The sequence below is a fragment of the Microcoleus sp. B7-D4 genome, assembly GCF_036705125.1.
Classification (GTDB): Bacteria; Cyanobacteriota; Cyanobacteriia; order Cyanobacteriales; family Microcoleaceae; genus Microcoleus.
The window spans coordinates 1-57,671 of the sequence record NZ_JAUBTT010000023.1 but is presented as its reverse complement, the minus strand read 5'-3'; the positions used below and the strand labels follow the sequence as shown (position 1 = coordinate 57,671).

The 57,671-nt window shown below is 45.7% G+C and carries 54 protein-coding genes, 1 tRNA gene and 1 pseudogene (1 of these 56 running past the window's edge); 26 read left to right on the top strand and 30 right to left on the bottom strand.

From position 1 onward, the window contains the following. Window positions 1–22, bottom strand: partial view of a transposase gene (locus tag QUB12_RS11835; RefSeq protein ID WP_333306851.1) — the start only. The gene continues 1,121 nt to the left of window position 1, outside the view; 22 of the gene's 1,143 nt are visible here — the first part of the coding sequence; it begins with the start codon at window positions 20–22; the stop codon falls past the left edge of the window. A gap of 52 nt (window positions 23–74) precedes the next feature. Here QUB12_RS11835 and tnpA point away from each other — a divergent pair, with 52 nt between their 5' ends. The 4 genes from tnpA to QUB12_RS11815 all read left to right on the top strand — a co-directional run bounded on the left by tnpA (window position 75) and on the right by QUB12_RS11815 (window position 2,842). Next, on the top strand, window positions 75–473 hold the full coding sequence (gene tnpA, locus QUB12_RS11830; RefSeq protein ID WP_333306849.1) for an IS200/IS605 family transposase: 399 nt from the start codon (window positions 75–77) through the stop codon (window positions 471–473). Between the two features lie 13 nt (window positions 474–486). Continuing rightward, on the top strand, window positions 487–609 hold the full coding sequence (locus tag QUB12_RS11825) for a hypothetical protein (RefSeq protein WP_333306847.1): 123 nt from the start codon (window positions 487–489) through the stop codon (window positions 607–609). A gap of 278 nt (window positions 610–887) precedes the next feature. Further along, window positions 888–2,675: a pyruvate kinase gene (gene pyk / locus QUB12_RS11820; RefSeq protein ID WP_333306844.1), complete on the top strand. Its 1,788-nt coding sequence runs from the start codon at window positions 888–890 to the stop codon at window positions 2,673–2,675. Window positions 2,676–2,770: 95 nt separating this feature from the next. Then, window positions 2,771–2,842 (top strand) — tRNA-Thr (locus QUB12_RS11815). Between the two features lie 490 nt (window positions 2,843–3,332). Here the strand turns inward: QUB12_RS11815 and QUB12_RS11810 are convergent. From QUB12_RS11810 to QUB12_RS11775, 8 genes are all read right to left on the bottom strand, one after another. Next, a complete protein-coding gene (locus QUB12_RS11810) occupies window positions 3,333–4,391 on the bottom strand; it encodes a potassium channel protein (RefSeq protein WP_333306842.1) in 1,059 nt (352 codons plus the stop codon). A gap of 125 nt (window positions 4,392–4,516) precedes the next feature. Continuing rightward, window positions 4,517–7,621, bottom strand: a complete 3,105-nt coding sequence (locus QUB12_RS11805; protein ID WP_333141967.1) for an AAA-like domain-containing protein — start codon at window positions 7,619–7,621, stop codon at window positions 4,517–4,519. A 19-nt stretch (window positions 7,622–7,640) separates the two neighbouring features. Then, window positions 7,641–8,156 (bottom strand): type IV pilin-like G/H family protein, encoded by a 516-nt coding sequence (locus QUB12_RS11800; protein ID WP_333306840.1) that lies wholly within the window; start codon window positions 8,154–8,156, stop codon window positions 7,641–7,643. 106 nt (window positions 8,157–8,262) lie between these two features. Then, a complete protein-coding gene (locus tag QUB12_RS11795) occupies window positions 8,263–8,793 on the bottom strand; it encodes a type IV pilin-like G/H family protein (RefSeq protein WP_333141965.1) in 531 nt (176 codons plus the stop codon). Window positions 8,794–9,100: 307 nt separating this feature from the next. Then, entirely contained in the window at window positions 9,101–9,616 is a 516-nt protein-coding gene (locus QUB12_RS11790; RefSeq protein WP_333141964.1) for a type IV pilin-like G/H family protein, read from the bottom strand. Between the two features lie 107 nt (window positions 9,617–9,723). Beyond that, window positions 9,724–10,242: a type IV pilin-like G/H family protein gene (locus QUB12_RS11785; RefSeq protein WP_333141963.1), complete on the bottom strand. Its 519-nt coding sequence runs from the start codon at window positions 10,240–10,242 to the stop codon at window positions 9,724–9,726. Between the two features lie 116 nt (window positions 10,243–10,358). Next, window positions 10,359–10,919 carry an SPFH domain-containing protein gene (locus QUB12_RS11780; protein ID WP_333141962.1) on the bottom strand — a complete coding sequence of 187 codons (561 nt, stop codon included), beginning with the start codon at window positions 10,917–10,919 and terminating at the stop codon, window positions 10,359–10,361. Between the two features lie 133 nt (window positions 10,920–11,052). Beyond that, entirely contained in the window at window positions 11,053–11,598 is a 546-nt protein-coding gene (locus tag QUB12_RS11775) for an NfeD family protein (RefSeq protein ID WP_333141961.1), read from the bottom strand. A gap of 175 nt (window positions 11,599–11,773) precedes the next feature. On the opposite strand from QUB12_RS11775, the gene QUB12_RS11770 reads away from it, so the two are divergent. The 5 genes from QUB12_RS11770 (at window position 11,774) to QUB12_RS11750 (ending at window position 17,478) form a co-directional block, all read left to right on the top strand. Beyond that, window positions 11,774–13,546 carry an AAA-like domain-containing protein gene (locus tag QUB12_RS11770; protein WP_333141960.1) on the top strand — a complete coding sequence of 591 codons (1,773 nt, stop codon included), beginning with the start codon at window positions 11,774–11,776 and terminating at the stop codon, window positions 13,544–13,546. A gap of 625 nt (window positions 13,547–14,171) precedes the next feature. Further along, window positions 14,172–14,807, top strand: a complete 636-nt coding sequence (locus QUB12_RS11765; RefSeq protein ID WP_333141959.1) for a type IV pilin-like G/H family protein — start codon at window positions 14,172–14,174, stop codon at window positions 14,805–14,807. A 23-nt stretch (window positions 14,808–14,830) separates the two neighbouring features. Then, complete coding sequence (locus tag QUB12_RS11760; protein WP_333306838.1) at window positions 14,831–15,601, top strand: sterol desaturase family protein; 771 nt, start codon at window positions 14,831–14,833, stop codon at window positions 15,599–15,601. After that, window positions 15,591–16,205: a rhodanese-like domain-containing protein gene (locus QUB12_RS11755; protein WP_333306836.1), complete on the top strand. Its 615-nt coding sequence runs from the start codon at window positions 15,591–15,593 to the stop codon at window positions 16,203–16,205. Before QUB12_RS11760 ends, QUB12_RS11755 begins: the two co-directional genes overlap by 11 nt. Before the next feature lie 172 nt (window positions 16,206–16,377). Continuing rightward, window positions 16,378–17,478, top strand: a complete 1,101-nt coding sequence (locus tag QUB12_RS11750) for an iron-containing redox enzyme family protein (RefSeq protein ID WP_333306834.1) — start codon at window positions 16,378–16,380, stop codon at window positions 17,476–17,478. A 248-nt stretch (window positions 17,479–17,726) separates the two neighbouring features. Here QUB12_RS11750 and QUB12_RS11745 read toward each other — a convergent pair whose 3' ends face one another. Next, window positions 17,727–18,446, bottom strand: coding sequence for an SAM-dependent methyltransferase (locus QUB12_RS11745; RefSeq protein ID WP_333279881.1), 720 nt, complete (start codon window positions 18,444–18,446; stop codon window positions 17,727–17,729). Window positions 18,447–18,694: 248 nt separating this feature from the next. Between QUB12_RS11745 and QUB12_RS11740 the strand changes: the two genes are divergently transcribed. Next, complete coding sequence (locus QUB12_RS11740; RefSeq protein ID WP_333144660.1) at window positions 18,695–19,327, top strand: hypothetical protein; 633 nt, start codon at window positions 18,695–18,697, stop codon at window positions 19,325–19,327. A gap of 236 nt (window positions 19,328–19,563) precedes the next feature. Here QUB12_RS11740 and QUB12_RS11735 read toward each other — a convergent pair whose 3' ends face one another. Next, on the bottom strand, window positions 19,564–19,803 hold the full coding sequence (locus QUB12_RS11735) for a ChaB family protein (protein WP_333144661.1): 240 nt from the start codon (window positions 19,801–19,803) through the stop codon (window positions 19,564–19,566). 1,153 nt (window positions 19,804–20,956) lie between these two features. On the opposite strand from QUB12_RS11735, the gene QUB12_RS11730 reads away from it, so the two are divergent. Together QUB12_RS11730 and QUB12_RS11725 are read left to right on the top strand one after the other, a co-directional pair. Continuing rightward, window positions 20,957–21,967 (top strand): hypothetical protein, encoded by a 1,011-nt coding sequence (locus QUB12_RS11730; protein ID WP_333306832.1) that lies wholly within the window; start codon window positions 20,957–20,959, stop codon window positions 21,965–21,967. 72 nt (window positions 21,968–22,039) lie between these two features. Continuing rightward, a complete protein-coding gene (locus QUB12_RS11725) occupies window positions 22,040–22,885 on the top strand; it encodes a DUF4142 domain-containing protein (RefSeq protein WP_333306830.1) in 846 nt (281 codons plus the stop codon). Window positions 22,886–23,341: 456 nt separating this feature from the next. Here the strand turns inward: QUB12_RS11725 and QUB12_RS11720 are convergent, their stop codons facing one another. Next, on the bottom strand, window positions 23,342–23,710 hold the full coding sequence (locus QUB12_RS11720) for a Lin0512 family protein (RefSeq protein WP_333144664.1): 369 nt from the start codon (window positions 23,708–23,710) through the stop codon (window positions 23,342–23,344). 314 nt (window positions 23,711–24,024) lie between these two features. Between QUB12_RS11720 and QUB12_RS11715 the strand changes: the two genes are divergently transcribed. Both QUB12_RS11715 and QUB12_RS11710 read left to right on the top strand, forming a co-directional pair. Beyond that, entirely contained in the window at window positions 24,025–24,939 is a 915-nt protein-coding gene (locus QUB12_RS11715) for a branched-chain amino acid transaminase (RefSeq protein WP_333144665.1), read from the top strand. Between the two features lie 164 nt (window positions 24,940–25,103). Then, entirely contained in the window at window positions 25,104–25,388 is a 285-nt protein-coding gene (locus QUB12_RS11710) for a tetratricopeptide repeat protein (RefSeq protein WP_333052830.1), read from the top strand. Window positions 25,389–25,410: 22 nt separating this feature from the next. Here the strand turns inward: QUB12_RS11710 and fghA are convergent, their stop codons facing one another. Next, a complete protein-coding gene (fghA, locus tag QUB12_RS11705) occupies window positions 25,411–26,265 on the bottom strand; it encodes an S-formylglutathione hydrolase (RefSeq protein WP_333306828.1) in 855 nt (284 codons plus the stop codon). A gap of 91 nt (window positions 26,266–26,356) precedes the next feature. Beyond that, on the bottom strand, window positions 26,357–27,466 hold the full coding sequence (locus QUB12_RS11700) for an S-(hydroxymethyl)glutathione dehydrogenase/class III alcohol dehydrogenase (RefSeq protein ID WP_333144667.1): 1,110 nt from the start codon (window positions 27,464–27,466) through the stop codon (window positions 26,357–26,359). A gap of 79 nt (window positions 27,467–27,545) precedes the next feature. Between QUB12_RS11700 and QUB12_RS11695 the strand changes: the two genes are divergently transcribed. From QUB12_RS11695 to sppA, 4 genes are all read left to right on the top strand, one after another. After that, the gene (locus QUB12_RS11695) at window positions 27,546–28,229 is read left to right on the top strand and encodes an SDR family NAD(P)-dependent oxidoreductase (protein ID WP_333144668.1); all 684 of its coding nucleotides are present in this window, start codon (window positions 27,546–27,548) and stop codon (window positions 28,227–28,229) included. Window positions 28,230–28,469: 240 nt separating this feature from the next. After that, window positions 28,470–29,552: a type 2 isopentenyl-diphosphate Delta-isomerase gene (gene fni / locus QUB12_RS11690; RefSeq protein ID WP_333306825.1), complete on the top strand. Its 1,083-nt coding sequence runs from the start codon at window positions 28,470–28,472 to the stop codon at window positions 29,550–29,552. Window positions 29,553–29,855: 303 nt separating this feature from the next. After that, window positions 29,856–30,014: a hypothetical protein gene (locus QUB12_RS11685; protein ID WP_333107298.1), complete on the top strand. Its 159-nt coding sequence runs from the start codon at window positions 29,856–29,858 to the stop codon at window positions 30,012–30,014. Between the two features lie 46 nt (window positions 30,015–30,060). Then, a complete protein-coding gene (sppA, locus tag QUB12_RS11680; protein ID WP_333306822.1) occupies window positions 30,061–31,881 on the top strand; it encodes a signal peptide peptidase SppA in 1,821 nt (606 codons plus the stop codon). 367 nt (window positions 31,882–32,248) lie between these two features. Here sppA and QUB12_RS11675 read toward each other — a convergent pair whose 3' ends face one another. Beyond that, complete coding sequence (locus QUB12_RS11675) at window positions 32,249–32,518, bottom strand: GlsB/YeaQ/YmgE family stress response membrane protein (RefSeq protein WP_333144671.1); 270 nt, start codon at window positions 32,516–32,518, stop codon at window positions 32,249–32,251. Window positions 32,519–32,818: 300 nt separating this feature from the next. On the opposite strand from QUB12_RS11675, the gene QUB12_RS11670 reads away from it, so the two are divergent. Then, a complete protein-coding gene (locus tag QUB12_RS11670; RefSeq protein ID WP_333144672.1) occupies window positions 32,819–34,006 on the top strand; it encodes a tetratricopeptide repeat protein in 1,188 nt (395 codons plus the stop codon). A 157-nt stretch (window positions 34,007–34,163) separates the two neighbouring features. Here QUB12_RS11670 and QUB12_RS11665 read toward each other — a convergent pair whose 3' ends face one another. Then, window positions 34,164–34,865, bottom strand: a complete 702-nt coding sequence (locus QUB12_RS11665) for a carbonic anhydrase (protein WP_333300533.1) — start codon at window positions 34,863–34,865, stop codon at window positions 34,164–34,166. 604 nt (window positions 34,866–35,469) lie between these two features. On the opposite strand from QUB12_RS11665, the gene QUB12_RS11660 reads away from it, so the two are divergent. After that, window positions 35,470–36,285 (top strand): MOSC N-terminal beta barrel domain-containing protein, encoded by an 816-nt coding sequence (locus QUB12_RS11660; RefSeq protein ID WP_333144674.1) that lies wholly within the window; start codon window positions 35,470–35,472, stop codon window positions 36,283–36,285. Between the two features lie 19 nt (window positions 36,286–36,304). Here QUB12_RS11660 and ylqF read toward each other — a convergent pair whose 3' ends face one another. The 3 genes from ylqF to QUB12_RS11645 form a co-directional block, all read right to left on the bottom strand. Then, window positions 36,305–37,159 (bottom strand): ribosome biogenesis GTPase YlqF, encoded by an 855-nt coding sequence (gene ylqF, locus QUB12_RS11655; protein ID WP_333306820.1) that lies wholly within the window; start codon window positions 37,157–37,159, stop codon window positions 36,305–36,307. A gap of 179 nt (window positions 37,160–37,338) precedes the next feature. Continuing rightward, window positions 37,339–37,479, bottom strand: coding sequence for a hypothetical protein (locus QUB12_RS11650; RefSeq protein ID WP_333306818.1), 141 nt, complete (start codon window positions 37,477–37,479; stop codon window positions 37,339–37,341). Beyond that, the gene (locus QUB12_RS11645; protein WP_333128466.1) at window positions 37,469–37,882 is read right to left on the bottom strand and encodes a universal stress protein; all 414 of its coding nucleotides are present in this window, start codon (window positions 37,880–37,882) and stop codon (window positions 37,469–37,471) included. The genes QUB12_RS11650 and QUB12_RS11645 overlap by 11 nt, the downstream gene beginning before the upstream one ends. Before the next feature lie 183 nt (window positions 37,883–38,065). On the opposite strand from QUB12_RS11645, the gene QUB12_RS11640 reads away from it, so the two are divergent. Further along, window positions 38,066–39,265, top strand: a complete 1,200-nt coding sequence (locus QUB12_RS11640; protein ID WP_333306816.1) for a phosphoglycerate kinase — start codon at window positions 38,066–38,068, stop codon at window positions 39,263–39,265. A gap of 191 nt (window positions 39,266–39,456) precedes the next feature. Next, on the top strand, window positions 39,457–40,182 hold the full coding sequence (locus tag QUB12_RS11635; protein WP_333107284.1) for a pentapeptide repeat-containing protein: 726 nt from the start codon (window positions 39,457–39,459) through the stop codon (window positions 40,180–40,182). A 95-nt stretch (window positions 40,183–40,277) separates the two neighbouring features. Here QUB12_RS11635 and QUB12_RS11630 read toward each other — a convergent pair whose 3' ends face one another. From QUB12_RS11630 to QUB12_RS11610, 5 genes and pseudogenes are all read right to left on the bottom strand, one after another. Further along, complete coding sequence (locus tag QUB12_RS11630) at window positions 40,278–40,943, bottom strand: response regulator (protein ID WP_333144678.1); 666 nt, start codon at window positions 40,941–40,943, stop codon at window positions 40,278–40,280. A gap of 312 nt (window positions 40,944–41,255) precedes the next feature. Next, window positions 41,256–42,599, bottom strand: a complete 1,344-nt coding sequence (locus QUB12_RS11625; RefSeq protein WP_333144679.1) for an EAL domain-containing response regulator — start codon at window positions 42,597–42,599, stop codon at window positions 41,256–41,258. 575 nt (window positions 42,600–43,174) lie between these two features. After that, window positions 43,175–43,444: a hypothetical protein gene (locus QUB12_RS11620; RefSeq protein WP_333144680.1), complete on the bottom strand. Its 270-nt coding sequence runs from the start codon at window positions 43,442–43,444 to the stop codon at window positions 43,175–43,177. A 222-nt stretch (window positions 43,445–43,666) separates the two neighbouring features. After that, window positions 43,667–45,574, bottom strand: coding sequence for a serine/threonine-protein kinase (locus QUB12_RS11615; protein WP_333306814.1), 1,908 nt, complete (start codon window positions 45,572–45,574; stop codon window positions 43,667–43,669). 305 nt (window positions 45,575–45,879) lie between these two features. After that, a pseudogene (locus QUB12_RS11610) lies at window positions 45,880–47,149 on the bottom strand (RNA-guided endonuclease InsQ/TnpB family protein). Window positions 47,150–47,278: 129 nt separating this feature from the next. Between QUB12_RS11610 and QUB12_RS11605 the strand changes: the two are divergent. The 3 genes from QUB12_RS11605 (at window position 47,279) to QUB12_RS11595 (ending at window position 49,658) form a co-directional block, all read left to right on the top strand. Then, window positions 47,279–48,829, top strand: coding sequence for a phenylacetate--CoA ligase family protein (locus QUB12_RS11605; protein WP_333306813.1), 1,551 nt, complete (start codon window positions 47,279–47,281; stop codon window positions 48,827–48,829). A gap of 90 nt (window positions 48,830–48,919) precedes the next feature. Continuing rightward, a complete protein-coding gene (locus QUB12_RS11600; protein WP_333306811.1) occupies window positions 48,920–49,336 on the top strand; it encodes an element excision factor XisH family protein in 417 nt (138 codons plus the stop codon). A gap of 4 nt (window positions 49,337–49,340) precedes the next feature. Then, window positions 49,341–49,658, top strand: a complete 318-nt coding sequence (locus QUB12_RS11595; RefSeq protein ID WP_445300662.1) for a XisI protein — start codon at window positions 49,341–49,343, stop codon at window positions 49,656–49,658. A 41-nt stretch (window positions 49,659–49,699) separates the two neighbouring features. Here the strand turns inward: QUB12_RS11595 and QUB12_RS11590 are convergent, their stop codons facing one another. The 6 genes from QUB12_RS11590 to QUB12_RS11565 form a co-directional block, all read right to left on the bottom strand. Beyond that, a complete protein-coding gene (locus QUB12_RS11590) occupies window positions 49,700–50,437 on the bottom strand; it encodes a Uma2 family endonuclease (protein ID WP_333306871.1) in 738 nt (245 codons plus the stop codon). A gap of 153 nt (window positions 50,438–50,590) precedes the next feature. Further along, entirely contained in the window at window positions 50,591–51,685 is a 1,095-nt protein-coding gene (locus QUB12_RS11585) for a Rho termination factor (modular protein) (RefSeq protein WP_333306809.1), read from the bottom strand. A 584-nt stretch (window positions 51,686–52,269) separates the two neighbouring features. After that, a complete protein-coding gene (locus tag QUB12_RS11580) occupies window positions 52,270–52,983 on the bottom strand; it encodes a ParB N-terminal domain-containing protein (protein ID WP_333144686.1) in 714 nt (237 codons plus the stop codon). Continuing rightward, window positions 52,983–54,485, bottom strand: a complete 1,503-nt coding sequence (locus tag QUB12_RS11575; protein ID WP_333144687.1) for an AAA family ATPase — start codon at window positions 54,483–54,485, stop codon at window positions 52,983–52,985. Before QUB12_RS11575 ends, QUB12_RS11580 begins: the two co-directional genes overlap by 1 nt. Window positions 54,486–54,667: 182 nt before the next feature. Further along, a complete protein-coding gene (locus QUB12_RS11570; RefSeq protein WP_333144688.1) occupies window positions 54,668–55,720 on the bottom strand; it encodes a fatty acid desaturase in 1,053 nt (350 codons plus the stop codon). A gap of 257 nt (window positions 55,721–55,977) precedes the next feature. Next, on the bottom strand, window positions 55,978–56,259 hold the full coding sequence (locus QUB12_RS11565) for a hypothetical protein (protein WP_333144689.1): 282 nt from the start codon (window positions 56,257–56,259) through the stop codon (window positions 55,978–55,980). 120 nt (window positions 56,260–56,379) lie between these two features. On the opposite strand from QUB12_RS11565, the gene thrC reads away from it, so the two are divergent. Beyond that, complete coding sequence (gene thrC, locus QUB12_RS11560) at window positions 56,380–57,516, top strand: threonine synthase (protein WP_445252036.1); 1,137 nt, start codon at window positions 56,380–56,382, stop codon at window positions 57,514–57,516. Window positions 57,517–57,671 lie beyond the last annotated feature (155 nt).

Genomic DNA, 57,671 nt, shown 5'->3' with positions numbered 1-57,671 from the left:
TGTACTTGAATCTCGCCTTCATGGTTATACTGAATATTGGTCAGTAGGTTTTATTATAAATTGGTTTGCAAGCAATGACAACTATTTACCGCCTTGAACGCCATTCTGTTACAGAACTTAAACTACACTTGGTCTGCGTGACAAAATACCGTCGGTCTGTATTCACGGCCGAAAGTATTGATTTGATTGAAAAATCGTTTCGAGACGTAGCCCAAAAAATGAACTTTCAAGTGCTAGAGTTCAATGGCGAAGGCGATCACGTTCATGTGCTGATCGAGTATCCGCCTAAATTGTCTATTTCTCAAATAGTTAACGCATTGAAGGGTGTGTCCAGTCGTCGTTATGGACAAGCTGGACACGAAAAACCCCATAAAGAAGCTTTGTGGAGTCCTAGCTATTTTGCCATTTCTGTAGGGGGTGCGCCCTTAGAAGTTTTGAAGGAGTATATTAGAAATCAGGAAAAGCCGTCCTAAAAGGACGGGGCTTGTGTCCCAATTTTTTGGTCAGGGACTCAGGGCTAAAGGCATGAAAGAACAGAGTTCGATCGCCAGACACAAGCCTCTGCACAAACAGCAAAGTATTGCTGTTGTACAAGGATACCAGTCCTAGATTAGCCAAAACAGCTCAGCAGACCAAATAAAATGAATGGGTATGTCTGTATTTATGTCAAGCCTGAGAGCGGAAAAATTTGCAAAAAAGAGCGCTCCCCAAGAAAAAATTACCGATCGGTAAAAAGTCAGATATTCTATATATTGTTCAATACCTGCTTTTTTGACGACTATCAAAATTTTTAAGACTTGAGACTAGCGTCATTGCTTGTAGTGCAAAGATGAAACGTTAGCCGAAATTTAAACAAGAAATCCACCTGCCTCCCCAGAACACCGCTGATGCAATTGCCAAAAGCCCTACGCCGGACTAAAATCGTCGCCACCATTGGCCCAGCAACTTCGGACCCACAAGTGCTGCGCCAGCTTATAGAAGCCGGTGCCACAACTTTGCGACTCAACTTTTCCCACGGAACAGAAGAAGACCACCAGCGCAGCATTCGCTTAATCCGGCAAACATCCTTTGAACTCAACCAGCCGGTAGCCATCCTCCAAGACCTCCAAGGCCCGAAAATTCGTTTAGGGCGCTTTGAGACAGGCTCTATAGTTGTCAAAAACGGCGATCCTTTCATTCTCACCAGTCGCCAAGTTCCCGGCACCGAACTCATTTCTTCCGTCACCTACGACCCCCTAGCAGACGAAGTTCCAGAGGGAGCAGTGATTCTGCTTGACGACGGCAAAGTGGAAATGCTGGTCGAAAAAGTAGACCGCGCGGCGCGGGAATTGTACTGTCGCGTCGTAGTCGGCGGGCCACTTTCCAACAACAAAGGCGTCAATTTTCCGGGAGTTTACCTGTCAATTAAAGCGCTGACTGATAAAGACCGCAAAGATTTAATGTTCGGCCTCGACCAAGGTGTCGATTGGGTGGCCCTGAGCTTTGTGCGGAATCCCCAAGATGTGCTCGAAATTAAAGAGCTCATTGCCAGTGCGGGCAAGCAAGTACCGGTGATTGCCAAGATCGAAAAGCACGAGGCGATCGAACAAATGGAGGAAATCCTCACCCTTTGCAACGGCGTGATGGTCGCCCGCGGCGATTTGGGAGTGGAACTGCCCGCCGAAGACGTGCCGATTTTGCAAAAGCGGCTGATTGCTACCTCCAACCGCCTGGGTATTCCGGTAATTACCGCTACCCAGATGCTCGACAGCATGGTAAGTAATCCCCGTCCCACCCGCGCCGAGATTTCCGACGTGGCAAACGCGATTCTTGACGGAACAGATGCAGTGATGCTCTCGAATGAAACTGCTGTCGGCAAGTTCCCCGTCGAAGCGGTGGCGACGATGGCGAGAATTGCGGTGCGGATGGAGAGGGAAGGAATTAAGCGGAATATTAGGAATGTAGAAGATATTGGTCGATCGATCCCCAACGGCATCAGCCAAGCAGTCAGCCAAATCTCCGAACAATTGAACGCCGCTGCCATCATGACGCTGACCAAAACCGGCGCCACAGCCCGAAATGTCTCGAAGTTCCGACCGAAAACTCCGATTTTGGCAGTTACTCCTCACGTAGACGTAGCCCGACAACTGCAATTAGTATGGGGAGTAAAACCCTTGCTGGTGCTGGATTTGCCCTCCACCGGCCAGACATTTCACTCTGCCATGACAGTCGCCCAGGAAAAAGAGTTAGTGTGCGACGGAGATTTAGTGGTGATGACCGCCGGTACTCTGCAAGGGGTTGCCGGATCGACGGATTTGATCAAAGTTGAAGTAGTGACAGCAGTTTTAGGCAAAGGCACCGGTGTCGGTTTGGGATCGGTGAGTGGCCTGGCCAGGGTTGCTCGCACGGCTGCGGATGTAGGCAATTTCCACCCTGGAGAAATTTTGGTAGTGGAACACACAAGCGTCGCTTTTGTGGAGATGATTCGGAAAGCTGCAGGTGTGGTGACGGAGGAGGACAGTTTGACTTCTCACGCGGCGATTATCGGTTTGCGCTTGGGCGTGCCGGTGATGGTGGGCGTAAAGAATGCCACGCGGGTAATTCGGGACGGAACTATGCTGACGCTGGATATGCAGCGGGGTTTAGTTTATTCCGGGGCCAGAGGCGGCTCAACTGACACGGAAGTGACCGTGTGAACTGTTGGTGAGCTAGGAGTTGTGGAATTTTGAATTAAATTCTACAACTCGTTGCTTTTTTCGCTTAGGTTGTGCTATAATTCAAAATTGTCTGTGCCGATGTAGCTCAGGGGTAGAGTATTCGATTCGTAATCGAACGGTCGTGGGTTCAAATCCCACCATCGGCTTTAGGTTTCAGCGATTTTTGTCTATGACTTGTCTATGATTGTTGCAAATCTGTAGCAAAACGCAGTTTAACTGCTCAAAAATGCTCTGGGTCAAGTAGCCGAGAGCATTTTTATTGGCCCTAAATCCTGGTGTGGTGGAGATGGTGAATTTTTTAAATCATATCGTTTCCGGTTGCATCGGTATTGTTCAAATGTCCAAACAGTCAGTTGTCATATCAATTCCGGTTGTATCGGAATGGTGAAACCGCAGAGGACACAGAGGATACAGAGAAAGGGAAGAGAGAGATGAATACAGGACGATGCCAACGGATTTGATATCCTATCGTTTCCGGTTGCATTGGAATAATAAAGTCGAGTCAACATTTAACACTCAACAATTCAGTTTTTCGACCCCTCCTTCTACAGTCAACAGTCAACAGTCAACAATTAACAGTCAACAGTCAACAGTCAACAGAGGACTTACATTCCTGACTAGAAACCGGGCATCGTATTACTTTGGGGGCCGGGGGATGCGAAAACTCAGGGGACTGAGGATTTGATTGAGAGTTCGCAGTTGTTCAGCAGTACCCAAACAAATCAGCATATCTCCTCCTTCGATCGCAGTTTCTCCAGTAGGCCCGACAATCAAAGTCCCGCCAGCGCGCCGCACCGCTAAAACCAAGGCCCCCGATTGCGATCGCAACTTGGCATTTCTCAAAGTTTGCCCTACGTAGACACAACTATTGGGATCGACCAGAAATTCTTCCATGTAAAAAGAACTGTCGGTGCCCGTCAAAACACCGTCTAAAAAATCCATAACTTGAGGTCGCAAAGCCGCCGCAGCCATGCGTTTTCCCCCGGTAATGTAGGGGGATACTACGGCATCGGCGCCGCCCCGCTGCAACTTCTTTACCGCTTCTTCTGTGGTGGCGCGGGCGATCGCCCGTACCTTCGGATTCAGAGTTTTCGCTGACAGGACAGTGTATAAATTCTCGGCATCTGAAGGCAAAGCTGCTACTATGCAAATTGCGCGATCGATCCCCACACTCAGCAAAATTTCGTCCAAAGTCGCGTCTCCTTGGACAGCCGTGTACCCCAGTGCCAAAGCTGCCTCAACCGACTGCACCGCCGAATCTATCACCACAAAAGAGATATATTCGGCCTGAAATTCCAAGGCAATTTGGCGGCCAGTGCGCCCAAAACCGCAGAGAATGTAATGCCCGATCAAAGAATCTACCAATCGTCGCTGCTGCCTAATTCTTGCTCCTTCTTGAAAATATCCTTCAATCAGCGCTTCTGTAAAGCGGTTGACGATGAAACCAATCACAATCACGCCCATCAAAATCAGCCATATGGTAAACATTCGCCCGCGTTGACCGAGGGGCTGAAGTTCACCGTAGCCGACAGTTGCTAAGGTAATTACTGTCATGTAAGCGGCATCTAGCAAAGACCATCTTTCCACTTGCCAATACCAGAGAGTACCCGTGCAAAAAATGCCGCCAAGGGCGAGGACTCCGTTTCTTAAGTCTTTTTGCAGGCGCTGGTACTTTTGTTCTAAAGTTGAATACACCGATCGGGCTGACCTATTACCTATTAGCTGCTACCAATTTTAACGATATCAGCCCTAGACGCAGAGGATCTCAAAAAGCCTGTTTTTGCCTAGATACTTTGCTGCAAAACTTAAGATTTTGAATTTTAACCAGGTTTTTTTTGCGTGAGTCCCAACTCAGTTCCAATCCCGTCGCAGAGGTGGCGATTGTTTGGATTGGCGATCGGATTTGTCTGAAAATAATTGCGGGCTCCATCGCAACCCTGCATCAACAAATCGTCTAGATTAAAATTCCACAGCATCACCGTACCGTCAGCACTAGCACTAGCGATCGCCTTGCCGTCTGGACTAAAACTCGCACTCCAAACAGCATCCTTATTACCTTTTAAAGTTTTGAGCAATGTACCGTCAATGTTCCACAGCCTCACCATTTTGTCTGTGCTTGCAGATAGCAACATTTGACTGTCGGGACTAAAGCTGATATTTGTCACTCCACTTGTATGCTTGAAAATACTTAGCGGTGTGCCGTCTTTGCTCCAAATTCTCGCAGTTCCCCCAGCACTTGCAGTCGCCAGCATTGCTCCGTCTGGACTGAAAGCTACACTCATTATTTTATCACTTTCAATCTGTAAAGTTCTGAGCAATTTGATATCGGTGCTTGCTTCAATTGACTGCTGTTTTTGCAACTTTTCCACAATCTTTCTCAAACTCCAAAGTTTAACAGTGCCATCAGTAGCAGCCGCAGCAATTATCTGGCCGTCTGGGCTAAAACTCGTGCTGGTTATCCAACCTCGCTCCACTTTTAAACTTAACAATTTTTCACCGTTTATTTTCCAGAGTTTAACTGTTCCATCGGCACTTGCTGAAGCAATGATTTTACCATCTGGACTAAAAGAAACGCTTGTTATTTGACTGCGGTGTCCTTTTAAATCATGAATCAATTTGCCATCTCTTTGCCAAATTTTGAGAGTTTGGTCGTCGCTTGCAGAGACAATTATCTGACCGCTAGGACTGAAAATTGCCCTGATAATTTTATCAGTATGCCCGGTCAATGTTGCTTGCAAAGTTCCATTATTTTGCCAAAGTTTGATATAATTATCATCGGTAGCAGTCACAATTGTTTGACTGTCGGGACTGAAACTCGCGAAAGCAAGGGTACTGGCTTGAGTCTGCAAGCGGCGGCGTTCCCGAAAGTTGTAAACTGCCTGTTCGAGGGCGATCGCCACTCGCATCTGAATATCTGAACTCACTCCGAGCGATCGTTTCATTTCTGTAACAGCTCTGATGCTTTCTAGCAGAGCTTCGTCTTTTTTATCCGCAGCAAATAGCGTTTCTGATAGCAAACTGAGAGTGAGAATTTTGTGGTTTCTTTCTTCGATGGACGGTTTTACCCAAAAATTTACTATCAGGATTGATATTAATATGACTGCGGCTCCTGTAACTGTTTGCACTCTCAGTTGTTGCTCGCGCCAAAGTTTAGCTGCAATCACTTTTTTCTGCTTTTGTGCCTCGCTTAGTTCCTCTAGTAACTTTTTTTCGCGGCGCAGTTGTTCAATTTCAGCTTGAGTTTGTTTTTCGCGATCGCGCAATTTGGCAAATTCCGCTTCTTGACTTGCACCTAAAAATTGATAATCTTGGGTGTTCAAGCTTTTATTTGCCGCCCACTGTCGGGCATCTTCCAGTGCTTGACCGCGCAACAAGCGAGATTCGTCTTGACAATTTGTAGCTATCCATGCTGTTAGGGATTCAGCATAGGGGCGCAAGTCGCCAAGTGCTTTTTCTACCCAGTTATGGCTGAATATAGCTGCGTAAATGCGGTTGGATACGGTTAATTTCCCCGCTCGTTTTACTACTAATCCGCTCAGCCGCAATTCTGTTTGTTCGGGAGTATCATCCGCCCAGATTCCCTCTACCAGGGCGGGCACGGGGGCACCGCCCCTACAATCGGGGGGTTCTGAAGGTTGCTGATTTCCACTCAGTTGCTGTTCGGTTTGTTCGGGAGTATCATCGGCGCAGATCCCCCCTGCCCCCCTTAACAAGGGTAATTCTGGCATTTTCTCCCCCCTTATTAAGGGCAGAGCTGTTTCATTCTCAGAAAAACCAGGGTTTTGTAGGGGCGGTGCCCCCGTGCCCGCCCAGCCCATAGACGAGCGGGTCGGGGTTTCAGATATCGGGGCAACCACGGGGGGATTGCCCCTACAAGAGAATGAAACAGCCCCCCTTATTAAGGGGGGTTGGGGGGGATCGCAGGGTGGCAATATTTTTTGATATAGTCCTAATAACCTACTGGCGCGGTGCGGACTTCTGAGAAGGCGATCGCGAATTGTTTTGATGTGTACCGGTTCATCGGATGATTCCCAATTATCAATAATATGAGATTGCACTATCTCGCTAATTAATAATTGATTTGGAGTAAAATTTTCAGTTTTGCTTTCATCCGTTGAATCTGATATAATAGAAGCGGACGCTAAGCTTTTTACATGGTGCAAAATCAGCTTGCAAAGCTTTTGAGTCAAAAATGGCTGCCCTCCCGTCCAGTCCAAAATCTCTTTTAAAACTTCTTGAGGATTCTCTACTTTTCCCTCAAATCCCTTTGCTAAAGGCAGAGCTTCCTGTAAGTTAAAACCGTGCAATTCAATAGGTAAGCCGATATTAAAGGGGGTGCGAGTTGCATCGCTAATTAAATCCGATGGCGTAGCTACTCCCAGCAAAGCAAATGTAATGCGCTGGTATTCTGAATTGTGAGCGCGTTTATTGTAGCAACATCTAATTAATGCAAAAAAATCGTCTAGCGGTTCTTGGAAACTCAGGACGCTATCAATTTCATCAATAAAAATGACCAGGTTTTGAGAAATTTTGACCAGCAGCAATTCTTCAATTAACTCTCCTAAGCGCTGCACCGGCGACATCAACTCTCTCTCCCGCCACCAAGCCATAAACTCGACGGGGTTAAACAGGTTGAAGCTGCACAAGAGTTTGTAAGCGACGCCGCCGTACCACTTATCTAGAGAGACTTGCTGGTTTCCAATGTCCGAAAGGTCGATCGTAGCACAGGCAATGCCATCAGCCGAGAGCTTTTGTACAGTTCGCACCAGCAAACTGGATTTGCCCATTTGTCGGGAATTGAGCACGTAACAAAACTCTCCAGCTTTGAGGGCTTGATAAAGTTCTGAGTCAGCTTGTCGCACTACATAAGTAGGTGCATTTTGCGGGAGACTGCCGCCGATTTGATATTGGTAATCGACTGTCATGATCTAGCCTATAATTAAATTATTTTGTCACTTCTGTTGTGCCTTGACCGCAAATAAGCTTGCCATTTTGATAAGTTGGTTCCGCTGGTTCAATTGTACCGGGAGAATCTGATTGGCACAATATGGATATTGTTATTATTTCATCTTTAACAACATTTGGAAGAACTTCTTTCTCATGAACTACAAAGACACCGCCGACACAGCTTTTCAAGTCTTTTTTCTTGGATAACCCATAATTAAATGCTGTTTTTTTAGTAGCGATCACTGAATATTTGCAGTTGGCGGTTTCTGTTTTGATGCCCATTTCTAAAGCATTAACAGAAGTGGCAAAAGCACCTTTTTCGGCAAAGTGAGCGTGCTGAACTCTGTTCATTGACCTTACATACTGTTTTGGTTCCACTTGCTTTGCCTTCCCAGCCTGACGCAGAAATGATGGCCGCTCGATCGCAACAATTATTCCAAATAACATCAAAAGCAATAAGCATCCGTAACCTTTATATGCAATACTATTTGACTTATAATGTTGTTGACTCATGGTATTGTATCCTCTCTGTTTGTAGTAAGGACTTTAGTCCTTAAAAAGTGAATTAAAGGGCGATTTTAACTCGTAATCGGCTGTGATTATCCGCCCTAGAGTTAGATTATTTGGTCACTTCTGTTGTGCCTTTACCGCAAATCAGCTTGCCATTTTGATAAGTTGGTTCTGCTGGTTTAATTGTACCGGGAGAATCAGCTCCGCACAATATGGATATTGTGTTTGTTTTATTTTTACCAAGAACTACAAAGACACCGCCAACATAATTTTTAAGAGATTTATCCTTACATAATGCATAATTAAACACTGCTTTTTTAGTCGTGTGGGCTGAATATTTAAAGTGGGATGTCTCGGTCTCGGCTTTTAAACCAATTTCTAAAGCATCAAGAGAAGTGGTAAAAGTGCTTTTTTTGGCAAAATAGGCTTGCTGACCTTTGTTAATTGAGCCAATATACGCTTTAGCTTCAGAATTCTTTGCCTGGTGAGCCTTCCGACTGAACTCGCCATACTTCATATCCATAAAATTAGAAATCCAGATTAAAGACATCGAAATAGTCGGTGCAATCAACATGAAAACTAGAAGGTTTTTACAACCACTTAATCCGGGCTTCTTTGATTTATAATTTTGTGTTTTCATGGTATTATCTCCTGAGTATTTGTAGTAATAATTTGAGTTCTAGACATCTCAATTGAATGCAGGGCTGTTTCATTCTCAGAAAAACCAGGGTTTTGTAGGGGCGGTGCCCCCGTGCCCGCCCAGCCCATAGACGAGGGCGATTCCCTACGGGATAGCTTCGCCGCGCGTGGGGGCATTGCCCCTACAGGGGTTTCAGATATCGGGGCAACCACGGGGGGATTGCCCCTACAAGAGAATGAAACAGCCCTGCAATTGAATGTCGATTTGATATTGGTAATCGACTGTCATTATCTTCCTTCTAGTTAGATTATCTGGTCACTTGTGTTGTGTCTTTACCGCAAGCAATTTTACCATTTTGATAAATTGGTTCTGCTGGTTTAATTGTACCGGAAAAATCAGCTTGGCACAATATGGATGTTGTGGTTATTTCCTCTTGAGCAGCATTTGGCTCAACTTCTTTAGCAGGAATTACAAAGACACCACCGACATAGCTTTTAAGGTCTTTTTGCTTTGAAGATCCATAATTAAATGTTGCTTTTTTTGTGGTCACAAGGGAATATTTGTAATTTTCTGTCTCGGTTTTAATGCCAATTCCTAAAGCCTTAACAGAAGTGCTAAAAACACTTTTTTCTGCCAAATAGGCTTGCTGACCTTTGTTGATTGATCTAACATAGTCTCTGGCTTCCGCTTGCTTTATGTTCCTAACCTTCTTCAGAAATGATGGTCTAACCAGCAAAACAAATACTCCAATCATGATTAAAAGCACTAAGCATCCACCAACATTCGATGCAAGGCTAGCTGATTTAGAATGTTGTTGACTCATAGTTTTGTATCCTCCCTGTTTGTAGTAAAGACTTTAGTCCGGTAAATCTCAACTGAAAGCCGATTTGATATTAGTAATCGACTGTCATTATATTGCGTAGAGTTAGATTATTTAGTCACTTGTCTTGTGCCTTGACCACAATCAATTTTACCCTTTTCATAGGTGGGTTCCGCTGGTTTAATTGTACCGGGAGAATCAGCTTGGCAGAATATGGATATTGTTGTTATTCCATCTTTAGCAGCATTGGGTTCAACTTTTTTAACAGGAACTCGAAAGACACCGCCGACATAACTCTTAAGTTGTAGTTGCTTGGAGACTCCATAATTAAAAGCAGTTTGCTTTGTGGCGCGAAGTGAATACTTGTAATTTGTTGTCTCCGTTTTTATCCCAAGTTCCAAAGCATTAACAGAAGTAGAAAAAACACTTTTTTCGGCAAAATATGCTTGCTGAGCTTTGTTCATTGAGCTAACATACTGTTTTGCTTCTGACTGCTTGCTTCTATTGGTATTATTTAGATAAAATGGCAGAGCTATCCCATTCAATACTCCAATACCGGCTATAAGTAATAAGCATCCACAACCGCGACAAGCTGCATTGCGAACTATTGATTCTTGATTGTTAGTCATGGTGTTGTCTCCTTAAATGGTATATACAATGCGAATTAAAGTCGGCGAGGCAGAGCCTCTGGAACTGCGTTACCAGGAAGAGCCTGGTAACGAGGAAAACGAGGAAATACTAATCTCTAAGCTCGCAGCTTTTGTACTTCTTTCCGGTCAATGGATGTGGGCTGAACGACTTTACTGCCGATCGCAAAATCGCGCAATTCCACCCTCGTAAACTTCACACCCCAAGGATCTGTCGTTGTATCCAACTCTTCCACTAAAGCATTATTAATCTCATGTCGAGCCGTGTAGAGTTCCTCGACAGATAATTTAGCAAGGTGAGTCCGAATTGAAAGAATCAGCATATTTAACATCGCTTCCTTGAGATTCTGCACCTTGTAGGACGCTTTTTCTAAGTCAATGATTCGCCAGTACACAATAAAATCAACGGTGACGGCAACCCGATCGCGCGTTGTGCATTCTTGCGGTGACAGCCTTAAAATTTGCTCGCGCAGAGTTTGTTTATAGGCGACTTGCTCGACAAAGGGAATCAAAAAGGTTATACCCGGTTCGAGTTTTTTTCGATCGTACTTTCCGAAAATTTCCACTAACGCCTCATCTCCTTGACGGACAATTTTTACGCTGCTGGCTAAGGATACTCCGGTGATGGCAAGCAATACCGTCAAAAAATAGTGATACATAGTGAATCTCCTGGTAAATAGTTGACAGTTGATAGTTGACAGTTGACAGTTGATGGTGATTTCTTAGTCCGCGAAGGCGGACTTTGTTTGTGTAGAAGCGATTTCAATCGCCGAGTCATAAAAGAGCTGAGATTTAGCTGTTGATGTGAATTAATCTGTCAGGTACAACAATCAGCGTGTTTCCTTCGCGGCGCAAAACATAAACTTTTTGTCTGGGTGCGATCGCCCCTTGGGAATCTTCATTGCGGGCTTTCCACGAAGCCCCTTCATAAATCACCATTCCGGTTTCTCCGGGGAAAATTTCGGAGATTGTTGTCGCTTCCGTTGCTTCGGGAATGACAAACTTTTTGCGAACAATAAAAATTGGTCTAATCCAGATGCTCAGCGCGAGAGCTATCCCCATCCAGTAGAAGATTTGCCAGTCAAAATCTTCATACATTATGTTCGCCCAACTAAATTGAAATGCTACCGAACCTCTCCACAAAATAAATGATTCAATTACAGCCGAAGCTCCCATCATTAGCAGGTAAAATCTGTATTTTTGGGGCTGAGTTTTGATGATTAATAGCTCCATCGCACTAAGCACAACTCCGAGCAGCAACCAGAATAGGGGCGGGGTGAAGGCGAAACCTGGTTGATTAGTGGCTGAGGCCAGCGACCAAATTAGGATAGAATACACAATGCTTTTACCTCGTTTTGATGGGATTCAACCTTGTTATTTCTAATCTAATCAGGTGGCTATTTGAGTTGGCGACTGAGTTATTTGAAAATTCATCGACTTTTCATCGACTTTTCATCGACTTTAGGGGCGGTTGGCATTTATGATGGTTTCAGTGTTTTGATTGTGATAAGCAATGCCACGATCGCTAAGGGTGCGCGAAGAGTGCATTCGCGCAGTTAAATCCTGTCTCCTGAGAAATGGCTTCCCCAGTCAGAAAATCCTGGCTGAGGATTTAGGGATGGCCCAATCTACTGTCAGCCATTTTCTGAATGGCAAACCTGTGGATTATGCCAATTTCATCGAAATTTGTCGCGGATTGGGGCAGGAATGGCGCGATATAGCCGATTTTGAGGCGAATTCAGAGCCAGAGGAGGTAGTGCTGGTGAGGGCAAAAGTGGCGATCCTCTTCGAGGGCTTAGCCAACGTCCGATCGACCTCACACAAAACCCTTGCTCAGCAGTTACACCAAGCTTTGAGTGCGGGAGGCCACGAGGTCTTTTTTATTAACAACAGCAGCGACTCAGGCTCATATTTAAAGCGTTGCGATTATTTGCTGTTGCTGATTTCCGAAGAATCGGCCGCGAGCGAAATGATATTGGAACAAGTGCAGCTAGCCAAGGAATTGCACAATCTAACTGCTCATAAACCCGCAATTTTACCGATTTTAGTTGAATTAAATACACCGCTTTCTTTTGATTTACTGAGCTATTTAGCAGGAATTCAGCCCTGGCTGTGGCGCGGTGTTGGCGACTCATTTAAGTTAATATCACAAATTTTAACCATTATCAAAGAAGGTCGCACATCGTTAACTGCCGATCATGAATTGGCTGTAGAATGGCAAGTAATTACTAGCACCAAACAGTCAATAAGTCAACCCCTGCCAGCCGCGCCGCCAGAATTGCCGGGAGGACAAGTTGAACTCACTTCTTGTTTTTATATCGATCGCCCTCCGATCGAATCCCGCTGTTACGAGACGATCGCCCAACCGGGAGCCCTGATCCGCATAAAAGCACCCAGACAAATGGGCAAAACTTCCTTGATGGCGAGGATTTTGCATCACGCAGAAGCGCAAGGTTCTCGCACGGTAGCGCTCAGTTTTCAGCTAGCAAATCGGAAAATATTCGCTAATTCAGATACATTTTTGCAGTGGTTTTGTGCTAGCATCGGTCAAGAGTTAGGAATGCTGGAGCAGTTGCCCAAGTGTTGGGAATTAGCCGATTTGATTGGCAGCAATCAGTGCTGCAAGGCTTATTTTGAACAGTATTTGCTGTCTGAATCCTCAAAACCTCTGACGTTAGGCTTGGATGAGAGCGATCGCCTGTTTGAATCACCGGAAATTGCTGATGATTTTTTTGGCTTATTGCGAGCTTTGCACGAAGAAGCAAAACGGCGAGATATTTGGAAAAAGTTTCGTTTGATTGTGGTGCATTCCACAGAAGTTTATATCCCGCTGGATGTGAATAAATCTCCTTTTAATGTGGGTTTACCGATTGAATTACCTGAGTTTAATTCGCAGCAAGTGCAAGATTTGGCTAAACGGCACGGCTTGAATTGGAGTGGGAATGAAGTTGCAGAATTGATGGGGTTAGTGGGCGGAAATCCTTATTTAGTGCGGCTAGGAATGTATCATATTTCGCGTCAAGATGTGACTTTAGATCGGTTAGTGAAAGAATCTGCAACTGAAGCGGGAATTTACAGCGATCATTTGCGGCGCCATTTATGGAATTTAGAGAAATATTCGGAATTAATGGAGGCGATGAGAGAAATTGTTAGTGTTTCCCAGCCAGTTAGATTGAGGTCAGAATTGGGGTTTAAGTTAAATAGTATGGGGTTGGTGAAATTGGATGGAAATCATTGCATTCCGAGATGTCGGTTGTATCAGGAGTATTTTGGCGATCGGCTATAAGCCCAGAGAAACCGGGTTTCTGAGGAAAAATCTCAGGTTGATTGCCAAGTCTTGGCCAGAAACCCGGTTTCTAACCCTGGGATAACTCCAGAGAAACCGGGTTTCTGAGGAAAAATCTCAGGTTGATTGCCAAGTCTTGGCCAGAAACCCGGTTTCTGTCACAGGTGTGTGTTGCGTAAGTCCCAGAAAAGTCGATGAGAAGTCGATGAGAACTCACTCAACTTCTCAAATAGGCACGTGATTTAATAAAAATAGAGTAGAAGCAAGGCGCAGTAGGTGAGGTTTGCAAGCCCCACCGCACTCAATGGACTGGATGAAAACGACGCTAAAAATAACTTGCTTGTTTTTCTTGGCATCGACTGTTCGATTAGGCGATATTAGACAAGCTACGCCTGCACTCGCTGTTTGACTCTATAGCAATCCTAAATGATTCAGATAAATTTGTAGGGGTAGTGCTACCCCTACTCCCCGTGCCTACCCCCTATCTATAGGGCAACCACGGGGGGATTGCCCCTACAATAATTATGAGAATGATTTAGGATTGCTATAGAATCCCCATGTGTTTACGCTGGGGAGTATGTCAATCACTTGAAAACTACTCTGCTAACACATTTTGACAACTACCATGCAGCTTAAAAAAAATCCTCAACTCGATGCACTCAACAAACAAGCAGTATCGAGAACAACCATGCAGCTTAAGACAAACCCTCAACTCGATGCACTCGATAAAAAAGCGGAATATTCAGAAAAAAATATTCTCCCTGACAAAAAACGTAAATCATGGGTAGGAATCTTACTGAGGATCACTTTTATTTACTTTCCTCTGGGCAGCATAATAGTTGGTGCGATCGCCCTCCCTTCTTTTGTCGGTTGTGGTGGCAAGGCGAAGCAATCAGAAGGTAAACAATATGTTAGCTCAATGAACAAAGGTCAACAAGCAATATACGTCGAGGATGGCGCATTTTCCAATTCCGTTAATGCCCTAGGCCTCGGCATTAAAACTCAGACAACAAACTATAACTATTCAACCATATCTACCAAAAATGCTGCGTTTAGTTATGGTGTAGCCCGCAGCAATAATCTTCGTAGCTATGTCGGGGCTGTCTTTTTAGTACCTGTTTCCCAAGCAGCTAACAAAGGGAAGACTACTGTCTCCATTCTGTGTGGAGCAAATTCTCCTGGAAATACCCAACCGTCTGCTCCTATCCTTCAGAATGGTAATCCTGTCTGCGCTGCTGGTAGTAGCGACGTGCTTAAGTAAATATCGACATTAATGATAATCTCATGTTACCTGAAATTGTCAAAGGCTTCATCATCTTAGCTTGCATCTTCATTCCCCTCGAAAGAATCTTTTCCTTGCACAAGCAAAAGATATTTCGTTTCGGATGGGAAACCGATGCCACATATTTTTTTACAGGTCACTTTATTGGTACATCAGGCGCTATTGTTGTGACTGTAATTTTGTCGCTGATGACTAATTTACTCAACCCGGAATTGCAAAGCAAGGTAGCATCTCAACCTGTGTGGTTGCAGTTGGCAGAAGCAGTTATCGTTTCAGATATGGCATATTATATTGCTCACAGACTACTGCATGAAGTACCCTGGCTTTGGCAATTTCATGCAGTCCATCACAGCATTGAACACATGGATTGGTTAGCAGCAGTGCGGGTGCATCCCTGCGAGCAAATCTTTACTCAGATTTGCAAAATTATGCCTCTTTACTGGTTGGGATTTACCAAGGAGAGTTTGGTAGTTTATGCTCTTTATTCGGCGGCGATCGCTTTCTTAATTCATTCTAATATTAAATTAAAATTTGGCATCCTAAAATGGTTCGTAGCAACCCCACAATTTCATCACTGGCATCACAGTAAAATTCCCGGAATAAACAACAAAAACTTTGCTGTTCAGTTGCCACTGTTAGATTTGCTATTTGGCACTATCTATATGCCAGCCAAAAAAATGCCTCATAAATATGGAATCTCTGATTCTATACCTGCGGGATATGTCGGACAAATTTTCTATCCATTTTCAAGGATGATTAAAAATGCTAGATAAAAATGCAAAACCAGGTATTAATCGCTATTCTCGCTTTTTGCTGGCAATTATGGGTTTTGGCTTGACGAGTGTTGCTTCTGTGGGTGCAGTTGCCCTATTTCATCACATGGACATCCTAACTTTTATCGCCAGTTTAAATACGAAACAAGTAACTGTTGCTCAATTGCAGCAGGGTAAGTTGAAACCAGTGATTTTGATCGATGTGCGATCGCCCGAAGAATACGCGGAAGATCGCATCGGTGAAAGTCCGCTGGTTCCCCTAACTGATATTGAGTTAGGGTTCGGTGTCAAGCAGGTGCAATCCATTGTCAAAGCAAGGGTTAAATCCGATCGACCTCAGCCGATAATTGTACTTTATTGTGCCAGAGGAGGGCGATCGGTTAAAGCATACAAACAGTTGGAAAAAGTCGCTCGGTATTCCCAAGAATCTGCGGGAAATGAAACTAATAAGATTAAGGATATTAGCCTGAATGTTGTTGTCCTTTCAGGAGGGATCAAAGCGTGGCGGCAAGCAGTGCAGGCTCCAAAAGATGCCCAGATATTAGCCCCAATTACTTTGCGGAGCTTGATAAAGTCTCCGTCAGTCACCCTGCTTTCGGAATGAATCGGGGCAGTTGTGACCAAATGGATTTCTGTCAAATCTCTATCAATAGAAAGGTGTATCGTCCTGACAGATTAGCTATCTTCAAGAAAAGTAGCCATAATCCTCAGCAATCTGCAACGGTTGGCTGTTTTGGCAGGCAGCACAATAATTAGAGTTAGCATAACTTGATTCCATGCAAAACACGATAGAGATACTTCCTTCTTCAGACTCGCGGAGCCTTTCCAAAAAGCAATCCGTACTCCCAAATTATGAAGCAGCCGATCGCCAATTTGTCAATTTGCTAGAAGTCGAGGATTTAGACAAGACGGTGGCGACAAAACCGTTACTTGTCAGCGATTTTGAAAGCGCGATCGCCTTTGCAATTCAAGCAGCTTACCAACAGGAACCGGGCGATGAGGCCGCTCACCGCTTCTTGCAGCGCATACTTTACCGTATCAACCGCCTCAACTTGTTTTGGTACGACGATTTGCGCCGCTACAATAACGAACGATCGCACTATTTGCGTTCCGTGCGCGATCGCATTGAGGAACCTTGGCAGCAGTGGGAAATCGCGCAAATCGACGTTGCAGCGCTGCAAAAATTGCCGGATGTCAAGCAAGCCCTGCGCGATCGCGCGGCCGCCGATGTCGATCCTCCTTTGAACGAGAGCGATCGCTATTTGCGGGAACAGATGACTGAAGAGGGATACAAACACCTACTGGCGATCGCCTCCTTCGACGGTTTAGTGGAAGCCAGCCGTGTTTCTCGCATCATCGGCGGTGCCGGCAACGAAATTCAGTGTACCCTTACGCGAGTGCTGATCGAAGAATACGGTGGCGGTCGCCTCCCCCGCAAGCATTCGACCTTTTTTGCTCAAATGCTGGCTGAATTCGATATGAGTACGGAACCGGAAGCGTACTTCGATTTAGTGCCTTGGGAAGTGCTCGCAAGCATTAATCACAACTTTCTGCTGACGGAACGCAAGCGCCATTTTCTGCGCTACAACGGCGGACTAACTTATTTTGAGGTGGCGGGGCCTGTCGCTTACCGCAATTATCTAGCCGCCGCCCAGCGTCTGGGCCTCTCGCAGGCTGCGATGGGTTATTGGGAACTGCACATCAAAGAAGATGAGCGTCACGGCCGCTGGATGTTGGATGAAGTGGCGATCCCGCTGGTTGACAGATACCCGCAGGAGGCGTGGGAGCTGGTGTTGGGGTACGATCAGGAGAAGTCGATCGGCGATCGGGCTGGGGCTGCTGTAGTGCGATCGATCCAAGCTGCAGAACGGAATTAACAGCTATATCCTAGGGTGGGTCAGAGACTGATGCACCCTATATCTTGCACCGTTCTCAATAAGCCTTTTAGGAACAGGCTTTTCGGCCTGTTCCACAAAGAGTGTATTTCTTGTGGAACAGGCATCTTGCCTGTTGCTGACCATAGTGGAACAGGCATCTTGCCTGTTGCTAACCATAGTGGAACAGGCATCTTGCCTGTTGCTGACAATGGTGCAACATCCCAGATGCACCTTACCAGGCCTGTATTTTAGAATGCTGTCATTAACTTAATGAGCTCGATCGACAAATCTCTTTGCGACTTTTGGTGCTTCTTAAACAAAACTCCAGCCAGCAGATAGATGTTTTCCGAATAAAAAGCCATTCCCTGTTCTCTGAGAGTGGCGATCGCGCTTTTCACCTTGGGTTCCGAGCTATAATAGCCAAAATTTAAAGGTGCAATTTCAAAATTCGCAACCGAGTAGCCTCGATCCAAGGCATAATCGATCAAACCCACAGGATTAGAATAGCTAGAAACCATCAGCAAAACTTCGTCGCTGCCCAAAGACAAAAGTTTCTTAGCAATTGTCGAACCATCACTCCCTCCGTGCAACAGCGGCTGGTAAATCTTATCATCCACCGCCGGCAAGTAAGGCGGATTTGAGATGACACAATCCGCCGACTCGTATAAAGGCGAATCAAAAAAAGAGCAATTGTTGACTGTGTATCGTTCGCTCAGTTCATATTGCTTAATTTGAGACTGAGCAATTTTCCAAGCTACATTATTTAGCTCAAATCCCTGTATTGTCCCATCAAAATCACTTCTCAGCAAAGACTTAATAACAGGACTTCCCTCTCCTGAACCAAACTCTACGATAAGTCGAGAATTGTCACTAGCATTTAACACTAAACTTTCCAAGCAGTGCGCGTAAAAATCCGATTCTTCCGGGCAGTGGAATACCTGTTTCAGAGGATGGGATGAAGTGAGCATAAATTCTGTAACCAAGTTGACTATTTTAAAAGTATCGAATAAGTAATATTCCAGCCATCTGTCGCAAGAGCTATTTTCTCAACTTGTACAATCTATCTATTCCTGTTTTACCTTGTGCGATCGAATAACTATTACTGCCGGCAGATTATCCAATTAACTAGATTAATCCGATTGACAGATTGCAATTAGAGCGATTGCTGGTGAGATAGTACCTAAGCAAATAATTGTAAATTTTAATAGTGTCAGATATGACCTTTTTTAATTATTCAGTTCCCCCTCTGCGCCGGAAACAGATTAACATCGAACTTCAGGATTTAGAAGGGCTTTGGCAGGTTCAGTTTCCCCTTGGCAAAGATCGATTTTATTCACAATTTTATACTTGTCTCGATCGAACTTGCTTGCTGTGGAGCTTGCTGTTAATAGCCATGTTCGGCACAGCACAATTTTTTTCTGTGAGTTGGATGCTGCAAGCCGGTTTGTGGTCAGCGCTCAGCCTCGTAGGTACAGCAGCAATGGTAAGCATGACATACTCTTGGGTCACAATAGAACGCCTGATTTGGGTGCTTTACGGTTGGGTAATACTAATGTTATTAGGATTGCTGCTGACCGATTTAGCAATTTTTCTCAGTTGGGGAAAAGTATTGGCGAATCTCTGTCCCCTGTGGTTGGGAATGAGCGGAATTGGGTATTTGGGGACTGGATTCGCAGTGCGATCGCGCGCGCTTTTAGCGGCAAGTTTATTTCACCTGTTGGGAATATTAATTTTACCTTACACGGGGGGTTGGCTTTTCCTATTTACGGGAGCCATAATGGTATTTAGCTTGCTCGTTTTAGCCGAATTGCAATGGGATATGCGCCAGCCTATGAACAGGCTCGATTAACTTGTGTACCACCGCGATTCCAACAGCTATCTCCAACAGCTATCAACGTCAAGCATTAACCACAAGTGATGAGTAGATTGCTAATGACTCATGATATCATGCCCGCTAGCATAACGTCACTGCGATTGGTGGGTAGTGAGGATGCTTCGTTCTCATCAAAACTTGAGGAATGAAGCCCTCACTACACAGCGAATAGGGGTTATGTTAGCGGACACGATATTACTAAAGGGTGATAACTAATTGCCACCAGACTGTACAGATTTGCGGGTTTGGTTAGTATCATCACCCTTGTGATGCCACGTGCCACCTTCTTGAACATATTCAGATTTTACACTGTTCCAAGCAACGCTAGTAGCACCATCTGCGCTCATTCCATCTTCGCTAGCGCTCTTAAAAGCAGCCTGAAAAATTTGTTTAGCTCCTTGGGGGAGTTCTTGTGCTTCCGAAGGTAAGGTGTCAAATTGTTGTTCTGGCATAATGACCTCTAATTATTAAACATAAATGTAATCTTATATACGAGAAGCAACTACTTTCCTCTCTCTAAAAGCAAGTTTTAAACCGCATTTTTCTCATTCTGAGGACAGATGTAATATTAAATTTATTCTGCTCCTCGAAGGCAAGGGGCTTGCGGTTGCTGGTTGGGCAGGATTTGGGTAATTTCCTTGCTTAAACATCGATTAATATGATTTCGGCTTTTTAACTTGCGAACTTAGAAAAAGCAATTAACGTTAGATAGCGAATTCTGGTAATAATTCGATGCAGCATAGTTAAAGTCCGCTTGGGAAAGGTGTTAGAGAACAAGCGCTCTCTGGCATAGTTTTCGCTTGACTATCTCAGAGTTTAGCCGATCGCACTCACAAGCAATTCTCACGAGTGCGCCGCCGCTGGTTAATTTAATCTCGCGCGGGTCGGACTCGGATAGCCCTCAGTTCGCCTTCCTGTTTGAGGCCACTCAAATCCCAGTCAAAAGCCTTGCTGCTAGGGGGTTGCAGGTGTTCTGGAGACTCTGATCGGTCGATCGGGCGTTTTGAGATAATTTAGTTTCTGGGAAAGTTTGAACGGTATTCTGCCAGTGCCCAAATTGCCAGCAGCAAGTTAAGGAAAAATAGCGATCAAAAAATTTTTAAACTAACTCATCTGGCGCAGTGCTAAGCCAAAATTGATGGTGATAAAATCAATAATTTCTGGCTCAAAGCACCAGCCGCCGGAGAAAATTTATAGGAAGAAGCGGCCGCTTGTCTCAGAAACCGGGTTGATGCTTATATGTCTCGTTACTCAACCCAAAATTTTTCAGATCAACCCGCTTTTTATCCCCCGTACACAAATTTTTAGAGAGCTAGTCTGCCGCTCAATCAAATTTCATCCACCACCTGAAATAAAAAGCCATTTTGTCAAATATTCCTAAAGATGAATGGCGAAGTTGAAGCATAAGTAATAGCTTATAAACTGTTAACGTAGCGGTGTAATTAATCAGGGAAAAATCATCAAGGGAACGGGACTAAATTTGCCCCCTTACCTTCATTATTCCGCAGCGAAGGTTAGAAAATTTGCACGTTACGCTGTCAATTTGACCCTGCGGTTTTGGCATCACAAGCGATCGCAGCACTCTATGCAAAAGCAAGCATTACCATGAAATCTTCTAAATTGTTGAAAGTTGTTTTAGCAAGCGCTTGTACTTTAGGTTTAGCAACGGTTTCCTTAGCAGTGCCTGCTTCAGCCCAGTCGGGCGGTGCTGGCGGCGGTGCTGGCGGCGGTGCCGGCACAGGCACAAGCGGTACAAGCGGTACAACCGGTACCGGTACAACTGGCACGGGTACAAGCGGTACGACAGGCACAAGCGGTACAACGGGTACAAGCGGTACGACAGGCACAAGCGGTACAACGGGTACGACTGGCACGGATACAACGGGTACAAGCGGTACGAGTGGCACCGGTACAAGCGGTACAACGGGTACGAGTGGCACCGGTACAACGGGTACAACGGGTACGACTGGCACGGATACAAGCGGTACAACGGGTACAAGCGGCACGGGTACAACGGGTACAACGGGTACAACCGGTACGAGTGGCACCGGTACAACGGGTACAACGGGTACAACGGGTACGACTGGCACGGGTACAACCGGTACAAGCGGTACGAGTGGCACGGGTACAAGCGGTACAAGCGGTACAAGCGGTACGACTGGCACGGGTACAAGCGGTACAACCGATACGACTGGCACGGGTACAAGCGGTACAAGCGGTACAAGCGGTACAAGCGGTACCGATACAACCGGTACAAGCGGTACAAGCGGTACGACTGGCACGGGTACAAGCGGTACAACCGATACGACTGGCACGGGTACAACTGGTACAACTGGTACGACTGGCACGGGTACAAGCGGTACAACCGATACGACTGGTACAACTGGTACAACCGATACGACTGGCACCGGCACAACTGGTACAACTGGTACGACAGGCACCGGCACAACGGGTACAACCGGTACAACCGATACCACATCGACGCCGGCTGATACTAATTCTGGAGTTTTGAGTGCTCGGCGCGATAGCCCCAACAATTTCGGGTGGCTGGGTGCCTTGGGCGCCTTTGGTTTGATCAACTTGTTTCGGAAAGGCAGTACACCATCCCATCGGTAGTTTCGGGCGATTCCTTACGGGATAGTTTCGCACGCGCGGACTTTTGAAAACAACTTAGAGGCTTAGAAATTCATGACTTCACTCAATCGCAAAAATTTGTTCAAAAAATTGGTAACAGTTGCCGGAATTGCCGGCGTTAGTTCCTTGATAGCTGTGCCGGGATTCGCAGAATTAAACCGCCAGACTAACGGCTTCAACCAGTCGGGCGAGCGAGTTTTTGAGCTTGCTGATAACGACTTAAACGATCCTAATTCTCCGGGACCTCCTATTACAGATCCTAACAACAACAACAACAATCCTGGCGGTTCTCCCAACACTCCAAATACTCCCACCAACAACACTCCCGGTCGTTCTCCCAACACTCCAAATAGCCCCACCAACAACACTCCCGGCCGTTCTCCAAATACCCCCACCAACAACACTCCCGGTCGTTCTCCCAACACTCCAACAGGTGGCGAAACCTCGCCTAATTCTCTCAGCAGCAAAGACAGAACCTTTGTCATGCAAGCAGGTCAACTTGGTATGCTGGAAGTGGAACTCGGCAAATTGGCAGTGCAGCGCGGTTCTAGTGCTAGTGTGAAACAATACGGGCAAGAAATGGTTGAGGAACACACTCAAGCAAATAAAGAATTGATGCAGTTAGTAATGCAAAAGCAGGTTGAATTGCCAACCGAGATGAGTACGCAGAACACAGCTTTGATGAAGCGACTTTCGGGACTCTCCGGTAGAAGTTTTGACACTGCTTACAAGCAGGCTATGATCGAGAGCCACAATCAGGCTATTGCTCTGTTTCAAGCTCAATCTCAACAGGGACAAGATCCCGAGTTGAAGGCTTGGGCCACCCAGAAGTTGCCGAACCTTCAAGCGCACTTGCAAATGGTTAACCAAATGTTGGCAGATACCAGCCAGCCCAAATAGGAGGTAGAGGAGGTAGAGTGCGATAGCGTAAAACGCGATCGGACTCTACCTTTTGTGAGCCGAGAAGGAACAGTAATAAATTCTTTTAAACGCTATAATTTTTGAGAACAATGGAAGATTTTATCCGCAACTTGTTGGGCAGCAATATTACAGCAACGTGGCTGTTGTTAATCGTAGGGTTTTGCTGGATTGCTTACATACCCGACCGCCTGAGAAATTAAAAATTATTAATTAAAAGTTCAAAATTAAGTAGGTAGGCGCAAATAAACCTTAGCGTCCAACAGACCTATTCTAGGGTGCCTCAGAGCCTCAGATTTTCTACGATATTTCATGCCATATCTCTGCGGCACCCTACAACTTAGTCTAAATAAATCATTTTTTAACAGACAGGCGTTCCCCCGATCGCGGAAACAAGCAAGTGCGATCGGGCGATTTATTCAAACAACACAAAATTAATTAGTCCTCAGTGTCCACAAAAACACTCACAGCCGCCACAGCGATTAGCATTTCATCATTTTTATCATTCAGAGAGGCGATCGCCCTTCCTGGCACAATCATGCCCCCTTGCTCCACAATCAGAGTTTTGCTGCCAAAAGGGAGCACCGCCAACACATCCTGTTCCCGCACCTGTTCCGGGTAAGGAACAGCCACCTTAACCTCAACAATCATCTGATTGGGGTCAGTCAAACCCGCCACTTCCCAGACGCCTAGGAGAGCATTATGGGCGATCGCATTCCGTACAGCCCTTGCACAGGCTACAGTCGGTTCCTGCCCGTGCTGGTCTATACCCATCCCCATTTCAATGATGAAACATTTACGTGCCATTGTTGCCCCTTGGTTGATTTTTGTTTGTAGTCGTTAGCGAAGCCCGCCCCTACGGGGGCTACGCCAACGAAGAGGATCGCACTTTTTCCCAAAACAATTATCAACCAAACAGACGGCTCTTGATTTTATTTTATAAATTGATATCACAACAAAAGAATAATACCAGTCTTCAAAAACAATCCAACTGTAGGCAAGCTTCAAACCCTTATGAAATGAGTCCTTCTCAATCTCAAATCTCAAATGGTATAACTTATGGTAATATAACCAAATTCAGCTTTCCTCGCGGACTGCCAAACTCATCGCCAGCTTGAATCATGGATAGTTTTCTACCAATTGCCTACTTTCAAAACCAATTTCTCCCATTTACCGACGCCAAAATTTCCATAGCAACCCACGCACTGCACTACGGAACCGGAGTTTTAGGCGGGTTGCGGGGAATTCCCGACCCCCAAAATGCCGATCGAATCTTGCTATTTAGATTAGACCGCCACTGTCAAAGATTAAGTCAAAGTGCCAGCTTCCTTCACTGCGATTTACCAGCCAGCAAAATCCAACAAATAATTATTGATTTTGTCCAGAAAAACCAACCAACAAAATCATTTTATATCCGCCCTTTTATCTACACATCCAGTTTAGGAATTGCCCCCCGACTGCACAACGTAGAAACCGACTTTTTTGTCTACGGATTAGAACTTTCAGACTATTTGCCAAAAGAAGGAGTCAACTGTAGAATTAGCTCTTGGTATCGCCAAGAAGACCGCAGTTTGCCCTTAAGAGGTAAAATTAGCGGCGCTTACATCACCTCAGCTTTAGCCAAAACCGAAGCAGTAGAATCCGGCTTCGACGAAGCAATTATGATGAACACTCAGGGAAAAGTCAGCGAAGCTTCAGGAATGAACATATTTGTCGCCAGAAACGGTAAATTAGTTACTCCCGGTTTCGAGCAAGATATTCTCGAAGGAATTACCAGAGACAGCGTAATCACAATCGCCAGAGACTTAGGAATTGAAGTCATAGAAAGACCCGTTGATAGATCGGAACTGTTGATTGCAGACGAGATTTTCCTCTGCGGAACCGCCGCGAAGATTACGCCAATTAAGCGAGTAGAAAACTATCACTTGCCCAAAAACCGACCCCTCACCGAAAAGATTTTGGACAAACTAACCGGGATTATCGAAAATCGCGACAGCAAGTATCAAGACTGGGTATTTCCGATTGATCTTAATTAACCGTTTGTAGTGAGGAGTTCAGTCCTTCTTTTAAGAACTAAATTCCTCACTACAAACCATCAACTGGACTGCGGTGTCCTTACACCCGTCTGCTCTATTTCATCGGCTTAAAAACTTCTATATCGACACTCCAGAATTAACTACATCGATAATTAAGAAATGCTATGGAAGCTCGAGAATTTTACGAACAAGGATTCGACCTCGGTCGCAGGGGGCTGTACGAGGAAGCAGTTGCAGCTTTTACTCAAGCAATAAATCTCAATCCTGACTTTGTAGAAGCTTACATGATTCGTGCTACTGCTCGAAGTGGAACAGGAGATTTACAGGGGGGAATTGAAGATTTTGAGAAAGCTATGGATATCTACAGGTCTAGAGGACAATCGCAAATAGCTGATATGCTTTTAGTCCCCTGGAGTGCGCTGCACAATGAAATTAGGTTTAAGGACTAAAGTCCTTACTACAAACTAAAGTTCACTCACACAAAGCAGCCGCGTGAAATTGAATATGATCCTCGATAAAACTAGCTATAAAATAATAGCTGTGATCGTAACCTTCCTGCATTCTTAAAGTTAGCGGCTGTCCCGCTTTTGCACAAGCTTCCGCGAACACTTCCGGCAACAACTGCCCATCAGCAAGAAACGAATCAGCCGTGCCACAGTCAATCAGAATCGGACGGTTGTATTGCGCCTCAAGCACCAATTCGCTAGCATCCCAAGCCCTCCAGATATCTTTGTCGCCACCGAGGTAGTTTGCAAAAGCTTTTTGTCCCCAAGGGCAGCGCATTGGCGCGGAAATAGGCGCAAAAGCGGAAACTGAAAGATAGCGAGAGCCATTTTTCAACGCGCAAATTAACGCCCCGTGTCCGCCCATTGAATGACCGAAAATTCCCTGTTTTTCCGGTATCGCTGGAAAATTTTCGGCGATTAAATTCGGCAATTCATCAACCACATAACTGTACATCCGATAGTGAGAATTCCAAGGTGCGGCTGTCGCATCAACATAAAAACCCGCACCACTTCCTAAATCCCAATCGTCATCTTCGCCGGGGATACCAGTATTGCGCGGGCTAGTGTCGGGCGCAACCAGCATTAACCCGTATTTTGCCGCAAATTGTTGCGCCCCCGCTTTTGCCATAAAGTTCTCTTCTGTGCAGGTTAAACCTGATAGAAAATACAAAACTGGTACGGGTTGAGATAAAGCTTGCGGTGGCTGATAAACTGCGAATTTCATCTCGCTGTTGCAGGTTGAGGATTGATGGCTGTAAAAGCCGAGTTTGCCACCGAAAGTTTTCTGTTCTTTGTGCAGTTTTAGGGAGTCTGATATCATGTTAATTCTATTTCATTTTTTAATTAGATTTTTTTTTACCGCAGAGGGCGCAGAGGGCGCAGAGGAAGAGGGAAGAGAGAAAGATTTTTGTTCAAAATGTCAAAACTGTGCGAATTACTTCGCCTTTGTGCATTAAATCAAAGGCTTCGTTGATTTTGTCGATCGGCATTACCTGAGTTACCAGACTGTCAATATCAATTTTACCGTCCATGTACCAATCAACAATCTTAGGCACATCAGTTCTGCCTTTTGCCCCGCCAAAAGCCGTGCCTTTCCAAACCCTGCCAGTTACTAGCTGAAACGGGCGGGTACTAATTTCTTGACCGGCTCCCGCTACCCCGACAATTACGCTCACGCCCCAACCTTTGTGGCAGCATTCTAAAGCTTGGCGCATCACATTAATGTTGCCGATACATTCAAAACTGTAATCAGCTCCACCTTTGGTTAAATCTACCAAATAAGGCACTAAATCGCCTTCCACTTCGCGGGGATTGACAAAGTGAGTCATGCCGAATTTTTCCGCCATCTCTCGCTTGTCGGGATTCAAGTCTACGCCGACAATCATGTTAGCTCCCACCATGCGAGCCGCTTGAATTACATTCAAACCCACGCCGCCCAAACCGAAAACTACCACATTAGAACCAGGCTCTACTTTCGCAGTATTGATGACAGCGCCGATGCCAGTTGTTACGCCGCAGCCGATTAAACAAACTTTATCAAAAGGAGCATCTTCGCGAATTTTTGCTACCGCAATTTCTGGCAATACTGTATAATTAGCAAAGGTAGAAGTTCCCATGTAATGGTATAGTTTCTGCCCATCTATGGAAAATCGGCTCGTGCCGTCGGGCATCACTCCCTGGCCTTGAGTTACGCGAATTGCTTGACAGAGGTTAGTTTTTCGGCTCAAACAATATTCGCAGTTGCGACATTCGGGAATGTAGAGAGGAATTACCCGATCGCCCACTTTGACACTCGTGACTCCCGGCCCAACTTCTGCGACAATCCCGGCTCCCTCGTGGCCTAAAATAGCCGGAAACAAGCCTTCAGGATCTGCACCGGAAAGAGTGTAAGCATCAGTGTGACAAACACCCGTGGCTTTAATTTCCACCAGCACCTCTCCAGCCTGCGGCCCATCCAGATCCACCGTTTCAATGCTCAAAGGTTGGCCGGCACTGCGAGCAACTGCTGCTTTTACTTTCATGCTTTCTCCCTGCGATCGATTTGTCAATTGACCCGTCAATATGTATTGTATTACTTAATGTCAAACTTGGAGCAAATTTATGACAAAATTAATTGTAATTACCGGAGTCAGTCGCGGTCTTGGTCTTGCCATGACCGAAAAGTTTATGGAATTGGGACATACAGTTTTGGGATGCGCCCGTTCTTCCGAAGCGGTGGAAAAACTCAACCAAAAATATAGTGCGCCCCACCATTTTACTTGTTTGGATGTCACCAACGACGATCGAGTAAAAGCTTGGGCAACAGAAATGCTGGCAAAAAATGATCCGCCAGATTTGTTAATTAATAATGCAGGCGTAGCTAATCATCTCGCGCCTCTTTGGAATATCAGCCACGAAGAATTTTCTCAGGTAATTGATGTTAACATTAAAGGTACGGCTAATGTAATTCGCCACTTTGTCCCGGCAATGATTGCTCGAAAAAACGGCATAATTGTCAACTTTAGTTCTGGTTGGGGAAGGTCAACTTCGCCGGAAGTCGCGCCCTATTGCGCTTCCAAGTGGGCAATAGAAGGACTTACCCGATCGCTCGCTCAAGAATTGCCCGCAGGTATGGCAGCAGTTCCTGTGAATCCGGGGATAATTCACACCGATATGCTGGACATTTGTTTCGGAGAAGATGCGGCAAATTACCCGTCAGTCAAAGCATGGGTGCAAAAAGCAGTTCCTTTCTTACTAAAATTAAAACCTTCAGATAACGGAATGCCGCTGACTGTTCCTGGATAATACAGAAACCCTGGCAGGATTTACGCACATCTCTCTTTTCTTCCCCTCAGCGCCCTCTGCGCTCTCTGCGGTTCATAAAAAAAATCTCAAAAATGAAATAAAATTGCTATATTCCCAAATCATATCAAATCCGTTAGCATCGGAATAGTAAATTCGAGTTCACTGTCAACAGTCAACAGTCAACAGTCAACAGTCAACAGTCAACAGTCAACAGTCAACATCATTCCGGTGTAACCGGAAATGATATCACAACTCTTTCCCCAAATAGCAACTGTGAACTTGCCGCTAACCTCCCCCTCGCAAACCGAAACCCGCAAAGCAGACCACCTGCGGATTTGCCTCGAAGAAGACGTACAATTTCGCGAAACTACCAGCGGCCTCGAACGCTACCGTTTTGAACACTGCTGTTTGCCAGAACTCGATCGCACCGAAATCGATTTAACCTCCACATTTCTCGGCAAAAAACTAGCCGTTCCCCTGCTAATTTCCTCAATGACCGGCGGCACAGAATTAGCCCAGACTATCAATTATCGCCTCGCCGATGTCGCTCAAGAATACAAACTAGCAATGGGAGTCGGTTCCCAGCGAATCGTCGTAGAAAATCCTCAACTCGCTCCTACATTTGCCGTCCGTCGCCGCGCTCCCGATATTCTCCTGTTTGCCAATATCGGAGCCGTTCAATTAAACTACAATTACGGTTTGGAAGAGTGCCAAAAAATTATTGATATTCTCGAAGCAGATGCCCTAATTTTGCACCTCAATCCGCTGCAAGAGTGCGTTCAAACCGAAGGCGATACTAACTTTAAAGGACTGCTAGAAAAAATTGCAAAATTGTGCGATCAATTACCAGTACCAGTTATTGCTAAAGAAGTCGGTAACGGTATTTCAGGAAAGATGGCAAAGAAATTGCTCGCCGCCGGGGTAGGTGCGATCGACATTGCCGGGGCCGGAGGCACTTCTTGGGCGAAAATAGAAGGAGAGCGAGCTAAAGATAGCAAGCAGCGCAGGTTAGGCGCAACCTTTGCCGACTGGGGAATACCGACAGCCGAGTGCATTGTCAGCACCCGCGCCGTAGCGCCGGATGTTCCTCTGATTGCCTCTGGGGGCTTGCAGAATGGGTTGGATGCAGCGAAGGCTCTCGCGCTTGGCGCGGATATTGCGGGACTGGCGCGGCCGTTTCTACAAGCTGCAGCGGAATCGGAATCAGCCGCAGCCCTTCTAGCTGAGGTGTTAATTGCAGAAATCGCTACCGTGATGTTCTGTACGGGCTGCGGTAATTTGGATGAGCTAAAACAATCTGGGGTTTTGGAAAGGTTAAGATAAAAGTGAGTCAGCAGTCAAAAGTCATTAGTCAGCAGTCATTAGTCAGCAGTCATTAGTCAACAGTCATTAGCTAATAACTAACGACAGGGGATAATTACTACATCCTACTTGCAGGAATGACCAATAAAATCGTTTCCGGTGGCATCGGAATAATATTTTGCCGAGTGCAGTGCGAGCGGGACACTTGCACACTCGGTATCATTCCGTTCTAACCGGATGTTATATAACTAATGACTACTGACTAATGACTAATGACTAATGACTACTGACTAATGACTACTGACTACTCAGGGCAAACGCATCATGTCAACAAGCGGGAATTTTACCGTGCTTGTTGCGACTATTATCGATAGCTGTAGTTTATTGAAAAGAGATTTGACTGCCGATAGCGGTGGCTATTCCTCAAAACACTACTACTATTCTCCCGGCAATTTAGATGCGTTTGCCCTGACTGACTACTGACTACTGACTACTGACTACTGACTAATAACTAATTACCAATTATCTAATGAAAGATTTCCTAAAATATACCTGTGCAAGTTTACTGGGAACCTTCCTAGGAATGTTGCTGCTGGGCAGCATCGGATTGGGCGGACTGGTACTGCTAATTGCTATGGCGGCATCGTCGTCCAAAGATTCGGGCCCGCAAGTTAAAGATAAGTCGGTATTGGTATTAGACCTTTCTTTAAATATTACCGACAGCAAACCGAGCCGTAGCACTGGCGCGGCGATTGAAGAAGTGCTTTCGGAAGATTCCGGCGATACAGTGACGCTGCGGACTGTTTTAGACACGATCGAATATGCGAAAAAAGACCCGAAAATCGTTGGCCTTTATCTTGAAGGCAGCTCGGAGTCGAGCAGCAGCGGGTTTGCCAATCTCAAAGAAGTTCGAGGGGCATTGCAGCGTTTCCGAGATGCCAAAAAACCCATTTTTGCTTACCAAATGGACTGGAATGAACGAGATTATTACCTCGGTTCCGTTGCTAATACAATTGCAGTCAATCCTTACGGCGCTTTGGAACTCAACGGTTTTAGTAGTCAGGCAATGTTTTTCACCGGTGCTTTGGAAAAATACGGCCTGGGAGTGCAAGTGACTCGCGTCGGCAAATACAAGTCAGCCGTTGAGCCGTTTTTGCTTACAAAAATGAGTCCCGAAAATCGCCAGCAAACTCAAAAGTTGCTCGGAGATATGTGGGGAGAATACCTGCAAACTGTCGCCCCGAGTCGCAAAGTGACTGTTCCGCAACTGCAAGCGCTTGCAGATAATGGCGGAACTTTGATGGCTGACGAAGCTCTCAAAAGCAAGTTAGTTGATAAAGTTGTATACTTTGACGAAATATCGACCGAACTCAAAAAACTCACAGGAACAGATGGCGAAAACAAATCTTTCAAGCAAATTAGTTTGAAAAACTACGCGAAAATTGCTGAGGATAAAAACTCAACTGATGCTAACAAGAAAAACCAAGTTGCTATACTTTACGCTGAAGGAGAGATTGTAGACGGCGAAGGGGGCCCGACTCAAGTAGGAGGCGATCGCATTGCTCAAGAAATGCGGAAAATTAGAGAAGATAACGACGTAAAAGCAGTGGTTTTGCGCGTCAACAGTCCCGGAGGCAGCGCGACGGCGGCCGAAGTCATTGCACGCGAAGTGATGCTGACGGGGAAAAAGAAACCAGTTATTGTTTCAATGGGCAATTTGGCAGCATCCGGCGGCTATTGGATTTCGATGGGTTCCAACCGCATTTTTGCCGAACCCAATACGATTACCGGTTCTATTGGCGTTTTTGGAATGCTTTTCAACGCCGAAAAGTTGGCCGCTAACAACGGCCTAACTTGGGACGTGGTGAAAACCGGCCGCTTTGCGGATACTACCACGGTTTCCCGTCCGAAAAATCCTCAAGAATTGGCGAATATTCAGAGGATAGTCGATCGCATTTACGATCGATTTATTACTAAAGTCGCCAACTCCCGCAAACTGCCGAAAAACAAGGTACAAGAAATTGCTCAAGGCAGGGTGTGGTCTGGTACGGCCGCGAAACAGTTGGGTTTAGTCGATGAAATTGGCGGGCTTGAAGATGCTGTCAGAGAGGCGGCGAAGCAAGCTAAACTCGGCGACGATTGGAAGGTGGAAGAATATCCAAAACGCCGCAGTTTGGAGGAGCGAATTTTGGAAAAAATTTCCGGCGTTCACGTTTTGAAACCAGCAGCCAAACTCGACCCGCTAACGGCCGAATTTAAGAAAATGCAAGATGAATTGGCTGTGATCAAGTCGATGAACGACCCGCAGGGGGTTTATGTTCGCTTGCCTTTCACTTTGCGGATTGATTAATTGATACCAAGTCCGGGATTTTTACCCCTTTATTCTTAGTCCCCCTCTGTTGAGACGAAAGTTTTGCTCTTGAACCGTTGCAAGCGCTGAGTCTGATAGGGGTTTTTAACCCGGGTTTGGTAAAAGTAGGCTGACCAAGAATTTCTTGATGGTACAGCCCCCGGATTTATCCGTGGAATCAATCCAAAATCGAAAATCGAAAATCCTCAAGCCCCCGCATTTATCCGTGGGCTCGCCTCTAAAATCTAAAATCTAAAATCTAAAATCGATTGACGCATCCTACACACAACTGAAAAACCCGGTTTCTCGAAGAAACCGGGTTTATGAATACCCTAAAAGTCGATCAACTGGGAATTGGCAATATTTATTATGCTGCACGCTGAGTTAACAATCCCCAGATGAAAAGTAGAACGATCGCACCGACGACTGCAAAAGCTATGCTGGGTAGGCTAATTACTCCGAAGGATGCTCCCCCGCTCGTCCCCAATAGGACTTGACCTAGATAACCTCCCACTAGCGCGCCCAAAATTCCTAAACCTGTTGTTGCCAGAAAACCGCCGCCTTGAGTTCCCGGATAAATGGCTTTGGCGATCGCACCGGCAATCAGTCCTAAAACGATCCAAGCAATAATTCCCATTTCTCTTTCTCCTGAATACTTAAACTTTTCTCGTCCCTTGTCTTATGTTCTTAGAATAACAACCGCTATCGGGGACTTACCTCTACCGCAGGGAGGAACCGAAAGTGGTAGGATTTCTCATGAATCGTCGGAGTTTGAGGCTGTTTAATATCTCAAAAGAGTTAACCCACTTTTTCGAGGCAAGAAAGGTACTTATGCTCAAAGCAAAAGGGAAATAGGAGAATCTTTTCTGGGATTTTTTGTGTTTTGGTAGTTAAAAAAATTACAATATTTCTGTGAAATGAGGAAAGTTTGCGCCCGATGAATCTGACTCTGTGCATGATTGTGAAGAATGAAGAGGCAACACTGTCGCGGACTTTGGACAGCGTTAAGGGTGTTGTTGACGAAATGGTGGTGGTGGATACGGGATCGGGCGATCGCACCCGTGAAATTGCCAGAGAATCCGGGGCGAGGGTTTATGACTTTGAATGGTGCGACGACTTCGCAGTGGCGCGCAATGAGTGTCTGAAGCACGCCCAGGGCGACTGGATTTTGGTATTAGATGCCGATGAGGTTTTGGTACCGGAGATTCTACCTCAAATAAAGCAGGCCATTGCGAGCGATCGGCTGCTGCTAATCAATCTCATCCGTCAAGAAATCGGTGCCTCTCAATCTCCCTATTCCCTAGTGTCGCGCTTATTTCGCAATCGCCTCGACATCCGCTTTTCTCGCCCTTACCACGCAATGGTAGACGACAGCGTGGCTGAGATTTTGCAGAGGGAACCAAAATGGACAATAGCTTCTCTCCCCGATGTGGCGATTTGGCACTCTGGTTATCAAAAAGATGCGATCGCAGCAAAAGGTAAATTCCAAAAAGCTCAAGCAGCAATGGAACGCTATATCGCTTATTATCCAAACGATGCTTATGCTTGTAGCAAATTAGGCGCTTTGTATGTAGAAACCGGGCAAATTGGGCGGGGAATTAATTTATTAACCAAAGGCTTGACTGCGGAGACCATTAATGATTCTATTCTTTACGAACTCAACTATCATTTGGGAATTGCTTATCGCCAGCAGCAGCAATTTGTTAAAGCAAAAGAACACTATCAAGCGGCAATTAATACAGATGTGATCCCGGCGCTCAAGTTGGGCGCTTACAATAATTTGGGCAATTTGCTCAAAGATGAAGGAGATTTGAAATCTGCTGAACAAGCTTACAAAGCAGCTTTAAAAATTGACCCTAATTTTGGAGTAGGTCACTACAATTTGGGACTCACGCTGAAGGCAGCCGGAAATTTAGCAGATGCGATCGCCTATTACCGACAAGCCATTAAAATCGATCCAGAACACGCGGAAGCTCATCAAAACTTGGCAGTAGCCTTGCTGAAAATTGGCAAAATGCCAGAGAGTTTAGCAGAATTCAAAAGAGCGATCGCCCTTCACGAACAGCGCCGCCCCTTTGAAGCAGAACGCCTGCGCCGGGGACTGCAAGAAATGGGTTTACTTTAAACTTGTTACCAAATAATTTGTAGGGGCAATCCCCCCGTGGTTGCCCCTCTTGTTACCAAATAATTTGTAGGGGCAATCCCCCCGTGGTTGCCCCTCGAACCGGACGGGGTAAGCACGGGGGCATTACCCCTACAAACTGTAAAAATTACCAGCAAAATCAAGCAATTATCTCTACTTTGCCGCTATCCAAATCGTAGCGGCCCCCAACAACTTTAAGCTTGCCCGCTTGGACTGCTTTAGCTAAAAGAGGCGAGGAGGATTGTAACTTATTTACATTCATTTTCACGTTAGCTCTGACGGCGTTATCCCAGGCATCGCCTTTTTGACCTTTTGTCGAATCAACTGCAGGTTTAATCGCCGCCACCAAAGTGCTAATGTGACCCGGAACAGCTTTGCCATCTAAAGCTGCTTTGACAGCCCCGCAGCGTTCGTGACCCAGAATTACTAATAGCGGCACGCCTAATTCTAAGGCGGCATATTCTATATTACCGAGAACCACATCGTCGAGAAAATTGCCAGCTACTCGGATATCAAATAAATCCCCCAATCCTTGGTCGAAAATAATTTCGGGAGTAACGCGCGAGTCAGAACAAGCCAGGATGGTTGCAAACGGATGTTGACCCTGGGCTACTTCTACAACTCGCGATCGAGCTTGGTCGGGAAATGTCCGTTTTTGCTGAAGGTAGCGTTGATTACCCGCCATCAATTTCTTAAGAGCACTGTTAGGAGTAATGTCAGTAGGAGTAATGTCAGAGATTGCCTCGGCCTTTGCTGCTTCGGCTTGTAAAAAGGCAGGTGCCAAGCTTGCCGCCAGCATCCCTGCACCAGCCCTCAACATTAAATTGCGTCGCGAAATCATGCTTCTACTTCCGCTTTCATTCATCAGAACTATGGGTTTGAAACCCCGTCCTTTTAGGACGGCTTTACATTGAATTGAATCCCCTCGCGGGGTGGAGGGGTATGGTTGCCCCAAGGCGTGAGGTATGGTTGCCTCAATCTCTTTTGGGAGTAAAGTTAGCACGCGCCTTTGTTTAGTGAGCTTGTTAGGCCCAAAGCACTGTAAAGCGTGACCTTAGAACTGTTTAACTCTCAACGATAGAGCCAGGGACTAGCTACGCATCCCAGGGTATCGTGACTCAAAAAACGTAGTCAGTTAAGACGATGGCCCGTCAGAATGACTTGTTAGATTCCTCCTTCAAGCCTCATGCCGTCAGGGCTGAGGTTCCTGACTGTTTGTAACTCGGTTCAATTTTTTCTATTTATACCCTAAGATATACCACAAGCTGAGCCAGACTTCTGGGATTTTTCTTTGCAAGCTGCTCCGGCACAATGTAAACTTCAAAAAAGTGGCCCATTTTTATTTCATTCATATTTTATTTTGTAAAGTCAACTGCGGTCATCCTTCTGCAGGCAGGGGATGCTAGAATGTATCTAAAACGACTATTTTTTATCAATGGCTCGAAATGTCCTACGTCGCCAGCATTCATATCTATCCGGTCAAGTCCCTTGACGGCATAGCAGTCAGTCAAGCAACTATTCTAGCCAGCGGAGCTCTAGAAGGCGATCGCTCTTTTGCAATCTGCGATGCAGCAGGAGAATTGGTTAACACTAAGCACAACAGCGGAGTCCGTTTTCTACGCTTATCCTTTGACATCAAAAAGAGAATTGCCGGCCTGAAAATTCAAGGCACCGAACAAGAAATATTTTTTCATGTAGATAGAGAACGCTTGGCAATAGAATCTTGGTTGAGCAACTACTTCGGTTTCCCTGTCAAATTAATTGAAAACTTGCTGACAGGTTTTCCCGACAATACCGCTGCACCAGGGCCAAGCATTATCAGTACCGAAACAATTGCCGAAGTTGCATCTTGGTTTCCGAGAGTTTGCGTTAACGAGATGCGCCATCGCTTGCGAGCTAATATTGAAATAGGAGATGTCCCGGCTTTTTGGGAAGATCAACTTTTACCACAAGCCGATGAAATTGTGAGGTTGAAAATAGGGACTGTAATATTTGAAGCTATTAATCCCGGTCAGCCATTTATCCTATCTACGCGAAATTATGGGGCGAAAGCAGGCGATCTCAATTTTAAAAATATACTAACAGCCAAGCAGAAGGAAATTATGCCTGACTTGGTAAAAAAAGGGCATTTAAATCACTTTAGTCGGCTGATAGTTAACACGCGACTCGCACCTCAAGCACCAGAAAAAATATTACACATAGGAGACGAAGTTGCCATTCTCCGCGTCAGCAACTCTCTATTGAATACCCTTTCTGATTAGTTGTATGGTACGAATCGGATCAAGCCGGCGGCAACTCCAAAGTAAGTTGACCTAAAACACCAGTTCTAAAATCGTTTAACATCTGCCGCGCCGTTCGTTCGACATCTCCTTTATACCTGTCTTTTGCTACCTCGTGCAGATAATCTTCACCATTACTAGAGGCTGCATCTAATTTATACCTGGATTTGAAACCAGATATTGATATCAAAGTCTCATCAGTCGCCTCCAGCCCTCGCAGCAAATCTACCATAGCTGCTGCTACTACCTGATTGTCGTAAGCTGCTTCGCCAATATCTTCGCAAATAGCTAATTTTATGGCATTTTCTTGATTGTTAATTCGGGTTGGGATCACTCCGGGGGCATCTAATAATTCAATTTCGTCAGAAATGCGAATCCATCGCAGCGATTTAGTTACTCCAGCTCTGCGGGCACTGTCTACCACTCTCCGCCCTAACAGCCGATTAATTAAAGCAGATTTTCCCACATTGGGAAATCCCATTACCACTGCCCGGACTGGACGGGGCAGCATACCTCGATCGAACCTTCTTTTATTTAGCTGCACCCCAGCATTCTGCACCGCATCCGCCACAGCGTCTACTCCGTGACCGTGCTCGGCATTAGTAAAATACGCAGTTTCCCCCTGGGCCTCAAACCATGTTTCCCACGCCTCGCGCGATCGAGGCGTAATCATATCCATGCGGTTGATGACCAAGACTCGCGGCTTGCCGCCCACCCAACTCGGCATTTGGGGGTGATAAGTAGCTAATGGAATGCGGGCATCTCGGACTTCGAGAACCACATCTACCCGCTTTAGCTGTTCTTTTAATGCCCGTTCAGCTTTGGCAATGTGACCGGGATACCAGTGAATTTTCATAATAGGAAGGAAGAAGGAAGAAGGAAGAAGGAAGAAGGATGAGTGTAAGGAAAGAGAGAATCACAAAGGAAGGAACTAGGGAGGCAATCAGGAAGTAAGGAATCAAGAAGTAAGGAGGGAAGAGGTTCGAGGTTCGAGGGAAAAGGGAAAATGAAAAAGTAAGCTGTTAGGTATCTAACTTACACTGCTGAGATTAAGTAAAAAGAAAGAGTTTTCTTTCTGGCTTCTTCCTTCTTCCCTCGAACCTCTTCCTTCTTCCCTCGAACCTCTTCCTTCTTCCTTCTTCCTTCTTCCTTCTTCCTTCCTTCCTTAAGGCACAATCAAAACTGCACAAGGAGACAGATTGATCACCCGATTGGTAACGCTGTCAGACGCCCCATCATCGGTTAAACCCATCCCCCGACAGCCCATCACAATCAAATCGGCCCCAATTTCGTCAGCCACATCGCAAATCGTGAAAGCAGGTTTGCCTTCCCGTTCGATGATTTCAGCTTCAATTCCCTGCTGGGAAAACATCGATTGGGCCTCAGAAAGAAGTTTGGCGACTGCTTCGGGGGAAGTCATCACCTCTCGCGCGGGGGCGTCGGCCTCCTCGGCTGGGGGCTCGACTACCGACAGAATAACTAAGCGAGAACCGTAGGTTTTTACGATATTGACCACCTTTTCGGCAGCTTCGCGGGCTTCTCGGCTTTGATCGACAGGAAATAAGACTGTCTTGAACATACTGCACATCTCCGGGACACGGACTCCGATAAAATGTTTAGGTTAAGCTAATCAGTGCCGTTTGTTCCATCTTCCGTTTTTTGTACGGGCGCGGTTGAATGCGTCCGAGGCCGGGGTGCAAGTTACCAGTGCCGCCATTTCAACGGAATTCGACAAAAACACACATATTAGGAGGTTAATCCTGTGACAAAAAAAACTGTAGCAAATTTATCGGCATCGGACTTATCGGGCAAACGGGTATTGGTGCGGGCGGACTTTAACGTGCCGCTCGACAACGGCAATATCACCGATGATACTCGCATCCGGGCGGCTCTGCCGACAATTCAAGATTTAGCGTCCAAGGGCGCTAAGGTGATTTTGTGCAGCCACTTCGGCCGTCCCAAGGGTGTGACGGAGAAGTTGCGCTTGACGCCGGTTGCTGTGCGCCTGTCGGAATTGTTGGGCAAAGAGGTCAAAAAGACTGACGACTGCATCGGTGATGAAGTCGCTGCTACAGTCGCGGCGATGCAAGATGGCGATGTGCTGTTGCTGGAAAATGTCCGCTTCTACCCAGAGGAGGAGGCCAACGACCCAGAATTTGCTAAGAAGTTAGCTTCTGTGGCCGATTTGTATGTCAATGATGCTTTTGGTACGGCTCACCGGGCTCACGCTTCTACTGAGGGCGTTACTAAGTATCTGAGTCCTTCTGTGGCTGGGTTTTTGATGGAGAAGGAACTGCAATATCTCGGCAGTGCGATCGACAATCCCCAGCGTCCTTTAGCTGCTATAATCGGCGGTTCTAAGGTTTCCAGCAAGATTGGAGTCATTGAAAAACTGCTCGAAAAGTGCGACAAATTGCTGTTGGGCGGTGGCATGGTTTTCACCTTCTACAAAGCTCGCGGCTTGAACGTGGGCAAGTCTTTGGTGGAAGAGGACAAGCTGGAATTGGCTAAGTCTTTGGAAGCTAAGGCGAAGGAACGGGGAGTTGCTTTTCTGTTGCCTACTGATGTGGTAGTTGCTGATAAGTTTGATGCGGCGGCTAACACTCAAACTGTTCCTGTAGAAAGCATCCCGGAAGGTTGGATGGGTTTGGATATCGGCCCGGATTCAGTAAAAACTTTCCAAGATGCTTTGGCCGATTGCAAAACGGTAATCTGGAACGGGCCGATGGGCGTGTTTGAGATGGAGAAGTTTGCTGTAGGAACTGAAGGTATTGCTCGGTCTTTGGCCGGACTTACTCAAACTGGTACTACCACAATTATCGGTGGTGGTGACTCGGTGGCGGCTGTGGAACAGTTGAATTTAGGCGAACAAATGAGCCACATTTCCACTGGTGGCGGTGCTAGTTTGGAGCTGCTAGAAGGTAAGGAATTGCCTGGTGTTGCTGCTTTAGATGAAGCTTAATTAAGTTAAGTAGGGCGGGCAAAGCCCGCCTTGCTGGAAGCGGGTCTATATCCTTGGCTGCGAATCATTTTTTTGAATATTTACCGCAGAGGGCGCAGAGAACGCAGAGCAAGAGGAAAGAGAGAAGGATATGGGTTTCAAGTCTATAGTTTGCTAGTATAATTTGTTTGAAGTAGCAGTGAGGTTTGTTTGTGAAACTTAAACTCTTGGCAACTGTAACGGCAAGTTTAGCTTTGTTTGGGCTGGCAGTTCCGGTTAAGGCTCAAAATCCAGATCATGTTAGGCAATTGCTGGAAACTAAAGAGTGCGAAGGCTGTGACTTGAGAAATGCTGATTTGTTCAAGGCTAGCTTGTACAGAGCTAATTTAAGAGGAGCCGATTTAAGCGGAGCAAATCTCTATGAAGCTAATTTGTTGGAAGCGGATTTAAGTGATGCTAATTTGGCCAATGCTAACTTAGTTAATGCCGAAATGTACGGGGCTGAATTGAATGGTGCTAATCTGCGAAATGCGGATTTGTCTAATGCTTTTTTGGGCCGGGCGAATCTGACGAGTGCGGATTTGCGCGGTGCTAAACTTTTTAATGCGAATCTGGGGGAAGCTTATCTGTTGCAAGCTAATTTGTCGAATGCCGATTTGAGACGTTCGCTGCTGTTTAGAGTTAATTTGAATCGTGCGAATTTAAGCGGAGCGGATATGTCTTTCGCGGATGTGCGGGATACTAATTTGCAGAATGCTATTTTGTCAAATACTAGGCTTCCTCGCGCTCAATTGGCCGGGACAAATATTGATGCGGCGAATAATGTGCGGCAGGCTGATTTGGAACGTGCCAACTTGCGAGGTACGAATTTGGGGCCGGGGGTTTGCGTGAGCACTAATTTTCCTTATTGTGTTTTGAATTTGGAAGAAAAATTTTAGACTCTAGTTCCCAGATTCATCTGTGGAGTAAATCTAAAATCTAAAATCTAAAATCTAAAATCCCCTGGCTGGCGCACCCTAGGTTGAACTCGGAGCTAAGTTTGAGGTGGTTTGTATCCTCTTTCTAGGGCAAATCTCACAAGCTGGGCACGATTATCTAACTGTAATTTGCTGAAAATGCTGCCTAAATGAGCTTGCACAGTCCGGGGGCTAATAAACAGCCGATCGCTAATTTGTTTGTTAGTATAACCCTGGATAACCTCCCAAAAAACTCTTTCCTCGGCTGGTGTTAAAGGCAAAGGTGCAGGTGCTGGCAATACTGCCACCAATGGTGGTTCCACCGCCCTACCGCTAGAAGTTTGAAGCAGTCGGACAATTTCGGCGTGAATGCGGTGAGAGCGCTCTAACTGCGCCTTTACCTTAGCTAAGATTTCTTCAGACTGAAAAGGTTTTACCAGATAATCGTCACCGCCGATCGAATGACCTTCAACTTTTGACTCCAACTCGCCTTGACCCGACAAAAATATAAAGGGGACTAACTGTCCCAAACGGGTAGTTCGCAAACGGCGACAAAACTCAAACCCGTCCATTTCCGGCATCATGACATCTGAAATTACCAAATCTGGGGGGGCATTTTCAAAAATCGAGAGCGCCTCAACCCCTGAATTAGCGCATTCCACCCGATATCCTTGACTTTCCAGGTACATTGCTAAGACTGTTTGACAGTCTGCTTCGTCGTCCACCACTAATATTCTTTCCATGACAGGCTTGCACCAATTCCAGTTGGACAGTTTTTGAAACTGCCAGTCCCAAAGTAGGAACTTAATTGAGTTTACCTCCTGCCACTTGATAAAGGCTCGCAATTTCAAGACGCCACACTTTCTCAAATATTCCAATTAGGGGCGCCTAGCGCCTAAAAGGGGAAGCAGTAGAGCAATATGGGGAACAATACTTTCTTTGATTCGCCTATCATCAAAAGCTACAACTTTTTAGGAGGTAGCGTCAACTTTTATGCAGAAAATAGAACGTAAAAGAAAGAATTTTTTTCTATTATACAGAAATATTGGTGACACTTACACTATTCCTAGACGCGACATTGAAAGGTTTTTAGATTTTTCTGGTTCGGACACAGGTACAAAAGGGACAACGCGACTAGGTGCTGCTGGGGGCGGCGCGAACAAACTAGGGTCGGCAACCAACATACTTTCAATTATCGCTGCTGGTTCGGGGCGACTGAACAGATACCCCTGTATGATATCGCACTGATGTTGTTTCAAAAAATCTAGTTCTGCTTCTGTTTCCACTCCCTCAGCAATTACAGTCATATTCAAACTGTGACCAAGTAAAATTACTGCTGTAGTAATAGCAGCATTTTGAGTATCTTCGTTGGCATTACGGACGAAAATTCGATCGATCTTTAAGCTGTCAAAAGCAAATTGCTTGAGATATCCTAAAGTAGCGTAACCGGTGCCGAAGTCGTCAATAGCAATCCGAATTCCTAGAGCTTTTAGTTCGTTTAAAGTAGCGCCTGCTACTGTCGCATTTTCCACCAAAGCGCTTTCGGTCATTTCTAATTCTAAATTCGCAGGCTCCAAGCCTGTAGTTTCCAATATTTGCACTATTCGCGCCTTGAGTTCCGGGTCGGACAACTGCCGGGCCGACAAGTTTACTGATATTGTAAAGGGCGAAAACCCCGCCGCCAGCCAACTAGCGGCTTGAGCGCAAGCTGAAAGCAGTACCCACTCGCCAATCTGAATAATTAAACCTGTTTCTTCTGCTAAGGGAATAAATTCGCAGGGAGAAATTATACCTCGATCGGGATTTTGCCAGCGCACTAAAGCTTCCGCGCCGATAACTTGGCCGGTAGCAATATTCACCTGCGGCTGATAGTATACCTGAAACTCACCTTGTTCCAAAGCGTGGCGCAGCAAAGCTTCGAGAGCAAACTTTTCAGGAGAGAGGGTTGTAACCTTGGTGGAGTCGTTAACTAAATCTTTGAGTCTGGCTTCTGCTTGGTGAAGCGCGACTGTCAGCGGTTGAGTAATAGTTTGCCGCTTCAAGACGCGAGAAGCAATGGCTCCCAGCAATTCAGCCTTGGTAAACGGCTTTGTCAGGTAATCGTCGGCCCCCAATTCCATCCCCCGACGAAAATCGGTTTTGTCACTTTGAGCCGTGAGGAAAATAAATGGAATTGTTGCAGCTAGCGAGTTTTGCCGCAGCGTCCGCAACACGTCATAACCGTCTAGTTCCGGCATCTGCACGTCGCACAAAATTAAATCCGGTATCTCCGAAAGTGCCATCTGCACCCCAGCTCGACCGTTTTCGGCCGCAATGACCCGGTAGCTGTGAGATTCCAGGAGTTGCAGAAGAGTTTCCCGGATTAATTCGTCGTCTTCAATCACCAAAATTTTGAGCATGATAATTAGATAACAGATGCCACTATATATCTGAACCTGACTAACTCTAGCATACTCAAACTAGCAAATTAATGATTCAGCTAATTAGCCAATAAACCATTAGCCAAATGGCTGAATATTTCCCCTCGGTTGTTAAGTCACAATCAAAGAACTGCCCAAATTGGGAAGATTTCGCTCTCTTTCAAGAGCAGAAAACTGCTGCGCCCGACTCGTTTGATAAACTTTTATTACAAAAGACCCAATATTTCTCATAAAAGAAAATAGCCAAGAGTTTCAATGCGCCGAGGGGGGAAATTACTCAGGCTATCACTTATATAATGTCCGGTTAATTGTTCATAATTAGTCCGTGTTTTTACTGACAATTAGAGTTTTCGCTCAATGGATGAATCAGGACGCTGCGTTCTGATTCATCCAAAAAAGGATACTTGCTTTCAGACAACAGTCCTGGAGAAAGAAAAATTTTAGATTAAGGTTCAACCTGCCAGATTCATCTGTGAAGTAAATCTAACATCTAAAATCGACTAACGGAGAACTTAATTATGGTTCTCTAACCCGAAATCCTATTATCCACGGCCTTAATTTACAGGCTTAGTGGAATTCGCGCAAAACTTTTCATCTACAATTGCAGAAGTGATACTGACAGCGTGCATGGATGATGACGGAATTATCTGGTCTTGCGGAACTACCACGGTCTTTTTACAAACCAGCTCGCTACTGCCTACAGAGGCAAAGTTCCAAGCATAAAATTCGGGAGTGCTGACTGTCGCATTGGCCGGATGTAAACCTAGTGCAGTCACTAATACTAATCCAAAAGTCACTAAAGCTACGATCGCGAATCTCAGCATATTCTTTGTTTGAACAGGAAAACTTACCTGATCGGTATTACCTTATTATTACGCGGGTGGATAGAGAGCGTCAATCGATTTTAGATTTTAGATTTTAGATTTTAGATTTTAGAGGCGACCCCACGGATAAATTCGGGGGCTCCTTTATCGGATACAGGTTTTTTATTTCTGGACGGATGAATGCGGGGGCTTGTATCCTGGATGCTTGATTGTCAATAGCAGTTATTCGGCGGTCAGATTCAACTGGTAAGCGATCGGCTCAGATGCTTGAGAAACTACCACGAATTCATAAAAACCCGTATCATCCAGCAATCCAGACCAACTAAGCCCCTCTGCATCTTCCAGCAAAGCTCGCGCGCCCTTTGTCCGCCCCGGAGTATAAATTGACAGTAGAGTAGATTTGCGCGGTGCTTGCAAATTCACGCGCAAAGTTTGATTGAGAGCGAACCTGGCAATGTAAGCTTTCCCTTCTCCGGGTTTGAGATTGCCTGTGAGGCGTTTGTTGTTCGATAGGCGGTCAAATTCAACGCTTTCGACAGTTGCTCCAGCTTGTAAGGCTTCGAGTTCGTCGGCGGTAATTGCTTGCCAAATTTGTCCGATCGGCAAACCAATGATATTGCGATCGCGCGGCTGTTGTGGAAACCAATAAAAAAACCTAGCATCAGCCAAATCGTACAAAGCCCGACTGCTCAAATTCAGCTTGTTAACCTCAGTTTTCCAGCGATCGATATCAGTAGTGTCGTAAGTGCCCAACCGCGCTCTAGCGTCGCTGCTGAGATTTTCCAGCTTATCGAGCAACTCGTCGCCGATTTTCTGCCACCTTTCGCGCCATTGGCGATCTTCCTCGCCTTCTTTTAACAATCGTCCCCCCAATTCCGGGTACTTGGCATAGAAAGTCTCGTCCACAAGGTTGACGTAACCGCTATAGAATCGATCGTCAATTTTGAGCTTGACAAAGCGATCTTGCAAAGCATCTTCTTGCTGCTGCTTCGGGCTTGAAGGCTGGGGAACTTTCTGCACTTTTGATTGCAGATTTAACAAAGAATTGCCCGCAAACCAGCCAACTCCTCCCATACTTGAGAGCACCGCCACCACGAACAAAACCATTTTCCAAGCAGGCATCTTTTGCTGATGGCCAATAGCAGCAACTCGCACCGGAGTTCCCGGCAGTTTTGGCGTGGGGGCGGGTACGGGTATAGGCGAGAGATCCGGCGGCTGCGTGATCCCAAAATCCGGGGCTGGTGGCCAAGGTGGAGGCTGCAAAGGCGGATTGCCGGAGAGAGCGAGCATTACCTCGCGAGCCGAGGAGTAACGCTGGCTCGGCTGCTGAGCAAGCATTTTATCCAGCACTAGGGACAAATTCGGAGACAGAGAACATTCCGCCCGCCAATTCCAATTCAGCGTCTGGCTGTCGAGCAACTGATGGGGTTCCTTCCCCGTCAGCAACACCAAAACCGTGGCCGCCAGAGCGTACAAATCGCTGTGGGGAGAGACAATGCCCATCTGCATCTGTTCGACGGGAGCGTAGCCGAGCTTGCCGATGCGAGTCGCGGGGCCGGGAGTGCCGTTAGCCTCAGCGAAAAGAGACTCTACGGTGGCGGCGACTTGTTTTACTCCGCCAAAGTCGATCAGCACGGGCATTCCGTCAGAACTCCGCAGAATCAGGTTGTCCGGGGAGATGTCGCGGTGAATCACTCCCAAAGAGTGAATGTATTCGAGCAGGGGCAAAATCTGCTGCAGCAATTGATTGATTTCTGCTTCTATAAACCGCAAACCCTGACGCTTGCGGGCGTCGAGCAGGAAGCGGTAGGTTTGACCGGGCACGTAGTCTTGGACGAGAAATAGGTAGCCTCGATCGCTGATACTGACGCGGAAGAGTTCGCGAAAGCGGGGGATTTGATTGTGTTGCAGCTTGTAGAGCACTCCCGCTTCCCGCTCGAACAGTTCCTCGGATTTTTGTAAAGCGTAACTTCCGTGTACTTGGGGCGCAAATTCTTTTAAAACGCAGGGTTCGTTAAATCGGTGGGCGTCTTCAGCGAGGTAGGTGCGCCCGAAGCCTCCGTGTCCCAATTCGCGGACGATGCGGTAGTGGTTGTTGAGAGTTATGCCGGGGTAGATGGGATTGTTCATGGGAACTTGCTGCGTCGGATTTTCACGCTTGACTGAGACTGGGAGTTTTGGGCGATCGCTGAATTAATCTTGACATAGTGTGTCAGTGTTTATTAGTCGATCGGCAGCTTGGCTATCCCCTGTGGCTATTGTTAAAAAAGCAGTTTCGTGCTATAGAAGTTTATCGACTGCGCCATATTTTCGATTCGATCGACCTCAAAGTGTGTTCAAATTTTTAGTGTCCAGCCCAATGTGCGATCGGGTCGCGCCGCGCTACTAACTGAATCTTGAGCGATCGAGGTGCAAAATAGCTGGTAAAAGTATAGTCATTTATAGACATGGGAGGCTTCAAGCCCCGCCCCTTTCACTTTTACTTTGAGCGGATTGACCCGCCTCGGCTGAACTACGCAGCTCCCTATCCCATTGCTAAACGCATTTGAGATTGCTTTTCTGAGGATATTGTACGAACCGTTAACATCAGAATTGATTAATTGACCAATTGATGTTTTGTACAAACCTCGTTTAATTCGCTTGCCCGTGAAAACGGGGTCTTTATCAGTTTTTCCGTAAACTGGGATTGGGTCTAAACCCAGGAAGTTCGCTCGCGAGGTGTAGGACTCTTCTTGTACAATTACTTCGATTCCAACCAGTCGAGCTTTGTAATCCAACATCTCGATTAATCGAGCGTGAGGAATGCTGACAAAGTTTTGGTTAGTTTGCTTCCCTAGATCGATCTCGGTTTTCCATTGTGCATTCTTACCAATTACTAGCGTCCCAATTTGTTTCGCTACCAAATGGTCAACAATTAGGCGACTTGTGTGATGCAAGTAATTATCAACTTTTTGGTGGCGACAGCGAGTTAAACGCTGAATGCGACATGAGGTTCTGCGATTTCCTTTCAACTGACATTGCAACTTGGCTTTGCGCTTGTTGTAGAACTGGTTGATAGATTTCAACGGTCGCCCGTTAACCAACAGCGGGGTAAACCCCGGTTGACTTGAAGTTAGCGCCGCTAAATTATCCAGTCCTAAATCAATGCTAGCTACAAAGTTGTCACCACTAAAGGTGGACTCCGGTTCCTCATAAATCACCTCCATTACATAGCAATCGCATTTGGGAACTAATCTGACGAAAGCAAATTCGATCGGGATTAATTTTAGTTTTGATCGAAAGGTCAGTCCCCGAAAGTTTAATGATTCCCTTTTTCAACTGTTTGCTGCTAATTGCTTGAATTGTGTAAACGAGAATGTTTCGCCCTTTAGTTTTATCTTTGTATTTCGGCAGTTTTGGGCGACCAGTGAATTTAGAGGAATCCGTTTTGTAAGCTTTAACCGCTTCAAAGAATGATTTCCAATTCTTGTCCAACACCATTAAGATTTGTTGGCTAACCTTGGCAGGTAAAGCCTTGTACGCTTCGTGAGACTTCATTAAGCGGTTCATTTCGTTGTAGCCGACATAGCCCCATCCATAAATAAAACTCTGACGAATGACGTAGTTGGCGGCATTGTAGAGATTCTTGGATTTAAAAGCTAGTCGATCAATTTCAGCGAAACGGTGTTCCGTAGATTTAATGATATGTCGTTCTGTTAACTGCATTTAAGGCTTTTATTTTTTAGATGGCGCCTATTTCACTCGACCCCTATGATAATATCATCATACTACTATTGCTTATAAGTGCTTACAAACTCAACGAAGTTTTACAATACCCATTTTAAGGAGCAAATCATGCAGCCAGAACAGCGTCAGCGAGCAATTGGGGCGTTTGAAGAGTTTTTGAGGGCGCCGCTTGAGGAACGATTGCAACACCAGCAGAATCGAGTTGCCGAATCCGGGGCGATCGCGCTTTTTCAAAAAGTCGCGGCCACAGTACCAGCTTACCAGACTTTCCTAGCTGCACTTAACATCAATCCCGCCTCAATTCAAACGTTTGAAGACTTCCAAAAATTGCCGCTAATTACCAAAGAGAATTATTTACGCTGTCACCCGCTACCTCAGTTGTGCTACCAGGGCAAATTAGAAACTTGCGATTTCATTGCTGTTTCATCTGGTTCGACAGGAAACCCGACCTTTTGGCCGCGTTTTATCAGCGACGAGTTGCAAATTGCTGCTCGTTTTGAACAAATATTTCACGACAGTTTTTACGCCGACACTCGCTCAACTTTAGCTGTGATTTGCTTTGCGTTGGGAACTTGGGTAGGCGGAATGTACACGGCAAATTGCTGCCGCTATCTAGCGAGTAAGGGCTATCCCGTTACAGTTGTGACGCCTGGGAATAATAAGACTGAAATATTTCGAGTTGTGCAGGAACTGGGGGAGCATTTTGAGCAAGTAGTTTTGTTGGGATATCCGCCGTTTATCAAGGATGTGATTGATAGCGGAATTGCTGGGGGTGTGGAGTGGCAAAAATATCGAATTAAGATGGTGTTTGCGGGGGAAGTGTTTAGCGAGGAATGGCGGAGTTTGGTGAGCGATCGCACTAATTCTGACAATCTATATTACAACTCTGCGAGCCTTTACGGTACTGCGGATGCGGGCGTTTTAGGCAACGAGACACCGCTGAGCATTTGCATCCGTCGCTTTTTAGCAAACAATCCCGAAGCAGCACGAAATTTATTCGGGGAATCACGGTTGCCAACGCTGGTGCAGTACGATCCGAAAAGCCGCTTTTTTGAAGTGAATAATGACGGCACCCTGTTATTTTCGGGCGACAACGGTATCCCGCTAATACGCTATCACATCTCCGATAATGGCGGTTTAATTTCTTACGAAGCAATGCTCAATTTTTTGGCTGAATGGGGATTTAACCCTGTGGCAAGTTTGCAGCAAGCAGCCGGTATGAAAGTTTCTGATTTCCCCAGAGGAATTCGCTGCTTGCCCTTTGTCTATGTATTTGGGCGATCCTCTTCGATGGCTTCGCTAACGCACTTTACCGTTTCCTACTTCGGTGCTAACATTTACCCGGAAAATGTCACCGTAGGTTTAGAAGTTCCCACCATCCGGGAATGGGTGACGGGAAAATTTGTGCTGCAAGTCAAGGAGGATTCGGATCAAAATCGGTTTTTATCGGTGGTTGTGGAATTAGCAGCGGGTGTGGAGGGCGACGAGGAGATGAAACAGGCGATCGCATCTTCAATTCTCGCGCAATTGCGGCGGCTTAACAGCGAATTTGCTAATTATGTGCCGCCCGAATATCAGTTACCTGTGGTGACATTAACGGAGACGGGTGATGCGGAGTATTTTCCGATTGGGGTGAAGCACAGATACACGCGGCAATAAGTAGTTTGAATAGATGATTTATCAGTTTTCAAAAGTCTTGTGTTATTCTATAATTAGGGTGACATTTGATGGTTCAGCTTAGAATAGAATATGCCAGCAAAAGACATCTACCACAATAATGTTAGAACAGCCCTGGAAAAGGACGGGTGGACGATAACAAACGATCCGCTACCATTAAAAATTGGCAAACGAACTCTCAACGTCGATTTGGGTGCAGAGAAACTATTTGCTGCCGAAAAGCAAGGTCGCAAAATTGCTGTAAAATTAAAAAGTTTCGTGAGTTTTTCACCCGTTCATGACTTAGAAGAAGCTGTTGGACAGTATATTGTCTACGAAGATATCCTAGAGCTTTCGGAACCAGAACGGATCATATATCTGGCAATTCGTGCAGAAGTTTATGCCGAAATCTTTTCTGAACCTATCGGGCAGATTTTGTTAGAGAACAAGAGATTTAAACTAATAGTTTTTGATTCATTAAACGAGACAATTGTCAGATGGATAGACTAGATGAATATCGCCAAATTGTCGCAATGTTTTAGATAGTTATGCCCAGATTTCTTACGGCAACGGAGAAATTAAAAGCAGCGTTATTGTTGACCGCGAACAAAACAATTTTTTACTGATCCACGAAGGTTGGCAAGGGCCTCAAAGAATTCACGGGTGTATCGTTCATGTGGAAATTAGGGACGGCCAAATTTGGATTCAACAAGATGGTATAGAAACGGGAATTACCCCAGAACTTGTAGAATTAGGAGTGCCTAAAGACAAGATAGTTTTAGGGTTTCATCCCTATCATGTTCGGCAGCATACGGGATATGCGATCGCCTAAACCAGCTTACAATACAGGAAAATTGAATGAAAGGACGATCGCTAAATTGTATCGGGATCAATATTTAATTCTCGCAGTTTCGCGGCCAGGCGATCGGCTCGTTGAGCTTCTTGTCCGGCTCGTTGAGTCTCTTCGTCGGCTCGTTGAGTCTCCCTTTCTGCAACCTCTTCAGGAGTAGGGACAAGCTCTCCTTCTGCTGTAAAGAAACGCAATTTTCCGCCACAAATTCCGAGACTCAAATCGAGTTGTTGACTCCGCAGATGCCCGAATTCGTTTGGTGCGATCGGTTCATATTCCCCGTCAAGTAAATGAAACCCAGCTAATTCTAAAGTTTCTGGGTCAAACCAAAAGTAATCATGAGTGCGAAAAGTATCTTGATAGAGTTGTTTTTTAAAGTTTTTGTCTATATCCGCTGTTTTGGGAGACAGGATTTCAACGATAATATTGGGGTACTTTCCCTCTTCATCCCAAACTACCCAACTTTTCCGAGTTTTTCGTTCTGTTCCGAGTACCACAAAAAAGTCTGGGCCTCGGAAGTCTTTCGATTTGAGTTGCTTGGGACTGTAATAAATGGTGAGGTTGCCAGCAGCATAGAAATCATTTCTATCTCGCCACAGCCATTCTAGACAGTTGAGGAGTAGGATTATTTGTCGGAGATGCAGTTCTGTTTCCACGGGAGGTTCGTCACTGTATAAATCGCCTGAAGGAAAGATAACATTTTCTGGTATCTCTTGTTCTGGTATTTCTTGGGTAGTAGCTAATTCTGCGGTTGCGGACATGGCTGCTGGGTGAGGAGTAAGAGGTTGTGTGTCTATTTTAGCAAGCTTTTCATATCTCTGCCGAGGACTATTCTCAAAAGCCGATCGCACTTTTTGCCCAAAAATGCGATCGAACACCGAATAATTAGCCTTTAACTATTAGCAATTATCGTTTTATTGACCGTCAGTTTGTCTGAGAGCTGCCAGAATTTCCGGTCGTTTCATGCGCGCGTAGCCCCGCACTTTCCTGTCTTTGCCGATCGCCTTCAACCGTCTCAGCGAAAGACTTTCGTAGTCTTCCTCTGGGGACGGGGACGGAAACGGCAACTCTAACTGCAACTGCGGTAACTGAGGTTTCTGCTGTGCTTTCGACTGCTTCTTTGGCTGCGTTTTCGACTGCTTCTTCGGCAGTGCATCGGGCTGTCTTTCTGAGTGAGTCGCTGCGGCTCCCAGTTGGCGGCGGAGCGTTTCAATTTGATTTTTCAGGTCATTTTCTACGTCTTCAATGGCCTCGGAAACAAACTGATTAATTGTTTGGACTGTGCGTTCTAATTTTATGGACAGTAGTTTTTCCAGTTCCTCCAACTGTCTCAAAGCACCTTCAAGATTTACCTCAGAAATAACAGCCGATGTTTGCGGACGGTTGCTGCTCGATTGTTCAACTTTTTTAGCCATTTTATCTACCTTTTCATGAAATGCTTTTTCCACTTGTTCGAGCAAATGCTTAATCTGTTCTATTTGGTTACGCTCAAAGTTCTGCTCAGTGAGAGCGTTTACGTGTTTTTTTAGCAGCTCTTCATTTTTTTTAACAGATTGTTCTATTTGTTTTGTTAGACTATCTACTTTTTTTTGAAATGATAGCTCAACTTGTTGTAGTAGAGTCTCAATTTGTGCAGGTTTCTGAGTCGGTTGCGGAGCTAAATGTTCCATTTCTGCTTGAGCAACAGCCACCTCCTCGTCGGTCATTTCAAATACCCACGCCCACATTTGCTCGATGCCGAGTTCTTTAGCAACAATACACCAATCTGAGCCGCAGACAACTTCATATTCTTCTTCGTTGCTGTAAGCTTCTGTAGGGCGTACAATTAAAGGAATTAAGTTGCTGCCTTGCTCGATCAGACTTCTCCTGATAGCTTCGCGGCGTTCGCGGGGAATCTCTCCCATCTGAGGCTCTGGTACTGCAATTTGGGAAGTGTAAATCTGGCTGTGACTAATTGGCTTAATTCGCAAATATTCAACTATTCGGTTTTGATCGGACGATCGCTCCATCTTGTTACAATTCCTCTTTTCTCATTAAATTCGGGTGTGTAGGTGTTTATGTATATTTGCACTTTACAGCCTGCGTTTTAAGTGCTGCAGGACTAACCCAAGAACTCTAATTGTAGGGTGCGAGACAAACACCTTACCCAGACTGTGGTAAGTTAAAGGGTTTCTTGGGCTGAGTCTTCCAACTCTGCGATCGAACTCGGTTATCTGGGGGAGATATCGCTTTGCTGCTGTACCTGTGCGGCTGGCTGTGCGGTGACAGCCCGGGCGATCGGCAAAAGTTACTGCAATTCCTAAAAAAAGCAACTGTGATGAGTTTAACTGCCTGCGGGACACCAATGATACACTGCTTTACTCATCTTTACTTTTTTTGGCCGTCCGGGTGATCGGGCTGACGTTGCGAGTTGCGATCGCAATTTCGATTTATACGAAAGCCACCTTTAATATCGCCCTTATTCTTTAGTCTCAACCGAGAGGGACGAAAGTTTGTGTAGGATCGGTTTCAACCGCCGAGTCATATCGGGTTTTTCAACTTTTGTCGGGCGGGCTTTGATCGCCCCAAAAATGCAATTGAGATGGCTGAAAGCTTATAAATATTTTTGCCACTTGTCAATAAGCTTAATCATTGTTTTCTCGCCTAACCCTTTACCTTTCATGCGTTCCAACACATTTTCAAAAGATGCAAAGTGCTCCAAATCTCGCTCTTTGATGATTTGTTCTATTGTTTGAGCTTTTATGCCAGCATTTTTCAAATTTGTAGCCAATTTGAATTTATCTTGAGTGTTGAGTGCTTCCAACAGCGGAACTGGCTTGGGAATCCGGCTTTCAACATCTTTAACCCTCTCTATCAGCGCCTGTTTTTCCCGCGTATACTCGGCTTTTAATTCCGTGATTCTGTTTTCCAATCGAGTTTCAATATTTGTCAGTCGCTGTTCAAAACTGGAGGACTGTTGCGGAACCACACTTACACTTTGATTCTCATTGATTGCGGTTTTTCTGAGAATTTTAAGTTGTTCCAGTAGAAGCTCTTCATTTTCTTCTTCCAGGATAAATGCTCCGATTGTCTCGCCTTTTTGAGGTTCTATTTCCTTTGCTCTCGCCGCCCCATAGTATTCAAAGTCTCCGTCTACTATTTCGTAAGCATCCATACCGTTTCGGCGGACAATTATCGGATTAATCAATCCTCCTGACTCTAAAATCAGTCGCGCTAATTTGTCCAAATCAGCCTCGGCAAAATTGGAACGGGGAACTGCGGATGTAATTTTTTTAACTGCAACCAGTGACGGAGATAATTTTTTCATTAGTTTTTACCTATTTTTTCCAAAACTTCGAGTGCTAGCATTTCAAATTCTTGAGATGCGATGGAATCTGGCTTAAAGTCTAGCACTGAAATGGGATCGGCGATTTCCATATTTCCCACGATTTGAAATTGTTCTGCACACTTTGCTAAATCGTCTCTCTCGTAAATTACGCTGTCCATGATTTCAAAGCCGTAGCGTTTGGGAATTGCCTCCCTCCGCTTGGGCAAACTGTACTGTACAAATTTACTATTAGTTGAAATTTTGCAAGAGAGTACGCCTAAAACTTCTAGTGGTTTCTTGCCAATTTGTTTTTTGAATCCATTAACTTTTTTGATAAAGTCCTTGACATTAATCAGTCCTTGATTGGCAAAAGGTTTTAAGTCAGAAGGAATAATTAAATAATCCGCCGCAATTAGGGCAACTCTAGCATAAAAATTCAAAGATGGCGGCGTATCGATCAGTACAATATCATATTTATTCTGTACTTCTGCTAGTTTCTGAATTAAAATCATTCGGCTGTAATCTAGTTGATTGAGTTCCATTTCATATTGCATTAAATCAATGTGGGAAGGAACCACATCTATTTCTGGATGGCAAAAATTAGACTTGCGAGCTACTTGTGCAATCGAGAAAAAGTCTTCTGATTGCAAAACTTGAAGGATATTATTATCTTTCAAATCGTCTTGTTCTTCATCCTCAAATTTAACTAAACCTGTCGCAAAGGTTGTATTAGCCTGACTGTCTAAGTCTATCACCAAGACTCTCTTACCTTTCTTGCTCAGCGCTGCGGCTAAATTGATTACTGTTGTAGTTTTGCCAACGCCGCCTTTATTGTGGTAAACTGCAATGATTTTCATCGTATTTTGAGTTGTTGGGATAACGGTTACATCGGATTTAACTTGAGGCTTAACTGGATAATTTTCAGGTATTTGTTGTGGTTCAGAGATTTGACTTGGCTCAGGTTCTGCGGGGGCGGGATTGTTGGGCTGTACTGGGACTTCGCTCATTAACTCAGGACTAACCCAATTAATTTTACTATCTTCCAGTTTGAGATTATCGGGATTTTTTATAAAATTTAAACTATCTCTGCCAATTAAAGCGATAATTTCATCAATTCTATTTTCAATGTCTTGTCCAGCACACTTAAAGACTAGCTCAATATCATCGGCGATTCTTTCGTAAATTCTAATTTCTTTACCGTTAGTTATTAGTCCGTAGCGGATGCTCAAACTTGTTAAATAGCGAGTTAGTTTTCGCCGGTGGCGGTCTAAATTTTCCTTCGGATGTTTAGCCTCCATGACTACACTCATCGGTGAGTCTGTCTCGATGACTATGGGGATAACTTGGGTGGCAAATGAGAGGAAGTCGAGACGAATATTCCCAAATGCTATTTCTTGGTGCCAAGTGTCGGGCGTATAGCCTAGTTTGGGTAGCAGATAGCTGACAATGAGTTTGCTTTCTACTTCGCTTTCGTTGCGACAGTTATTAGGATTGAAAGTCATTCGATTTTAGATTTTAGATTTTAGATTTTAGATTGGGAATGACTGATTTAATAATGGTAGGGATTGTGATATTGACAGTAGGGCGCGCATTCCTCCCCTGACAAAGGCTACGGATTGTAATATCGAAAAACCCGGTTGTATTTGACAAACCGGGTTTTTCTGGCATTTATCGCGTTTAAAACTTACTTTGTTTTAGCGTTAAATTCCTGCAATGTTTGATAGCCGCCAGCGGGATTGTACAAGTGACAGTTGTCGGCAATCCGCTTCATTAAAGACCAAGAAAATTCTGTTTCGTAGAGATGATCTTGCCAATTTTCCTTTAAGCTGCTGTGGGCGAGGCGCAAATTGTACCAGGGAATAGCAGTTGAAAGGTGGTGGGGAACGTGCACGTTAATGTCGTGGCACAGAAACTCTACCCAGCGGGGATAATCGCAGTGAACTGTTCCCGATAGTTGCGCTTGGGCTTCGTCCCATTCTTCGGGTTCTTTAAAGGAAATATCTGGGGCTGTGTGGTGGACGATCGTAAAAGTGCTCATCCAGAAATGGTAAACCAGCCAGGGCACTAACCAAAATTTGACAAATCCCCAAATGCCTGTGGTTGCAATTAAAAGCGGGAATCCGATCGCAGCACCGATTAAAACGACAAAAACTGAAAACCGAACTTGTTCTTGTTTCTGTTGGCCTTTGAAGCGCCACCACATGAAGTGCACTTTTGCCCAGTGGGCGATCGAGCCAATCCACCACATCCGACCGAATATTAAACTATAAGCTATTTGTAAAGCCTTGGGCGCGGCAGCGTAGTCTTCTGCTGTCATCGGCTGCCAAGCATTATCCTCACCAAGTTTATTGGTGTGCTTGTGGTGGTAATTGTGTCCATGCCGCCATGCGTGAAACGGAAAAATTAACGGCAGAAATGCGAGATGTCCGACTAAATCGTTGACCCAGCGGCGGTTAGCAAATGACCGATGACCGCAGTCGTGGCCGATCACAAAAAAACCGGTTAATCCGGTTCCTGTGAAAATCCACATTAGGGGCAGTAGATACCAAGGCGATACTGCTAAGCCCAAGTAACCGACAGCAACTAGCAAAACGTTGACGATGACTTTTGTCCAAGCTTTGCGGGGGTTTTTGACGAATACTTCCCGCGGCAGGGTTTTGAGAATATCTTTGAGGCGCAGGTTGGAGGTGTCACTTGCGGATGTCAAATTTAGTGGTTTTTCGATCGATGCTGTCATAAATTGATTTCGATTCTCCGTATGCCATGAGCATGGCTTAACAAAATTAGCGCATAAAAAAGCGCAGTAAAATGTCAGCTCGTTGCCAGCAAGCAGCAGACGAGTTGAGCTGTAGGCAAGCGCGTTTTAGCAAATGCTAGCGATCGCTATCCGCAGTTAGGAATTTCTAGCACTTTTGGCAAAAAACACTGCGGGTAGCAAAACATTCGTTTTTATAACACAGGGGCAGGACAATTAGCATTAGGCGCTATTGTCTGCTAATTGCTCTTGCTGCCAGAAATCGGGTCGAGAGCCCGCAAGCCAGCGATCGAGCGTTGCTGTTTGAGGCTTTGCACTTCCAGCAGCAAGGATTCGATTTCTGCTTGCAAGTGCAGGAACTTAACTTGCTGATCGGCTTGGTAGGGGCACTTCACCAAATCTACTTTGCGGGCAAAACTGGTCGATAGGGTAGAAGAACTAGCCATTTCGGGGTTGCTCGCGGCGACTTGAGGCCGGGAAAGAGTGGATGAATTATTTGACATTAGTAATTGAGTAGACATATCTACACATTCACACCATTAAGTTACTTTAACCTGAACCGATCGTATTAAACATCAAATTAACCGATCGAGCTAAAATTAGTGTAAATTCCTTGGCCATTGCCTAAAACCATTGACATCGTGACCCTGATTCTACCTGCTACTGACTCTGCTGTTAACTCTGCTGCTAACTCCGCTGCCCGCGCAGCCGAGCCGAAACGCTACGGCTGGCCCGGCTTGATCGAAGCTTATCGCCCCTACCTGCCGGTGACGGAAACCACGCCGGTAGTGACCCTCCAAGAGGGCAATACTCCCCTGATTCCAGCACCTGCGATCGCCTCTCTCATCGGTCGAGACGTGCGCGTCTTGGTGAAATACGACGGCCTCAACCCCACTGGTAGTTTCAAAGACCGGGGGATGACAATGGCGATTTCCAAGGCGAAGGAAGCTGGTGCCGAAGCTGTAATTTGCGCCAGTACCGGCAATACTTCGGCCTCGGCCGCCGCCTACGCCAGACGCGGGGGAATGCGAGCTTTCGTGTTGATTCCCGAAGGTTACGTGGCTTTGGGCAAGCTGGCGCAAGCTTTGCTTTACGGTGCGGAAGTAATTTCGATTGGGGGAAATTTCGATCGAGCCTTAGAAATTGTCCGCGAAATGGCTGTCCATTATCCGGTGACATTGGTCAACTCCGTCAATCCTTACCGCTTGGAAGGTCAGAAAACCGGCGCTTTTGAAGTGGTGGACGCTTTAGGCGACGCCCCAGACTGGCTCTGCATTCCCGTCGGAAATGCGGGAAACATCACAGCATACTGGATGGGTTTTTGTCAATACCACCAAGCCAAAAAATGTTCGCGCTTGCCGCAGATGATGGGATTTCAAGCCGCGGGGGCTGCGCCGTTGGTAACGGGCCAAGCTGTGGCGCACCCAGAAACCCTGGCGACAGCAATTCGGATCGGCAACCCTGCTAGCTGGAAACAGGCGATCGCAGCTTCCGAAGCCAGCCGCGGCAGTTTTGCAGCAGTCACCGACGCCGAAATTCTCGACGCTTACCGTTTGTTAGCATCACAGGAAGGAATTTTCTGCGAACCGGCGAGTGCAGCTTCTGTGGCCGGTTTGCTGAAGGTAAAAGACCAAGTTCCGACTGGGGCGACGGTGGTTTGCGTGCTAACTGGTAACGGTTTGAAAGACCCGGATACCGCAATTAATCACAGCAACAATCAATTTAAAAGCGGCATTGCTCCGACTTTGGATGCAGTAGCTGGGGCGATGGGATTTTAAGAAGTTAGTTGGCAGTTGTCAGTTGTCAGTTGTCAGTTGTGTTCTTTGTGTCCTCTGTGATTCATAAAAATTCATACCGGATGCGGGAAACTCAGCGGCTTCAGCCCTGAGAGGTAAGCGACGCGGGGACTTCAGTCCCCGTGTTTTTCTTTGTT

Excerpts from the sequence above, each read along its gene's own strand:
- fni (WP_333306825.1), top strand. The coding sequence starts at position 28,470 with ATGATATCACAACTCTTTCCCCAAATAGCAACTGTGAACTTGCCGCTA.
- QUB12_RS11710 (WP_333052830.1), top strand. The coding sequence starts at position 25,104 with ATGGAAGCTCGAGAATTTTACGAACAAGGATTCGACCTCGGTCGCAGG.
- QUB12_RS11675 (WP_333144671.1), bottom strand. The coding sequence starts at position 32,518 with ATGGGAATTATTGCTTGGATCGTTTTAGGACTGATTGCCGGTGCGATC.
- QUB12_RS11780 (WP_333141962.1), bottom strand. The coding sequence starts at position 10,919 with ATGTATCACTATTTTTTGACGGTATTGCTTGCCATCACCGGAGTATCC.
- QUB12_RS11695 (WP_333144668.1), top strand. The coding sequence starts at position 27,546 with ATGACAAAATTAATTGTAATTACCGGAGTCAGTCGCGGTCTTGGTCTT.
- QUB12_RS11720 (WP_333144664.1), bottom strand. The coding sequence starts at position 23,710 with ATGGCACGTAAATGTTTCATCATTGAAATGGGGATGGGTATAGACCAG.
- QUB12_RS11575 (WP_333144687.1), bottom strand. The coding sequence starts at position 54,485 with ATGACTTTCAATCCTAATAACTGTCGCAACGAAAGCGAAGTAGAAAGC.
- QUB12_RS11725 (WP_333306830.1), top strand. The coding sequence starts at position 22,040 with ATGACTTCACTCAATCGCAAAAATTTGTTCAAAAAATTGGTAACAGTT.
- QUB12_RS11790 (WP_333141964.1), bottom strand. The coding sequence starts at position 9,616 with ATGAGTCAACAACATTCTAAATCAGCTAGCCTTGCATCGAATGTTGGT.
- QUB12_RS11570 (WP_333144688.1), bottom strand. The coding sequence starts at position 55,720 with ATGACAGCATCGATCGAAAAACCACTAAATTTGACATCCGCAAGTGAC.
- QUB12_RS11565 (WP_333144689.1), bottom strand. The coding sequence starts at position 56,259 with ATGTCTACTCAATTACTAATGTCAAATAATTCATCCACTCTTTCCCGG.
- QUB12_RS11770 (WP_333141960.1), top strand. The coding sequence starts at position 11,774 with ATGCCACGATCGCTAAGGGTGCGCGAAGAGTGCATTCGCGCAGTTAAA.
- QUB12_RS11785 (WP_333141963.1), bottom strand. The coding sequence starts at position 10,242 with ATGACTAACAATCAAGAATCAATAGTTCGCAATGCAGCTTGTCGCGGT.
- QUB12_RS11590 (WP_333306871.1), bottom strand. The coding sequence starts at position 50,437 with ATGTCCGCAACCGCAGAATTAGCTACTACCCAAGAAATACCAGAACAA.
- QUB12_RS11645 (WP_333128466.1), bottom strand. The coding sequence starts at position 37,882 with ATGTTCAAGACAGTCTTATTTCCTGTCGATCAAAGCCGAGAAGCCCGC.
- QUB12_RS11615 (WP_333306814.1), bottom strand. The coding sequence starts at position 45,574 with ATGAACAATCCCATCTACCCCGGCATAACTCTCAACAACCACTACCGC.
- sppA (WP_333306822.1), top strand. The coding sequence starts at position 30,061 with ATGAAAGATTTCCTAAAATATACCTGTGCAAGTTTACTGGGAACCTTC.
- QUB12_RS11665 (WP_333300533.1), bottom strand. The coding sequence starts at position 34,865 with ATGATTTCGCGACGCAATTTAATGTTGAGGGCTGGTGCAGGGATGCTG.
- pyk (WP_333306844.1), top strand. The coding sequence starts at position 888 with ATGCAATTGCCAAAAGCCCTACGCCGGACTAAAATCGTCGCCACCATT.
- ylqF (WP_333306820.1), bottom strand. The coding sequence starts at position 37,159 with ATGAAAATTCACTGGTATCCCGGTCACATTGCCAAAGCTGAACGGGCA.
- QUB12_RS11735 (WP_333144661.1), bottom strand. The coding sequence starts at position 19,803 with ATGCCAGAACAACAATTTGACACCTTACCTTCGGAAGCACAAGAACTC.
- QUB12_RS11600 (WP_333306811.1), top strand. The coding sequence starts at position 48,920 with ATGCCAGCAAAAGACATCTACCACAATAATGTTAGAACAGCCCTGGAA.
- QUB12_RS11585 (WP_333306809.1), bottom strand. The coding sequence starts at position 51,685 with ATGGAGCGATCGTCCGATCAAAACCGAATAGTTGAATATTTGCGAATT.
- QUB12_RS11750 (WP_333306834.1), top strand. The coding sequence starts at position 16,378 with ATGCAAAACACGATAGAGATACTTCCTTCTTCAGACTCGCGGAGCCTT.
- QUB12_RS11605 (WP_333306813.1), top strand. The coding sequence starts at position 47,279 with ATGCAGCCAGAACAGCGTCAGCGAGCAATTGGGGCGTTTGAAGAGTTT.
- QUB12_RS11795 (WP_333141965.1), bottom strand. The coding sequence starts at position 8,793 with ATGAAAACACAAAATTATAAATCAAAGAAGCCCGGATTAAGTGGTTGT.
- QUB12_RS11760 (WP_333306838.1), top strand. The coding sequence starts at position 14,831 with ATGTTACCTGAAATTGTCAAAGGCTTCATCATCTTAGCTTGCATCTTC.
- QUB12_RS11625 (WP_333144679.1), bottom strand. The coding sequence starts at position 42,599 with ATGCTCAAAATTTTGGTGATTGAAGACGACGAATTAATCCGGGAAACT.
- QUB12_RS11630 (WP_333144678.1), bottom strand. The coding sequence starts at position 40,943 with ATGGAAAGAATATTAGTGGTGGACGACGAAGCAGACTGTCAAACAGTC.
- QUB12_RS11755 (WP_333306836.1), top strand. The coding sequence starts at position 15,591 with ATGCTAGATAAAAATGCAAAACCAGGTATTAATCGCTATTCTCGCTTT.
- QUB12_RS11800 (WP_333306840.1), bottom strand. The coding sequence starts at position 8,156 with ATGAGTCAACAACATTATAAGTCAAATAGTATTGCATATAAAGGTTAC.
- QUB12_RS11765 (WP_333141959.1), top strand. The coding sequence starts at position 14,172 with ATGCAGCTTAAAAAAAATCCTCAACTCGATGCACTCAACAAACAAGCA.
- tnpA (WP_333306849.1), top strand. The coding sequence starts at position 75 with ATGACAACTATTTACCGCCTTGAACGCCATTCTGTTACAGAACTTAAA.
- QUB12_RS11685 (WP_333107298.1), top strand. The coding sequence starts at position 29,856 with ATGTCAACAAGCGGGAATTTTACCGTGCTTGTTGCGACTATTATCGAT.
- QUB12_RS11745 (WP_333279881.1), bottom strand. The coding sequence starts at position 18,446 with ATGCTCACTTCATCCCATCCTCTGAAACAGGTATTCCACTGCCCGGAA.
- QUB12_RS11805 (WP_333141967.1), bottom strand. The coding sequence starts at position 7,621 with ATGACAGTCGATTACCAATATCAAATCGGCGGCAGTCTCCCGCAAAAT.
- fghA (WP_333306828.1), bottom strand. The coding sequence starts at position 26,265 with ATGATATCAGACTCCCTAAAACTGCACAAAGAACAGAAAACTTTCGGT.
- QUB12_RS11740 (WP_333144660.1), top strand. The coding sequence starts at position 18,695 with ATGACCTTTTTTAATTATTCAGTTCCCCCTCTGCGCCGGAAACAGATT.
- QUB12_RS11730 (WP_333306832.1), top strand. The coding sequence starts at position 20,957 with ATGAAATCTTCTAAATTGTTGAAAGTTGTTTTAGCAAGCGCTTGTACT.
- QUB12_RS11700 (WP_333144667.1), bottom strand. The coding sequence starts at position 27,466 with ATGAAAGTAAAAGCAGCAGTTGCTCGCAGTGCCGGCCAACCTTTGAGC.
- QUB12_RS11670 (WP_333144672.1), top strand. The coding sequence starts at position 32,819 with ATGAATCTGACTCTGTGCATGATTGTGAAGAATGAAGAGGCAACACTG.
- QUB12_RS11715 (WP_333144665.1), top strand. The coding sequence starts at position 24,025 with ATGGATAGTTTTCTACCAATTGCCTACTTTCAAAACCAATTTCTCCCA.
- QUB12_RS11620 (WP_333144680.1), bottom strand. The coding sequence starts at position 43,444 with ATGCTGAGATTCGCGATCGTAGCTTTAGTGACTTTTGGATTAGTATTA.
- QUB12_RS11660 (WP_333144674.1), top strand. The coding sequence starts at position 35,470 with ATGTCCTACGTCGCCAGCATTCATATCTATCCGGTCAAGTCCCTTGAC.
- QUB12_RS11580 (WP_333144686.1), bottom strand. The coding sequence starts at position 52,983 with ATGAAAAAATTATCTCCGTCACTGGTTGCAGTTAAAAAAATTACATCC.